Raw genomic sequence first — 57,671 nt, forward strand, 5'->3', positions numbered from 1 at the left:
ATTGTACCTTGTGCGAACAGGTGCGGTAGAGCAATACCATACAGATGGTACCTTGCGGGCTCGGCTTGCAGATGGTGACCTGTTCGGTTTTAGCCAGCTGTATCGTACGGGTGAGTGTGATTACCAGCTAGTGGCGTTAGAAAACACGTTACTGTATCGCATTCCTAAAACAGTTCTGTTACAGCTCATGCAAGATAACCCCGCGGTTAGAAATCACTTCTCTTCCAAAGAATCGGTGCGTTTGGCCCATTCCAGTGTGAAATGGGCCGGTGAGGAAATGCTCTATTTGAAACGTGTCAAAGAGGTGATGAATCGTAGTGTGGCAAAAGTCCATTCCGATACTCTGGTACAAGAAGTGGCACAAATTATGGTCAATAGTCACCGTTCCAGTGCGTTAGTGATGGATAATGATCAATTAGTCGGTGTGGTCACTGACAGAGATATGACCAAAAGAGTCATTGCGGCAGGGTTAACGTTAAATACGCCCATCAGTCAAATTATGACTCAACATCCTCAAACCATTCAGTCTGATGCCTTGTTGCTTGAAGCGATGGAAATGATGATGTTACACAATGTACGAAGCTTGCCAGTGTTGGAGGGGGAGCAGGTTGTCGGGGTATTAACCGCCACCAGTTTGACAGAAAAAAGCCATGTTCATGCGGTGTTTCTGATCAGTCGAATTTACCGGCAGGAGTCTTTGATTGAGCTAGTGAGTCTGGTTCCTCAACGACAAGCCGTATTTGATGCATTACTCTCTGCCAGTGTTGCCCCCACCATTATCCAGCAGATGATGACCTTGATCGCCGATGCCTTTAATAAACGGCTACTGCAATTGGCTGAGCGCGAATTTGGCCCACCTCCGATGGAATATGCTTGGTTTGCCGCCGGATCTCAAGCTCGCCAAGAGATGCATTTAAATTCCGATCAAGATAACGGCATCATATTGGCTAGAGAAGCGAATCAGAATGAGCGAGCCTACTTTCACAAATTAGCACAGTTTGTTTGCCATGGGCTTGATGCCTGTGGTTATCCATTTTGCCCAGGAGAGATGATGGCGAATCAGGCTCGCTGGTGTGTCTCTTTAGAGCAATGGCAAAAAAACTTCAGGCAATGGGTGGTATTGCCTGAACCTCAGTCATTGCTCGATATCAGCGTATTTCTGGACATGCGTTTTTTATACGGAGCAAAACCTTTGGTTGAGGCACTTAACCAAACCTTGCTGACTTGTGTCCGAGGAAACCAGCGCTTTCTTTCTATTATGGTGGCAAACTCTTTGCGCGTTAGTCCGCCACTAGGCCTGTTTCGTCAGTTTGTGTTAACCAAAGATGGGGATAATCGCCAAGTGCTCAATATTAAACAGCAAGCGGTGAATTTACTTGTTGAGTTAGCGCGAATTTATGCCTTAAATGCAGGGTGTTTTGTACCGGAAACGCACAAAAGATTAGCGTGTGCGGCAAAACTTGGGGTGATCAGCCATGGCAGCAAGCAAGAGCTACAAGAAGCGTTGAACTTTATCAATCAAGTCCGCTTTCACCATCAAGGTGAACAAGTACAACACGGGCAACCCCTGAATAATCAGATAGCGCCGGGTGAGTTGACGGCATTTGAACGTAGCCATCTTAAAGATGCATTTCGAATTATTGCTCGTTATCAAGAGGCGGCGAAACAACGGTATCATGCAGGAGGGCGCTTACGGTGATAAAGCATTGGTTTCGTCGTCAACACCCGCTCAGCAATAGTGATAAGTTACGATGTCACGCTTTGGCGCGATCTCGAATTCCGTCTCATTGCCTGCCACTTTTTAAGAAACCGTACCCTGATCCCAATACCCCGTTATCGCAGTTAAAGTGTGTGGTGTTAGACTTTGAAACCTCAGGGCTCAATCCAAGCCAAGATGAAATTTTATCGGTAGGAATGATCAATATTCATTACCCTGTGATGTCTCTTGCCACAGCTCAGCATTATTATGTTGAGTCTGAGCACTGTATTGAGGCAGAAACAGCGGTCGTTAACCATATCGTACCGGAAACATTGCTCGGAGGCATTTCACGTCATGAGCTGATTGAATGTTTGGTCGAAAGTTTAAGCGGGAAAGTGGTGATTGCTCATGGTGCTGAAATTGAGAAGCAGTTTTTACGTCAGTTGCTATCGCTAGAAGATTCGCTCCCTTTACCCCTGATCTTTTTAGATACAATGCGCTTAGAGCGCTCACTGATGAAATATCGAGGGGCCATGTATCCTGATTTACGATTGGCTCATATTCGAGACCAGAAACGGTTGCCTCCTTATCTTGCGCATAATGCTTTTGCCGATGTCGTGGCCACGGGTGAGCTATTTCTGGCGCTGGTCGAGGAAATTTGTGAAGATCAAACACCGCGTTTAGGTCCCTTGGTATTGCGTTCATTATGATGAATACGTTACTGTCCGTTCGCTTGTGAAATGAACGTTACAACATCGTGCTTGATCCAAATTTTTTACTTTATTTGAATAAAAACAGAAAAAAAATTTCATTATTACTTTATTTTGAATAAGATTGTCTAAAAGAGAAGATTGGAGTGTTGGGATGTTACCGGCAACAACCTTAAGTGAACTAGAAGATCAAATCCGTACTCGTTATGGTGAACTTAGCAAAAGATTGCAACAAGTGGCTGCTTATGTCTTAGATAATAAAAACAGTGTCGCTTTTGAAACGGTTTCCGCTATTGCTGAGCAAGCGAATGTTCCACCGTCAACCTTGATCCGCTTTGCCAATGCGTTTGGTTACAGTGGCTTCAATGAAATGAAACAACTATTTCGCAGTAATTTATTAGAGGAGACGTCCAGCTATACGGATCGTGTTCGGTTATTGAAAGAAATGGAAGGGGATACCACGCCACCAGAACGCCCGATGGATATTCTACAAGAGTTTGCACGAGCAAATAGCAATGCGATGCATCAGTTAGCGGCGCAAACCCCGGTTGAATATTTGGATAGCGCGGTTGAGATTCTCGCTCAGGCAAAGAATATCTATGTGGTGGGTTTAGGTCGTTCATTTTCTGTTTCATCGTATCTTGTTTATGCATTGCGTCACTTAAACAAGCGTGCTTTCCTCATTGATGGATTGGGGGGCATGTTTAAAGAGCAGATGAGTACCATTGAAGAAAATGATGTATTGATTGTGATTAGCTTCTCACCCTATGCAAAAGAAACGACCACAATCAGTGAATCATTAGTCGGTTCTGCGATTCAGCAAATTATCATTACCGATAGTCAAATTAGCCCATTAGCCTCATCGAGTGATGTCTGTTTTGTGGTGAAAGAAGCAAAGGTAGATGCATTTCGCTCTCAAGCCGCTTCCTTATGTTTAGCTCAAACTCTTGCTGTATCGCTCGCTTTTCATGATTCTGCAAACAAAGAGTAAGTAGCGGATTTATCCTTAGCATAAAAAACGTCAGCAATCAGTGCTGACGTTTTTATATAACAATCAAAATACCCAACTAAGCATGTTTGGCCTTATAAACCGGACCATTGACCCATTCATGGTCTGGCTCCCAAGTGAAGCACCATTTTCTTGAAGGGCCAGCCATGACATTTAAGTAATAGTTATCGTAACCGGCAATGGTCGCTACAGGGTGATAACCTTTTGGGGCTTTGACCACATCTTTATCATAAACCGCCATCGATTCATCTAAAGATCGATCATCGGTATAAACACGCTGTAAGCAAAAACCTTGGCTGGGGTTAAGGCGATGGTAGTAAGTTTCTTCTAAATACGTTTCATGAGGTTCGTTAGATTGATCGTGCTTATGGCTTGGATAGGAACTAGTGCAACCTTCATCAGTAAAGACTTCCACGACCAATAAGCTGTCTGCGGGTACATCATCAGGTAATATGTTATGTACATAGCGTCGGTTATTACCTTGGCCTCGTGCTTCAGCTTGGATATCTTTTGGTGTAATTAACCGAGTGGCATAGGTTCCTTTACCCGGCGCTTTACAGACGGCCAATTCTAGTGGCGTTAATGCTTCAACCTCACAACCTTCCTGAGCGGAAACATAAACAGCGTATGGTTTTTTTCGTTCAAAAGGGGTCATCCGCTCGCCGATATTTTCAAAACTTGCTGTTTCTGTTCTTATGCTTGCTTTGCCCGCGACTAGAACTAAGCAGAGTTCATTGCTTGATGCGGGTAGAACCAGTTTTTGCCCTGTTTTCAATTCATAAACTTCAAATCCGACATATTCCCAGCCCGCATTCTCAGGGGTTATTTTTTGCGTACACCCCATTTTATCTGGCGCTTTATACTTTGATAACAGTGTAGACATGCGACGTTCCTCAGTGGTTAGCAAGCCCATTTTCCCAGTGTATTCTCGTCATCTAGGTGTGGTTTGTTCTTCATGACTAGCTTCTGGTTGAAATGAGTTTAAGTTTTCAATTATCCATATTATGAAATAAACATTTCAATTTCAAGGTGAGTTCATGAGAAAAACTCGACGACATTAAGAAATTCACGTTTAATTTTGACAATTGTACTCCGATCACAAAAGTCAACTTTATTCCAAATATAAATTGAAATGAAATTTATATTTCATATAGTAATTTCAAGAAATAACAGGATTGCGGTAAGTCACGAGAGCAGTGATGGAACAGTATCAATGCTTCTCTTAGCGAATTTTGGAGATGATCGGGTGATGAAGACAATAAGAATGACAACAGCGCAGGCGCTGGTCAAATTTATGAACCAACAATACGTTGAGTTTGATGGTCAGCAGCATAAGTTTATTCATGGTGTACTGACGATTTTTGGTCATGGCAACGTAGTAGGGCTTGGGCAAGCGTTAGAACAAGATTCAGGCGATTTGATTGTTCACCAAGGGTGTAATGAACAAGGGATGGCGCATATTGCAATGGGGTTTGCTAAACAGCATAAACGCAAGAAAATTTATGCCGTGACTTCATCTGTTGGCCCCGGTGCTGCCAATATGATCACGGCGGCAGCAACGGCAACCGCGAACCGAATTCCTATTCTCTTTCTTCCGGGGGATGTTTTTGCTTGTCGGCAACCGGATCCCGTTCTTCAACAAGTTGAGCAATATTATGATGCTTCAATCAGCACCAATGATTGCTTTAAACCCGTTTCTCGTTATTGGGATCGTATCAATCGCCCTGAGCAATTGATGTCTGCGATGATTCATGCCATGCGCGTTTTGACCGACCCTGCTGATACAGGAGCTGTCACCATCTGTTTACCCCAAGACGTACAAGGGGAAGCGTATGATTTCCCAGAATATTTCTTTAAAAAAAGAGTGCATCGTATTGATCGCCGACCTGCGACTGACGCCATGATCGATGAGGCGGTTCGCTTAATCATGACGAAGAAAAAACCACTACTTATCTGTGGCGGTGGAGTTCGATATTCAGAAGCTCACGAAGCATTTCGTCAATTTGCCGAAACCTTCCATATTCCTTTTGGTGAAACACAGGCAGGAAAAAGCGCCATTGTGTATGATCATGCCCTTAATTTAGGTGGCATTGGTACCACGGGTGGTTTGGCTGCTAACCTCATTGCGAAAGAAGCCGACTTGGTGATTGGGGTAGGTACCCGATTTACCGATTTTACCACGGCTTCTAAATCATTATTTCAACATCCAGACGTCGATTTTTTAACCATCAATGTGTCGGAATTTGATGCCTGTAAGCTTGATGCTACTGCGGTGGTCGCGGATGCAAAATCAGCCCTTGGGGCGATGGCAAGCTACTTAATTCAGGCTGGCTACACCAGTGGTTACCACAATGAGATCAAACAAGCGAAAGCACTGTGGCGAGAAGAAGTCGCGCGTTTGTTTACGACCCAAGTTGGGCAAGAATACCAACCTGAGGTGGAAGGGCATTTTGATGATGAATTGCGTGAGTATCGAGAAGCTCTCAATACTGAGTTAACGCAAACCCGTGTTTTAGGTTTGTTGGATCAACACTTAGAAGATGATGCGATTGTGGTCGGGGCCGCAGGTTCGTTACCGGGTGATTTACAACGGCTATGGCAACCGAAAGTACCTGATACCTACCATATGGAGTATGGTTTCTCCTGTATGGGATATGAAATTGGGGCTGCCGTGGGGGCGAAGATCGCTTGTCCTGATCAACCCGTTTATACCTTATTAGGTGATGGCTCTTACATGATGCTGCATTCTGAATTACAAACCTCTATTCAAGAAGGGGTGAAGATCAACGTAATTTTGTTTGATAATGCCGCTTTTGGGTGTATCAATAACTTACAAATGAGCCAAGGGATGGGGAGTTTTGGAACGGAAAACCGCTTTCGAGATCCGAAAACAAACGCGTTGACCGGGCCACTAGTTCCGGTGGATTTTGCTATGAACGCCGAAAGTTATGGATGTCGAGCCTATCGAGTTTACAACGAAGAGCAACTGATCAGTGCGCTTGAAGAGGCAAAAAAACAGACGGTATCGACCCTGATTGATATCAAAGTGTTACCCAAAACCATGACCCATGGTTATGAAGCTTGGTGGCGCTGTGGTACTGCTCAAGTGGCAGATAAACCAGAGATTGAGCAAGCCGCGAATGACATTAAGCAAGTGTTAACGACAGCCCGTCAGTATTAAACGGATAACACGAAACCACCCCCGATTTCCCACCACGAAATGTGGTGGGCTTTTTCACTTCCATTTTTCTGTTTTAACTCCCGTCTAAATTAAATCTTTCTATCCCATTGTTTTATTAGTTCTTTTTTTCTTTTGAAATATTAATTCTATTTTTAAATATTTATAAATCAAAATTCCATCACGATCACATAATGAAATATTACGGTAATTTTCTATTGAAAATGAAATAAATGTTCCGTATAAATAGTGTTGTGAAATGATTGTGCGATAGAGTGTAACACGGCAAGAACGGTCTATCCCCTTAAGGGAAAGAGGACTTGTTTAGCACAGAGGTACTTAAGGAGCGAACGGTGAGTACAGAAAAGAATTTAGATGTGATTTGCATGGGACGAATTGCGGTTGATCTCTATGGACAGCAAATCGGTGCCCGCTTAGAAGATATGAGCTCTTTTAGTAAATATTTGGGTGGCTCATCGGGTAACGTGGCTTATGGTACCGCAGTACAAGGGCTAAAATCCTCCATGCTGGCCCGGGTTGGTGACGAACACATGGGCCGCTTTTTACGTGAAGAACTACAACGAGTTGGCTGTGACACCAGCCATTTACTGACAGATAAAGATCGGCTAACCGGGCTTGTGATCCTCGGTATTAAAGATGAAGAAACCTTCCCACTGATTTTCTATCGTGAAAACTGCGCTGATATGGCGATCAGCAAGGAAGATTTCAGTGAAGAGTACATTGCCTCTGCACGTTGTTTGGCAATCACCGGAACGCATCTTTCTCACCCTAAAACACGAGAAGCGGTGTTGACGGCATTGAAATATGCTCGTCGCAATGGTGTTAAAACTGCCTTAGATATTGATTACCGACCGGTGTTGTGGGGGCTCACCTCTTTAGGCGATGGTGAAACTCGTTTTATTGAATCAGAAAAAGTTACCGATCAACTGCAAGAGGTATTAGGTCTTTTTGACGTGATCGTTGGGACTGAAGAAGAGTTTCATATCTGCGGCGGTTCAACGGATACCATTCAAGCGTTAAAAGCCGTTCGTGAAGTTTCTCAGGCTGAGTTGGTGTGTAAACGAGGGGCGTTAGGTTGCTCCGTATTTACGGATGTTATTCCCGAAACTCTTGATCAAGGAATCACCGTTTATGGCGTTCGAGTGGATGTGTTGAACGTATTAGGAGCAGGCGATGCCTTTATGTCGGGCTTATTGCGTGGCTACTTAAATGGTGAAGGTTGGGAAAAAGCGTGTGCTTATGCCAATGCTTGTGGCGCGTTAGTGGTTTCTCGCCATGGTTGTGCTCCGGCAATGCCAACGAAAGCCGAGCTGGACAATTACTTACTACGGGCTCAGCAAGTGAAGCGTCCTGATCTCGATAGTGAGCTTAATCATCTCCATCGTGTCACCACGCGAAAATCTCCAACACGAGATGAGCTCTGCGTGATGGCGTTTGATCACCGAATTCAATTTGTTGATATGGCGCGGCAAGTTGGGGCAGACATCGCTCGTATTAAGCCACTGAAGAAACTGATTCTACAAGCCAGCCGAGAAGTCGTCGTTGAAGCTGGGCTGGAAAAAGGACAAGCCGGGTTATTGTGTGATAGCTCCTTTGGTCAAGATGTATTAAATGCCATTACTGGACAGGGGTGGTGGATTGCTCGCCCTATTGAATTACCGGGATCACGCCCGCTGGAACTGGAGCATGGCAACATTGGCTCACAACTTGTCAGTTGGCCGCTTGAGCATATCGTGAAATGTCTGGTGTTCTTTAACCCAGAAGATGATCACACGGTGCGTTTACAACAAGAACATCAAATTCAAGAAGTGTATCAAGCCTGTTGCCAATCTGGGCATGAGCTGTTACTCGAAGTGATTTTACCCGCAGGCATCGAAAAAGACGATGCCCTCTATCTACGAGCGATGAAACGTTTTTATAACCTAGGCATAAAGCCAGATTGGTGGAAGCTTCCTCCATTAGATAAAGCGAGCTGGCAGGCGATCTCGACGTTGATTGAAGAACGAGACGCTTACTGTCGAGGAGTCGTTATTTTGGGCTTAGATGCTCCGCAAGCAGAATTACAGCATGGTTTTTCACAAACAGCAGGACAAAACATCGTGAAAGGGTTTGCTGTTGGTCGCACGTTATTTGGAGAGCCCTCACGTGCGTGGTTAGCCGGTCAAATGGATGACCAAACTCTGATTCATACCGTGAAAGAAAATTATCACAACTTAATCACACTATGGCGTCAACGCGGCGAAAAATAGTGCAATAAAAGGAGACTTTTGATGAGTGTTCAACTAGGTATTAACCCACTCACGTGGACCAATGACGATATGCCAACACTGGGAGCCGAAACATCGCTAGAAACCTGTTTAAGCGAAGGAAAACAAGCGGGCTTTTCAGGCTTTGAGCTGGGGAATAAATTTCCACGTCAGGCGAGTGTGTTAGGCCCAATTCTCGCCAGCCATGATCTGAAACTGGTCTCTGGCTGGTATTCCATGGAACTCTTGACTCGTAGTGTGGAAGAGGAAATTGAAGCGGTACAAGAACACCTGACCTTATTGCGTGAACTTGGCGCAACAGTGATGGTCGCCTGTGAAGTGACGAACTGTATTCATGGTGCAAAAGAGACACCGGTTCACTTACGCCCTCTGTTTCCCGCTGATCGTTGGGAAGAGTATGGTCGTAAGCTAACAGAGTTTGCTCAATACACACAAAGTCAAGGTGTCCAGATCGCTTACCACCATCATATGGGAACCGTGATTGAAACAGCGCAAGATATTGATAACTTGATGAAGCACACAGGCCCTGAAGTTGGCTTACTATTAGACACTGGGCATCTGACGTTTGCTGGCGAAGATCCGGTCAAAGTCGCGCAGTGCTGGGCTAAGCGAATTAACCATGTACATTGCAAAGACATTCGAAAAGACGTACTTGCCGATGTGAAAAATCGCAAATTAAGCTTCTTGGATTCTGTTCTAGAAGGCGTTTACACCGTACCGGGTGATGGTTGTATTGATTACCCCGCGGTATTTCATGTGTTGAAAGAGGTCAATTATACGGGCTGGCTTGTGGTTGAAGCTGAGCAAGATCCTGCGATTGCTCACCCGTTGACTTATGCCACATTGGGCTACAACAACTTATCTAAATTTGCCAAAGAAGCTGGGCTTTTATAGCGCCAATTTTTTGAGTAAATCGCTAACCTCTTATTCCTGATAGCGCCTTTTTAGGCGCTTTTTTTATCCCACCATTCTAGTCAACAAAAGCCAGAATGGTCAGTAGCACTCCTTGGTTTTATGTGTGTTAAATGAAATTAAGATTTCATTTAAATTCGGTAAATTGGGTGATTTCGGCCAAAATTTAGAAAATATCTCGCACGTAATGAAATGAAATAACTCACTTTCCATTGAAAATGAAATATTTATTCTGTATAAAGGGTAGCATTGTTAGAACGATTCAAGCAGTACGGAATACGTAGTGACAGCAAAATAATAATGATGTTCCAGTCAAGACAGCCGAAGGAGAATACGATGGAAACGGTGCTGAATTTTATTAATGGTCAACGCAAAACAAGCCAGAGTGAACGATTTTCTGCAATCTATAACCCTGCAACAGGTGAGCAAACCCGACAGGTCCAATTAAGCCAAAAGGAAGAAGTGGAAGAGGCGATCAACGCGGCGGAAAAAGCGTTTGCCTCATGGGCGAAAACCAGCCCGTTAAAACGTGCGCGAGTTATGTTTCAGTTTAAAGCGTTACTGGAGCAGAATATGGATAGATTGGCTCGGGTCATCTCCAATGAGCATGGTAAAGTTTATTCTGATGCGGTGGGGGAAGTGACTCGAGGGCTTGAAGTGGTTGAGTTCGCCTGTGGTATTCCTCATCTGCAAAAAGGAGAACACTCTGCCAACGTGGGGACGCATGTTGATAGCCATTCTTTAATGCAGCCACTCGGTGTTTGCGCTGGCATCACCCCGTTTAACTTCCCAGCGATGGTGCCAATGTGGATGTTTCCCATTGCTTTAGCAACGGGTAATACCTTTATTTTAAAGCCGTCAGAGAAAGATCCGAGTACAGCGTTAATTCTGGCGGAGCTGCTCACCGAAGCGGGCTTACCTGATGGGGTGTTTAATGTTGTGAATGGGGACAAAGAAGCGGTCGATGTACTGCTTACTGATCCGAGAATTCAAGCGGTCAGTTTTGTTGGTTCTACCCCGATTGCGGAATATATCTACAGTACCGCTTCTGCTCATGGTAAGCGTTGCCAAGCATTAGGGGGCGCTAAAAATCACTGCATTTTGATGCCAGATGCCGATATTGATATGGCAACCAATGCGATTATGGGCGCAGCTTTTGGGGCTGCTGGAGAGCGTTGTATGGCGCTTTCTGTCGCCGTGGTTGTTGGTGATGAAACGGCTGATCAACTCATTGAGCGGCTACAACAGAAAATCGCCACCATGCGAGTGGGCCCAGGGATGGTCGATGGCACTGAAAATGATATGGGGCCAGTTATCTCAGCGCAGCATAAACAAAAAATATGTGACTATATTCAATCGGGACAGGATCAGGGAGCGACCTTAATTACCGATGGCCGAGATTGTTCCGTTGAGGGGTATGAAGCCGGCTATTTTGTTGGTCCAACGTTAATTGATCATGTTTCACCCGAGATGACCGTGTATCAAGAAGAAATCTTTGGCCCAGTGTTGTGTGTGGTACGGGTGGAGAATTATCAAACCGCGTTAGCATTGATTAATCGCCATGAATACGGCAATGGTTCCGCCATCTTTACCCGCGATGGTGAAACGGCTCGTCAATTTAGTGAAGAGGTCCATACTGGTATGGTTGGTATCAATGTCCCGATTCCAGTCCCTATGGCGTTCCACAGTTTTGGTGGCTGGAAGCGCTCAATATTTGGGCCGCTCAATGTTCATGGTCAAGATGGTGTACGTTTTTATACCCGTATGAAAACCGTTACCAGTCGTTGGCCTGCAAGTGTCCGTTTAGAGCAACATGCCAGCTCTTTCTCGATGCCCACAATGGATTGATCGATTTTTCTCTATACAAAAAAGCGCCTCCTGCTATGCCGGAGGCGCTTTTTTATTCTATGGATCGATAGGGTAAACGGTTTTTTGACTATTTGTCTTGTTGAACCGTTACACTTTAAATTTATTTAAATCCTCACGTATGTGCTGGCAAATTTCATCTAACTGTTCACTTAACACGCGTACACCTGCAACATTATTCGTGACTGAAGTGGTGCTATCATTAATGATGTTGATTTTTTCACTGATATCATTGGCGACGGTATTTTGTTCTTCGGTCGCCGTCGCTATTTGGGTATTCATATCATTAATATCGTTTATGTGTTTAATAATGTTGTTGAGTGCGAGTGTGGTTTGTTCTGACTCAGAGACCGTTTGGCTTAAGGTAAGACTTGTCGCATTCATTTGAGTATTGGCATTTTCTGAACTGGTTTGAAGATCGTGAATGATATGTTCGATTTCCTCTGTAGAGTGGTGGGTTCGCAACGCAAGTGCTCGAACTTCATCCGCAACGACCGCAAATCCACGGCCTTGTTCTCCAGCTCGGGCGGCTTCAATAGCGGCATTGAGCGCCAGTAAATTGGTTTGATCGGCTACTCCTTTAATCACTTCTAATACGGTGCTGATGTAATCACTTTTTTCTTTCAGTTCAGAGACGGTCTCAGAGGTGGAATTAATCTCATCGCCAAGTTTATGAATAGCCAGTACGGTCTGTTTCACGACCTCATTTCCTTGCTCAGCAAGAACATTACAACTTCTTGTTTTATCCGCTGTATTATTCGCATTATGGGAAACTTCGTGTGAGGCTGAAGCCATTTCATTCAGCGCCGTGGCAACTTGTTCGATCTCTCTTAATTGTTGCTGAGTCTCATGGCTATTTTGTTCACTGTTAGCACGGATTTTTTCAGCACATAAAGCAAGTTCGGTCGTGGAAGAGATGATACGAGTCACCAAAGCATGAAGGTTTGAAATAAACGTATTGAATTCACTCGCTAATTGGCCAACCTCATCGTGATGACGAATCGTTAGCCTGCGGGTTAAATCACCTTCACCTTGGGCGATTTTTGACAGTGCTCCTGTGACTTGGTTAAGTGGTGTTATCACTAATTTTGATAATACGCCCCAATTAATGAGTTGTAGGGAGAATAATAACAAAACCGCAATGAGCATGAACATTTTCTTTATGGTATTTAAAATCGCATTATTGGCATCAAGACGATAATCAATCACTAACGATCCTATTTTTTGCCCATCTTCCCATAATATGTTTAAGGTAAAGGATTTTAAATCAGAAGAGGATGGTATCGGCTGATCAGATTTCGCTTCTCCAATGATATTATTACGATGATCAAATGCCTTGATTTGATAGAGGTAGGGATAATTAACAAAAGATTTTGTAATATTATCAATTAAATGGTCATCATATGAAAAGATAGGTTCTTTTAAAACGACCGATAATGTTTTATTCGTGTCATTAATATCTTGTTCCAACTGATTGGTTAAGTATTCTCTTGCAAAAAAATAGCTACCAGAGAAAACGGCAGCCATAACCACTAATGAAATAATGATCAAAAGCAGCATGGATTTATATTTAATAGAGTTCATAATGGATTCCCTATAACTGGTTGATATCTAGCCAGAACTTTTTGTTCTCATATGGGGTGTCTGGATGCATATAAGGGTTATCGATCCGTAAGATGGTTCGTTGCCCTAGATTGGCTTTAGCAAGAGTGTCTTTGATAAGAGGATGATTGAAAAATAACGAATCAAAACTCCCATCATCGATAGCTGACATAAACCATTGATATATTTGGTTATATAAGGGTTGATTGTCTCTACTGACATAAAAATATAAAGCAAAGGGATAAATAAGCATCAAATCTTTTTCAACAGCCAAATTGAGTTGAGTATGTTGGGCGACCTCTTCCCAAGGCTCAAGAACACCGCGGGGAAAATAGTCGTACCGTCCTCCTTCTAGCATTGGAAAAAGATTGTTGTATTTGATCGTGGTGACGATGGGCAAATTCGCTTGTTTAATGACTTGTGTATCTCCCCAAAAAGTAGCTTGACCGGCTTTTAATGCTCTGAGTTGTGATAGATTTTTTATTTGTGAGAATTTAGCTTGATCTCCCGATCTAATAATAAAAAGTCGATGCCCCATAAGCCCTTTAAATATCGGTATTCGAATAGCAAGTAACTTTTCATCCCTTTCCGATGAAGCGCCGGCCCACATCACATCAATATTATTAGCTTGAATTTCCTCAGTGAGTCGTGTTTCATTATAATTTTGATCAATTTGCTTAATGATTAAGTCAGGAGAGCTTTTAGCTAACACTAATTGCAATATATTAAATGCCAGTTGTTCTTTTTCTCCTTCGACTTTATTTACCGTTATCGTTTGTGCCGCAGTGCAGTGAACACTGAAGAACACTGCAACGAGGATAAATATATTTTTTATTTTCATGATCTCTCCATTTAGTCGACCATTCCACGAGCTTTTGTTACTTGAAGTTGCTATAGCGACAACTTCAAGTGACTGAAATACAGCGAATAGACTTATCTTTCTCCATCCGCCCATACTTTTCGGTAGAGTTCTATCATTTCCTCAATCGTTGGAACTTTGGGATTATTTAGCGGTGAACCGGAATTGAATGCTTGCTGAGCCATTGTGGGGAGCAAGTCGAAAAACTTTTCTTTTTCAATGCCATAAGAGGAGGGGGAAGGAACGTTAAGGTGTTGATTCAACAGCCGTAGCTCCGCAACCAATTTTTGGCAGGCGACGGAATGATGATCCGAAAGCAGTGCCACTCCCATTGCTCGTGCACAGTCTGCATAACGTTTTTTTGCTGCAGGAATAGAATATTCCGTAATAACAGGCAATAACATGGCGTTGGATAACCCGTGCGGGACATGAAAAAAAGCCCCAATAGGTCGGCTCATGCCGTGAACTAAAGCGACAGAGGCATTAGAAAACGCAATACCGGCCAGTGTTGCACCTAACATCATTGCTGAGCGTGCAAGTACGTTCTGTGGCTCATGATAAGCTTGACGGATATGGGTTCCGATCATTTCTATTGCTGAGAGAGCTTGAGCATCCGTAAAAGGGTTAGCCTTTTTACTAACATACGCCTCGATAGCGTGAGTTAGGGCATCTAGTCCACAATCTGCGGTCACTCTGGGGGGTAACGACAACGTCAATTCAAAGTCGATTAATGCGGCCATTGGCATAAACCCAAGCCCCATACAGAGCATCTTTTCATCATTGGTGTCATCAGTAATCACCGTCACTCGTGTTACTTCTGAACCCGTTCCTGCGGTGGTTGGAATCGCAATAATCGGTAGCCCATTTTCAGCCACATCGTTTGGAAATCGGTAGTCACTGACTTGTCCACCCAATTTACCCACAATTGAGATTGCTTTTGCGCTATCAATTGGACTACCACCGCCAATTGCAATGATTGAATCAAAATGACTTTTTCGCACTAAATCCACACCGGCTTGAATAGAGCTAACCGTTGGCTCTGGCACAGTATCTGAGTAAACCGTACTTTCGATACCGTCACAGTGTAACCTTTGTTGTACTCGCTCGGCATAACCTAGCTTAACCATCATTTTATCTGTCACGATGAGAGGGGAATGAACATGGAGAGCTTTCATCACCTCCGCCACCTTCATGGACGCCCCTTTCCCTATATGCATGATTCTGGGTAATACGATACTTGTGCTCATGATTGATTCCTCAGTTTTTCAAAGTTGAAAAATAGTAACCAAATCATACTATCATTGAAAATTTTATTTCTTAAATAAATTAATTGAAAAATATATTCTAACCATTCGCTGACCATAAAACTGGAAATAAAAAGTACTTATATTACTGATAAATAAGTACTTTTTATTTTTATGTCGAGATTTTTAGTAAACTGTGATCATTGTTACATAAATCAATCTTCCAAAATTATGAAATGAATGTTTCAATTTGGGTTGATTTTGAAAACTTAACTTTTACCAGTCACCAAATCTGGATAGTAAGGAGAAGTCTCTCGTGGAGCTTGGAATGGTTGGAATTATTCTGTCGTTAGTGATGCTAATGTACTTAGCCTATCGAGGTATGTCCGTGATATGGCTAGCCCCGATTCTTGCCTTATTCGCTGCAATTTTTTCGGCGGGAACCCCTTTGATGGCCAGTTATACTGAAGTGTTTATGTTGAGTGCTGCCCAGTACGTAAAGCTCTATTTTCCAGCTTTTTTATTGGGAGCCGTCTTTGGCAAAATTATGGATGTTTCAGGTGCAGCAAAAACAATTGCGCAGGTGATCACATCAAGGGTTGGAGCAAATAATGCCATTTTAGCGGTGGTGCTTGCCGTGTCGGTGTTGACGTATGGGGGCGTCTCCATGTTTGTGGTGGTGTTTGCGGTCTATCCTATTGCGGCGCAAATTTTTCGGGATAGTAATGTACCCAAGCGGTTAATTCCAGGAACCATCGCTTTAGGATCGTTTACCTTTACGATGACAGCATTACCAGGCTCACCACAGATTCAAAATACGATTGCTATGCCATTTTTTGGTACGACGGCCTATGCCGCTCCCATGCTCGGTTTAATTGGCACGAGCACGATGTTTGGATTAGGCATGTTGTGGCTGAAAAGAAGAGAAGCGGTTGCCCGTGCAAATGGTGAAGGCTATGGACATCACCTTGGTATCGACGTTGACGATAGTGAGGAACCAGACACTTTACCTTCTCCACGACGGGCATTTATCCCCATCGTTATTGTACTGATGCTTAATTTTTTGTTGGTCACGTTTTATTACCCCAATATTGAAGCCCATTACCTGTCTGATTACGGTTCAACGCTCCAAAAAGTGAAAGGGATGTGGAGCCTGATCATCGCGTTAACGACCGCGATTGTCGTCGCTCTGATTCTTTTTCGAAAACAGATTGCTCATGCACGAGAGGCGATTAATGACGGTGGAGAGAGTGCCATTATGCCCATTATGAATACGGCAGCTGCGGTGGGTTTTGGTAATGTGATCAAATCATTATCTTCATTTGATTCGATTAAAGAGATGATTTTGTCCATTCCAGGCTCCCCGCTACTGTCATTTGCCATGTCCACCAGTTTACTGGCTGGAATTACCGGTTCTGCTTCTGGTGGGCTAAGCATTGCTTTGGATGCACTCGGTGATATTTATATTCAACAAGCGTCAAATTTAGGGATCAGCCTAGAAGCGTTACATCGGATTGCTTCGATTGCCTGCGGCGGGTTGGACTCATTACCTCATAATGGCGCGGTCATTACATTACTTAGCATTTGTGGCATGACACATCGAGATTCTTATAAAGATATTTTTGTTTGTACATTAGCGATTCCCATTGTTGCTACGGGAGTGGTGCTGATATTTGCGACGTTTGGCGTGGTGTAATGAACGTTGAGTTCAAATAGGGAAAATGAACCGAATGCAGGGTTACTCGATTACCAATTTAGGAATGTACATTTCATTAACTCAATTATTCGACCATAGAGCATATCAAACTATCTGTTGGGATAACCCCCAATAACTAGGAGAAACAACACATGTTTAATGAAGAGCAGCGATTCGAACATCCTATCCGTTGGGGAATGGTTGGCGGTGGGCGTGGTAGTCAAATTGGATATTCACATCGAAATGCAGCCTTGCGAGATGGTCTATTTACTCTTGTTGCTGGGGCTTTTGATATAGATGCACAACGTTGTCAAGATTTTGGGAAACAAATTGGCCTTGACCCAGAGCGTTGTTACTCTTCTTATCAAACGTTATTTGAACAGGAAGCTAAACGAGAAGATGGCATTCAAGCCGTATCGATTGCGACGCCGAATGCCACACACTACGAAATTTGCAAAGCGGCACTACAAGCAGGGTTGCATGTGGTGTGTGAAAAGCCCATTACCTTCACCAGTGAAGAAGCCGAAGAACTGAAGTCTATTGCAAAAGCTAAAAATCGCGTGATCGGTGTGATGTATGGTTATACCGGTTTTCCGATGGTTCATCAGGCGCGTGAAATGGTTGAAAGGGGAGATCTTGGTGAAATACGGGTGGTTACCATGCAGTTTGCTCACGGCTTTCATAATATTGAACATGAAAAAGATAATCCCAGCTTGAAATGGCGAGTGAGGCCAGAAGTGTCTGGCCCCACTTATGTAATTGGTGACATAGGTACTCACGTATTTTATTTATGTGAAATGATGACTGGGCTGAAAGTAGACCGACTCACTTGTATGCGCCAAAGCTTCATTCCTTCTCGTGCACCGTTAGAAGATAACGCTCATGTGATGATGGAGTTTGAGGGCGGGGCGGTGGGGACGCTTTGGGCTTCTGCTGTCAATGCAGGTTCGATGCATCAACAAAAAATTCGAATTGTAGGTGAAAAGGCATCAATAGAGTGGTGGGATGAGCATCCAAACCAGCTACGCTATGAAATACAAGGTGAACCAGTTCGTATTTTAGATCGAGATATGGACTACTTATATAAAGAAGTCGCTAGCGTTGCCTTTAATCGGATTGGTGGGGGACATGCGGAAGGCTATTTTGAATCATGGGCTAACCTTTACCACCGCTTTGCTTTAGTGATGAATGCCGTTGATCATGGTGATAAGCAAACCACTCAAACGATGTGGTATCCCGGAATTGAGGCTGGTATTAACGGTGTTCGACTCTGCGAAAAATGTGTGGAGTCGGCAGATAATCACTCTATCTGGGTAAACTTTAATTAATCTCCTTAGTCGGTAAGCCCTATGTTGAACATGGGCTTATTTTCTATTTTTGATTAGTCACACCTTTTCACCTATTACATACTCCTTTACATTTTTATATCAGAACTCTCTCCCATATAAAGACTCGATTCCAAGACCATTATCGGAGTAAATTCACAAAATCGAGAGTTTTAGCCTAGTGATGGGAGTGGTTTTTTGTCATGCTCTCATATAATTACCCATAAACATGCTTAAACTCATTCAGTGAACCCTCTGTTGAGTTAATCGCTACAGGAATAGTGATGCTATTTATCAAAGATTTTTATCATGCACTATTGCATGCACTAAAAAACTTACTACCCATTGTTATTGTTGTACTGTTTTTTCAACTTGCCATTTTACGTCAAGTGCCTGAAGAGGTTGGCTCAATGGCATTTGGCTTATTGGTGGTTGCGATAGGGGTTGCTTTATTTCTGCAGGGGTTAGAGTTAAGCATATTCCCTGTTGGTAAAAGCCTTGCCAATCAATTTGCACGTCGGGGTTCACTTTCTATTCTACTCGCCTTTGGTTTTGCGATGGGATTTTCTGCCGTGGTCGCTGAACCAGCACTGATTGCGGTGGCTGAACAGGCGCAAACCATCAGTGAAGGACGAATTGATAGTCTTACCTTACGTTTATTAGTCGCAACGTCGGTTGGTTTTGTTATTGCATTAGGCGTTTTTCGTACCATCATGGGATATCCCTTACGTTGGTTTATGATTATCGGATACTTATTAGCGATTGCTATTACGTATTTTGCACCGGAGGAGATTATTGGGATTGCGTATGATTCGGGGGGAGTAACGACCAATATTGTAACGGTACCATTAATTACCGCGATTGGTGTTGGCTTAGCGAGCTCCATTCGTGGGCGAAATCCACTGATTGATGGTTTTGGCTTAGCTGCGATGGCTGCGATGGCACCAAGACTAACGGTTCAACTTTATGGTATCTACGTCTATTCTTTTGATACATCTCAAGTTTCTTCTTTTATTAGTACTCTACCTACAGATGAACATTTGATTTGGTATGTCCCCTTTATAGAGCTTCTAGGAACCGTGAGGGATGTATTACCTATAATGCTAACTATTTTATTTTTCCAATATTTAGTGTTAAGGAGGAGATTAAATAATCCGAGAAGCATTATTTTTGGTTTTGTTTTAGTGGTTATTGGTTTGCACATTTTTGTTTTAGGTTTAAAACTGGGGCTTTTTCCAATAGGCAATTCTATGGCAGAACAGCTGATTATGAGCGGTAATGTACTTTACGTATATCTATTTGCTTTTATGATCGGTTTTTCGGCGACAATGGCTGAACCTGCTTTAATTGCGGTTGGCAAGCAAGCCGAGGAGTGTGCTTCTGGTAAAGTAAATGGTTCATTGATTAGAATATTTGCCGCTTTAGGTTTAGCGATAGGTATCACTATCGGAGCTTATCGAGTTGTCAATGGTGCATCGCTTTATGAATATATTGTTGGTGGCTATACACTAGTTATAATATTAACATTAATGACGCCAAAATATATTATTGCATTAGCGTATGATTTAGGAGGGGTTACGACATCTGATATGACCGTTCCACTCATTACCGCGCTTGGTATTGGCTTAGCGACGCATATCGAAGGCCGCAATGTCCTGATTGATGGGTTTGGATTAATTGCATTTGCTTCTATATTTCCGATAGTGACTGTGATGATTTATGCCATTATCACAGATTGGTTTTTTCAATATTCAAAGGTGAAAGCATGAAGTTTTCCGTATTAGTTGCCATTGTTCCAGAAGAGCTGGAACAAGATGCTATCGATAATGCCCGAGAGCAAGGCGCGGGTGGAATCACTGTTTTAGCTGGCCGTGGGATAAGCAATGAAACCCGAAAAACTTTCTTTGGCTTAACTTATGACGGGAGCCAATCAGTGCTATTAATGGTGCTAGAAAAGTCTCTTTCTTTGCAAATCTTAAAATCGCTACAAGCCTTATTGCGGCCCAACGAAGAAGACTCAAAAGGCCTCGCGTTTACGATTGGATTAGAACATTTAGCAGGAATTGATCTCAATCAATTGGATAAGTTTGAACAGCAATTAAAAGAGACATTATAAGGAAAGTAGCCATGTTAGTGAAAGATGTAATGGTTCGTGATGTGGTGACGATTTCACCCTTTGCCAAGTTACGAGAAGCGATGAGTTTAATGAAGAAACATCAACTTAAATCTCTAGTGGTTGAGCAGCAAAACGCTCATGATGCATTTGGGTTGATTACTTATACAGACATAGTAAAAACGGTTATTTCTGAAGACGGCGATATTGATCTTCTCAATGTCTATGATGTCTGTGCGAAACCCGCTATCTCTGTTGGGGAAAATTTGGCACTAAAACATGTGGCGACGTTGATGGTTCAGCAGCATATAAAGCGTTTATTAGTACTTAATGACAACCAGTTACTCGGTTTCGTGACAATGGATGACATTATGGATGCGTTGCTTTCGCGTATTGACTAATGAAAGCCATGGTACAGCATTCCTTGTACCATGGTGTTTCGATGCGATTACCCTTGTAAAACAGCATAAAGCTGTATGTACTTCCGAACGAGTTGCTGGTTTTTTGAACGTCTAAGTGGGTGGCCATACTTAATATAACAAGGGGTCATGGGAAACGTACTTTCTAATGCTTGTAATAGTTGAGAGTCACTTTCATACAAGGTAATGCCTTGTGTCTGATAGTCCGCTATTTCATCCGGTAAACTGCCTGTCCACCAATGAAGTAACTCTCGGCTCTTTTGGCTACGGCTTATCCAGTGATCGGTTAACAGTAGCAATAAGTCATTAGGTTGAATGGCGTAAGCATATTCTTGTTTCCATAAACTAATATCTTTGAGCAACTTTTCTCGACACGCTTTTCCCGCACTTACCATATGATGGGTAAGTACCCATACCGTCCCTTTATCGCAACTGATTCGAAAATGATGGGGGTTATCATAGGTTGGGAACAAATCAAGCGGAGCATATTCACAAGGGTGACCAAATTCGGTGAGAGTACGAGCCAAACGTCGGGCAAAAGCGAGACCGAGGTGATGTTCACTCATTCCTTGGTTATGAATAGTCGGATAGTGTTTTTCACATAGTTTCAGACAGTCGACTTGGAATTCGTTAACACTTTGGGTCAGGATGTCCAGTAACAATTAAATCTTCTCCTTTATATCGCCAACTTAAACTTAATCTGATTACTTGTGGAAGGAGTGCTCAGGTTCTGCTGAATCCTACCATAAAACAGCCTGATATTTATGTTCACTGATAGGCTTCGGGCGCTTCATCACGCTGAGTCGGTGATTATTTATATCGATTATCGATAAAAAAAGCTTCAGCTTGTTTTTCCCTTGCTTCATGGACAATTCATGCATAACGGCCTATTTTTGCAATAGGTTACAAATAGTCACAAATTCCTACTATAGGCTTAGCTTTCCCTATTCTCAAACTTTTTTGCTCTAGAACTGACTGATATATCAGATAATCTTCAGCTATCTCTGGCATTACACTAGAAGCGATTTCCTAGTCAATTTCCTTTAGTTCGAATAATTCGAACATCATCATCAAGTCATTGGTATATTCATTATGTTGTAAATGGTAAATAATCTGTTAATAATCTGTGGTTTAGACGTGTCATTAACGAATTTTACTAAGAGATATAAAATGAATACCTCTGTGACTCATTACAGTCGAACATTACAAGCTATCCATTGGCTATCTGCACTGACCGTGTTCGGTATGTTTTCCGTTGGCCTATGGATGATGGATCTCTCTTATTATAGTGAGTGGTATCGAACCGCTCCTCACTGGCATAAATCTGTCGGGCTTTTGCTGGCTGCTTTGACTCTATTCCGCGTCATGTGGAAATTGGTTACACCGTCACCATCAATAGAAGGGACGTGGTTAGAAAAAGTAGCAGCAAAACTGATGCATGGCTTCCTCTATATTAACTTGTTTGTTCTCTTTGTTTCCGGTTACTTAATTTCTACCGCAGATGGTCGGGGAATTGATGTTTTTAACTGGTTTACATTGCCAGGTGCTGGATCTTTATTCAACCAGCAATCCGATATTGCAGGAATGATACATTTATACGCCGCATGGATACTGATAGTGATGGTATTACTGCATGCTTTGGCGGCTTTAAAACATCACTTTATCAATAAAGATAATACGCTACGAAAAATGATAGGAGCATCAAAATGAAGAAAACGTTATTGGCATCCGGTTTGGCTTTCGCTATGGCTTTACCCTTTGGTGCGAATGCGGCTGATTATGCGATTGATACCCAAGGTGCTCATGCATCCATCAACTTTAAAGTCAGCCACTTAGGTTATAGTTTTATTAAAGGTCGTTTTAATACGTTTAATGGCGAATTTTCTTATGATCCTGAGGATATCGCTAGCTCTAAGGTTTCAGTGAATGTCGATACGCGTAGTTTAGACTCTAACCATGCTGAACGAGACAAGCATATTCGTAGTGCTGATTTTTTAAACACCTCAAAATTTTCAACCGCTACATTTACGAGTACACAAGTTATCGATAAAGGTGACGGCAATCTTGAAGTACAGGGTGAATTGACCTTACATGGAAAAACGCAGCCAATCACGATTGATGCTCAATTTATAGGAGCCGGTAGTGATCCATGGGGTGGACAACGTGCTGGTTTTATGGGCTCAACACGTTTAGAACTTAAAGATTTTGATATTGCTGTGATGGGAGCATCCAGCTATGTGGATATGGAACTGCATGTCGAAGGGATCAAAAAGTAAGACGGCCCCTTCTGATGGTTAGCAAAAAGTCCCCTGATAATAAAGGGGACTTTTTATATTGGTAAAAATGCTATTGGCGTTTCATTAAGCGCTGGCTAATTCGTCTTTAGTGTCAATAATACTTAAGCGTTCGCCATAGATAGGACGAAGAGCCGCTAGAACATGATTTCTCTCTAAGATCCCTACAAACTGTCCATTTTCTAACACCGGAAGAACGTGAGGCTTGCTCACTTTCATGCTTTTTGCTCGTTCTTCGACAGAAAGTGCGTTGAAGCGAGTGGCAATGCCCATATTTGTGGTAGGGAAGAGTTGTTCTTTATCAATACATAAGAATTCGGTCACATCAACCAAAGAGTCATTGGCATCGATCGCTATGACATCACGGCTCATTAAATCAACCACTTTCTGATCTTCATTCGGTAAGTAGTCTTGGCACCATAATTCAACCATGACATCGTGAGCTGAGAATATACCGACCAAACGACCTTGAATATCAACGACTGGTGCCGCAGTTAATTGATGTTCAATCAACGAATCGATAGCGAGGGCTACTGGCATATCGGCATTAAGAGTAATAGGCTGAGTATTCATCATATCTTTGACGATAATGGCGTTTTTCATGGTCGTTTCCTTAACTGATTGAATCGGAGTGGTTTCCGTAATAGTGGCAATGTGAGCTTCTTTAAGATGGGGCCTGCGATATATGGACCAGTTCGCTAATCCAACTAATACCGCACCGCCCACGATGTTTCCAAAAGTCACTGGAATTAAATTTGCTGTAATAAAACGAGAGATATTTAGATCTGCATACTGTGATGCTGACATTCCTACTTGCTGCCAGAAGCTGTCTGGAGCGAAGTAATGAATAACAATACCCAGTGGCACCATAAACATGTTTGCAACACAGTGTTCAAAACCACTAGAGACAAACATGGCAACCGGTAAAACAGTCATAGCTGCTTTTGTCATGGCATTGGCTGAACTAAAGGTTAACCAAATCGCTAGGCAGACCAGTAAGTTACATAAAACCCCTAATGCAAAGGCTTGAACGGGAGTGTGGTGCAGTTTGTGTTGAGCAATATTGAGAGCATTTAGCCCCCATTGGCCATGGTCGAGTTGATACATCCCTGCGGCTGAAACGAGCAGAAGCAGAAACATAGCCCCAATAAAGTTACCAATATAAACTTTGCCCCAAATTGATAACATTTTGCTAAAACTGATCTGTTTATTAGCCCAAGAGATGCTAGAAAGAACAGAACTGGTAAATAGCTCCCCACCACAAATAACAATGAGAATAAGCCCCATACTAAACGCTACGCCTCCAGCAAGTCGGCTTAACCCCCATCCAGCACTATCACTGCCTGTGGTTACTGTGATGTAAAAGAGAAAAGCGAGTCCAATAAAGGCACCAGCCATCATGGCTAAACTCAGAGTGATACCACTGGTTTTCTTTGCCTTACTCAAAGCAAACTTTTCTGCTTCAGCCATCATTTCGTAGGGTGAAAAGTAGTGTTGATTTTCAGAGTGTTCTGTCGACATTTTCGCTCCCCAGACTCAAATTCATAATTACCTCCTGACAAAAATAAACAACGCCGTATGGGTTGCTTCAACATCAGGTTAGGGGGATACGGTAGGGAGGTAAAATTGATAATTCTTTAAAACCTCATCAATTATATTGATATAGCCAAAATACACAGTAAAATGAAACTCATTGCCCATGAATTTGGGATTGGTATAAATAGATCCATAGGATAAATTGTGCGTTATTCATTAAAACAATTAGCTGTTTTTGATGCCGTCGCAGATTTCGGTAGTGTGAGTGCGGCCGCAGATCAACTGGCTTTAACTCAGTCAGCGACGAGTATGTCTTTAGCGCAGTTAGAAAAAATGCTAGGGCGTCCACTTTTTGAGCGTCAGGGGAAACAAATGGCGCTGACTCATTGGGGGATGTGGTTACGCCCGAAAGCCAAACGTTTACTGCAAGATGCTCAGCAGATAGAAATGGGCTTTTATGATCAACATTTATTAAGTGGGGAAATACGGCTGGGTGCCAGCCAAACACCGGCTGAACATTTAGTTCCCGACCTTATCAGTATTATTGATAGTGACTTCCCTGAGATCCGGATTGAACTCGGGGTTCGTAGTACTCAAAGTGTGATCGAGGGAATATTAGACTATAAATACGACTTAGGCATTATTGAAGGTCGTTGTGATGATAACCGAATTCATCAAGAAGTTTGGTGCCGAGATCACTTATGTGTCGTAGCGTCTGCTCATCATCCTTTTGCCAAACGAGAAGTGGTCAGTTTAGCCCAACTAGAGCAGGCTAAATGGGTTCTTCGTGAGCAAGGATCTGGGACTCGTGGGATTTTTGACAGTGCAATTCATAAATTAATTGCCGACCTCGATGTGTGGCGTGAATATGAACATGTCCCTGTTTTACGTAGTTTAGTGGCCAATGGCTCTTATTTAACCTGTTTACCTTATTTAGATGTTGAACGCTTCATTCAAAGTGGTCAGTTGGTTGCACTTAATGTTCCACAACTTAGTATGGAGCGCACCCTTTCTTTTATTTGGCGTGCTGAAATGGCTGAAAACCCACTGGCAGAGTGTATACGGCGTGAAGGTTTGCGAATGATGAAAGGCAAACCGTATGTTTTGTAATTTCGTTACCTGTTGATTTATCGATTGCATCACGTTTATTTGTATATCATGTTAACTGTTGCATTAAATTTGTGATGTTTATCATTTGTCGATTTTCTTCATCCCCTTACTATTCCTCTATTGTCGGTTGCCGCAGTGAAATGTGGCAACCGTGTTTATTTGAGGGGATGTTATGAATGCACTTTTTGCTATAGCTCTCACCACTGGAATTTTATCTGGTGTTTGGGGATGGATAGCCGTTTCTCTTGGCCTGCTTTCTTGGGCGGGTTTTTTAGGATGTACCAGTTATTTCGCTACCTCAACCTCTGGTATAAAAGGGCTAGTGCAAAGTTTACTGTGTAATTTAAGTGGAGTATTTTGGGCATGGGTGATCCTCTCTCTTTCCCGATTGATGACATGGGATATTATGGGGTATGTGATCACTGCTCTGGTGGCCTTTTTCATGTGTATCCAAGCTAAACAAACGTGGTTGGCGTACATTCCAGGTACTTTTATTGGTTCTTGCGCCATGTTTGCTGCGGAGGGTAATGGGTTAGTTGTTATTCCTTCCCTTTTACTGGGCGGCGTGTTTGGCTATGCCATGAAAACGAGTGGCCTTTGGTTACATAAAAGAAGTGCAGGCCAAGAAGAGAATTTAAAGTCACGTTGTAACAAAAAACAAGCTGTGATTCGTTAGATTCAAGTTAATCATCCTAGCATTGGTGTGGTAGGTCGTCGTTGAGAAAAAGATGATCAATAATATTGATAGCACCTTTAGCATAGCGCGATTCCCTCTGTGAATGCTCTTTCACAAAGGGAACGTTAAGGTGACCGTTCAAATATTTCCGTTAGCCATGGTAACCACTCTTTTTAGTGTCCAGCGTAAGAGCACCGGAATGGATTCCACACCATTTTCTTCACAATGAGAAACGATAGCGAGGGCGAGATCAGGCTTTGCGTGTTTTTTCAGTACTTTATTGACCACTTTTTTGGCTGGAATAGGATGTTCATGAGGAATTTTTACCATATCTTTGAAAAAGAACTCGAACCCATGTGAATACAAAAAGTGTTCTATGTCTCTGTCGGGTAATTCGGTAAGGCGATGCCGAGCTTGATCGTGTTCCAACATATTCAATACCGTTGAGGCATATTTTTTACCCGCAGGGTCCCCATCGGTGACAACATGCCACTCAATGGCGAAAGCCTTAGCCACTTTAATCAGAGATTTTAAGCCAGATTGTGCAAATTCTATAATTTGTACGCCTTCGGCAGCGAGGTTATAACCACATTGTCTGGCTAATTCACTAAATAGCCAAACTTCCGTTTCTCCTTCAACCAATAGCCAACAGCGTGCAAAAAGCGCACCTGGGCGATGAAAACGAATATGAAAACCAATACGCCGCAGCTCATCACGACCTAAACCTCGGCTGGGCATGCTGGTTGCGACCACTTTATCCGACGTTCTGACTAAACGGCGAATTGAGTGTAAAGGCACCGAAGCCAATAAATCACCACTGTTGGTGGTAAGAATTTTTTGCATGGGGAGTAAATCGAGTAAGTTCCATGCCCGAGCCAAATGGGTTGGGTGTAAACGACCTTCAGGATCTTCAATAATAAGAATCGGACGCGCATAACGCCGGAGATCATTTGGCCCTTTGGCTTGTAAATAAGCATTAAGGAGCCCCATGAGTAAAAGCCGTGTTTGCCTATTTTTTGTATCATCAACCATTTGAGACAGGCTTTTATCATGGCTTGGAGGGCCGTAGACTAAACTTTCTCGCTCTCGGCGCGGATTTTTACGTTTTTGATCTTTAAACGAAAAATAGTGTTCAACCAATGCCTGCATCGAATTTAAACTACTGCGCATTTCTCCTTTATTTACATGGCCAGGAATCGCCATTAAACGGCGGCAAGTATTATGAATGCGCTTCTCTACACGGGCATTTTTTCCATTACTGTCAACAAAAGGACGATCAAATTGTCGGGAATCTCGTAACCGAATGACAGGGTGCAAACTCATCAGTAGCCTAGCTAATTGCTCACTGTCATGAACAGGAATGACCTCACCTTCAAGATCTAAGAAAGCGTAGTGGGTAGAAATCTCGTACTGTACTCGTGAGGCGTTGACACGATATATAATACGGTGATAGCCATTTTCATCTTGTCGCCATACCGGTTTGAGTTTCCGATAACGGCCAGCGCGATGCTCTTGTTTGTCTGAGGCCACAAAACTAAGGATGATTTGAATATCTTGAGTTTGTGGGTGAGACAGGGCGTAGTCTACATGAAAGTCTTGCAATTCGAACGGGTAAGGTTTTCCGTCAGGGGGCAGCATGATGGATAAGGCATCCAGCAGAGAGGATTTCCCCCATGTATTTTCACCGATTAAGGTGGTGAGTTCATCAAAGGTCAGTGATAACCGACGAATACCTCGAAATCCTAATATTTCAATACGTTCTAAATGCATAGGTTAGGTCCTCTTTCTCAACGTCATTGAAAGTTTGCGTTGAGTTTTCTTTAAGCATAAAGGAAAAAGCTTGAATAAGCAGACTCTTAAGCCACTAAACTGATCGGTATCTCACAGATTATTTACTTTTTTTAAAGCAATAAGAGGGGCTAGATTTTATTTTTTAACTTTGTCTTGCAAAAATATTTCATAAAAGTCACGACTTTGTCATAATTTTTAAGCTAGGATGGAGGGGAAAGAGAAGAGAAAATATTATGAAAAGAACAAAAGAAATCACATCTATTACTCTGGCTCATATCAATGATACCCATTCTTATTTTGAGCCAACATCATTACAACTATCCTTAAATATCCATGATCACCCTCTGACACCTTTTGTCAGCGCTGGAGGGTTTGCTCGTATCGCTACGCGCATTCATCAACTCAGAGCAGACGCACAACGAATGAAGCGTGGTTTTATTTTTGTCCATGCGGGAGACTGCTTTCAAGGCACACTGTACTTTTCGTTATTCAAAGGTAAAGCAAATGCCGAGATGCTCAATGCTCTTGGTATTGATGCGATGACGCTAGGGAACCACGAATTGGATATGGGGAATGAGCCTGTTGCTCAATTTGCTAAACGCATTCATTTTCCATTGCTGGCAGGTAATTGGGATTTATCTCAAGAACGACAAGATAAACAATACCGTCTGTCCAGTAATCCGCAAGTGTATGCGTTTGATCCAGAGCAACAATGTGCCCGCTGGATTGTAAAAGAGGTTGATAACAGTCAAGTGGCTATTTTTGGTTTATCGTTGGATAAAATGGAAGAAATAGCGAACCCAGACGCTGATACGCCTTTTGTGTCATCACTCAATACGGCGAGAAAAACGGTTGAAGCGATTCAGCAATCAGGCATTAATAAAATTATTTTAGTGAGTCACTTAGGTTATGAAGCAGATAAAGAACTGGCTTCAAAGGTTGATGGGATCAGCCTCATTGTTGGTGGGCACAGCCATATACTACAAGGTGACTTTAGTGCGCTAGGGCTTTCAAAAGAGGAACCATATGGGCAATGGGTTAGTGGCACATATGTGGTTCAAGCTGGGTTATATGCATTGGCATTAGGGCATTGCCATATTGATTTTGATAAAGAGGGACGAGTGGTCAGTTTTGCTGGGCGAAATGAGTTACTACTGGGACGTCGTCTTTTCCTTGATGCCAGTATGAGTGAAGCGGGGAGCGATAGCGCTCACCTTGATGCTTGTGAGTATGTTAATAACCATCCCAATGTCGTGGTGTGTAAGAAAGATCCAGACGTTCATGGTATTTTACAGAATAAGTACATCCCCCGAGTTCGTGAGCTGCAACATCAAGTGATCGCACATGCCTCTGGAAAATTGCGTCATGTCCGAATTCCCGATGAAAATGGTCCAAGCCAACTTGCTCCATTAGTTGCGGAAGCGTTTACCTATGCGATGGAAAAGCGCGGATATCAGGTTCAGTTTGCCATTCATAATGCTGGTGGAGTGAGAACCTCACTTTTGCCGGGGGCAGTTTCTGTCGCTGATATTGCAGGTAAATTACTGCCATTTGCCGTTCCGATTGGGGTTTATAAAATTTCTGGATATGCACTTGCGCAAACCTTAGAAGGTGCAATCAATAATGCACTCAATAATGGTGTCGAAGGGACGGGTTCTGGTAGCTACCCTTATACGCATAACCTTTCTTTTGATTATCAAGCCGATAACCCGATAGGTGAGCGAATTCAAAATCTCGCTATTTTTATCGATGGGGCTTGGCACTCTGTCAATGCGGAGGGGAATTATTATGGCACATCATCAGCCTATACCATGAAAGGTAAAGAAGGCTATCATGCTCTAACGGCAATGAAAGGAGAAGGGAAGGTGACGAATGTCTCTATGGCTGACGCTTTTATTGAACTATTAACGGATAAACCCTATTTATTGACTCAAACAGCACAAAACCAAGCCGTCACTCAGTCAAACTAAGTTTGGCCCAACTTTTGCTTGTGTTTTTTATTACAAGGCAAAACATGAGTTTAGAGGGGCTAGATATGTGGAACTATTGGAGTGATATGCTGGCAATTGTTACTTGGATCAGTTTTTGGGCTGGGTTAGTCTATTTTCTACCATTAAGCTAAACCCATGTTTTGTCTCTGGACTAAATGAAATAACCATAGTAGAGTGGCGCTGTTTGGGGAGTAGTCGCCATTATGCTGTTTACTTGTCGTCATCACGTTAAGCTCTTAGCTTATCCGGCAAGTATAAATAGATAGGAATCATATCTATTTCGACGAGACCAACGCATCCATGCTGTTTTGTACAGCATAACTTGGTATGCGGAAGGTTTCGTTTTCTTATCTGAAACGTTGTTCTTCCGCTTATGGAGGAATTATGTCCCTAATGATTTACCTGATCTTTTCGGTTCTTACTTTATCCTTGGTTGCCGTGGATATTTGGCAAACTCGTGGCAATACCATTTCTTTAAAACGCGCATTGAGTTGGAGCTTTTTTTGGGTTCTGCTGGCTTTTATCTTTGCGGCGATCCTTTTCCTGTTCTGGGATATTTATTTACCGAACAGCGATTACAGCGCTTCACAAGCGACGCTGGCATTTCTAACCGGTTACCTATTAGAAAAGTCGCTCAGTATCGATAACTTATTTGTGTTCGCCATTATTTTTCATCAATACTTAGTGCCGGAGTCCCTTCGCCCAAGGGCACTGCTGTATGGGGTGATTGGCGCTTTAATTCTGCGTGCCGTGATGATTGTTATTGGGGCGCAACTATTGGCTCAATACCACTGGGTTTTGTATGTGTTTGCGGCTTTCTTAATTTGGACGGGGATTCAGCTTGCGCGAGAAAAACCACACACTGAACTTAACCCCTTTCCTGAACGGATGATGCGGCGGTGGTTTAACGTAACTCCGGATTATTCAGGACATGCCTTATTTGTTCGTCAACAGCATAGTTGGTGGGTGACCCCGATGTTTATTGTTGTGGGGATGATTGCTTGCATGGATGTTATGTTTGCTCTCGATTCCATTCCCGCTATCTTTGCTGTCACACGCGAACCCTTTTTGGTGTTAGCGGCCAATGTTTTTGCTCTGTTAGGGCTGCGTTCTTTGTACTTTGTTTTGCAGGGGATGATGGATAAGTTTATTTATTTAAAACCAGCGCTTGCATTCATCATGTTATTTATTGGTATCAAGATGCTCTTAGTCGGCTCACCATGGGAGATACCAACACCTATCTCTTTATTGATCTTACTGGGTACGATGTTGATTGCCATCATCGCCTCATTAATCAAAGGGCAAGCCATCAAGAATCACACTGCGATCAAAGTCGAAAAATAACATAATGAAGGTATTGTTAACAAAATAAACATGATGGTTTTTTATTCAAAGAATAGACAAGAGACTGATTAATTATTGGTAATAAATGGCTTATTGCTCAAAATATTGTTAACTATTTGTTTTATTAGTTTTATTCATTCGAAATGCCAAATTTTGTCATTTTGTAAATAGGAGGGCGTTGATTAAGATCTCGGCATGTAAGTGACCGGCTTATCAAGAGAGGCGACTATGGCACAAGTAATGCGTTTGGGATCAGCTTCAGCTCCCACCTCTATGGATAAAAAAACCTATACGGTTAACTTCAAAGGATTGATTGCTCACTTTATTGATATTCTTTTTGTCGAATCACATTCGGCACATTGTTATCATGCTGGGGAATTGTCTCCTCATATACAAAGAGATATTGGTTTAATGCGCTAATTAAAAAAGCCGACATCTACGTCGGCTTTTGTTTGTTAAAGCGGTATGATTACTTTTTGCGACAATATTCCGCGATAATGAACATGGTTTGTCCATTCACTTTACCTTGGATATGTTTAGGATCATCGGTTAGAGCAATGCCACGGACAGCCGTACCTTGTTTGATAATCATGCTTGAACCTTTGACGGGTAAGTCTTTAATCACCGTGACGTCATCACCTTTTTTCAGTTCAACACCGTTCACATCACGTGGTTTCTCTTCGTCATCATTCATGCCTATTTCAGCCCATTTTTGGACTTCTTCATCCATGTACATCATATCGAGTAAATCTTGTCCCCAACCTTTAGTCGCAGATAAGCGTTTGAGTTGACGCCAAGCAAGTACTTGAACCGCAGGAACTTGGCTCCACATACTGTCATTAAGACAGCGCCAGTGGTTAATTTCTGCAGATTCAGGATCTTCAATTTGATCTTTACAGGTTGAACACAGCATCACAGCATGGTCAACCGTCACTTGAGTGTGTGGTGAAACCACATATGGAGAAAGCGCTGACTCTGAAGAGCAGAGTTCACATTTAGATTCACAGCGTTCGAGTAAAGTAGCTTCAGTAGACATCGTCCCCACCTTGTAAAATGAATTTCGCGGGTATTATCCACTTTATGCACAAAATTTAAAGGGATATAACCAAATGAGCTATAAATAACCATCATTTTTGACTATTTAATGGCAATTGGGGGCGGAAACAGAATAATTTGGCAAACTCTGCATCGTCTTATTCAAATCAGCAATACGCGTATCATGCGAAGGATGAGTCGAAAGGAGTTCGGGCGGCTGAGAACCGTTTGATGCTTTGGCCATATTTCGCCATAACGCAATACTCTCTTTTGGGTCAAAACCGGCTTTTGCCATCAGTTCTAACCCTAATATATCGGCTTCAGACTCTTGACGGCGGCCATAAGGCAAAATAACACCATATTGCACACCCACGCCTAAAGCCGCCATAGTCAGATCTCGATATTGTCCATATTCAGAAGCTCCAATAGCAAAATCGGTCACTTGTAACCCCACATTCGCTAATTGAGATTGTGATAAGCGTTCATTGCTGTGGTTAGCAAGTACATGCGCAAGCTCGTGACCAATAACGGTCGCTAATTGATCTTGATTGACAGCCACATTTAGTAATCCAGTATAAATGCCTATTTTTCCACCAGGGAGAGCAAAAGCATTCACCTGTTTACTATCAAAAACAACAACTTCCCACGAATCAAATCCAGCTTGCTTTGGAACTTGAGCGATGATTGCGTTGGCAACACACTGAACATAAGCATTGGTTTTTCTATCTTGGCTGATGGGGATCTCTTTTTTCATCTGCTCAAAAGATTGCGCACCTAAGCTACTCATTTCAGTATTTGAAAAAAGCAACAGTTGATTTCTCCCTGTTGGAGAAGCGCTACAAGCCACTAAGCTCATCGAGGTGATAAAGCAGCTAAAAGCTTTCATCCATGGTCGCATTGAGATCTCCTTGAAGGTAATGACAGTCAGTGATTAAAATTTGAAATGTGGCAACAAAATAGGGTAGAGGTATTCTACTTCTCCTCAATAGAGGAAATCGAGGACCGAGTGCCTTGATGTAGTATAATCGATCTCCTCATTTCAATCACTGATCAATATAGGACACCTATGGCAATCTGGAAAAAATCCATCAGCTTAGAGAGCTTAAATGCCACATCAAAAAATACGCTGATGGAACACCTCAATATTATTTATACCGAAATTACCGATACCACTATTAGCGCGACGATGCCTGTCTGCTCTTTTACCCATCAGCCATTGGGAATGCTACATGGCGGTGCTTCTGTAGTTTTAGCGGAAACGTTAGGCTCTATTGCCGCTAATTTTTGTGTAGACGAAACCCGTTATTGTGTTGGGTTAGATATTAACGCTAATCATATTCGAGCGGTGCGTGAAGGAATGGTCATAGGTACAGCGCGCCCCATCCATTTAGGTGTTTCCACTCAAGTCTGGCAAATAGAAATTACGGATGAGAGAGAACGGCTCGTGTGTACTAGCCGTTTAACCATGGCGGTGAAACAATCCCGCTCTCAACATGTAGCCAAGCATGAGTCTTAACGTATGGTGATTGAATTTAAAAGCGGAAAAATCATTGTAACGGCCCATGAAATTCTTATTCGTATAGATGGAGAACACGGCCTATCATTACACGCCGTCAAAGATGCCGTAAGTTTAATATCGGCGGCCAATGTTGTCGTGGCCCATGGTAGTGAAACAAAATGGTCACTTAAGTTAGACAACGCTCAGCAATTACAAGAACTGGCTCAAGTACTAGGGTGTGATATTGCTTAAAGATTACGGTAGATCACTTGCGAAAAGATCTATAAATAGGGAAACTGAAGTGATTTTTCACCATGGTAAGTTTCCCCTTTATGAGCAGCCCTCGACTACGCGTTCAGTTTGAGACACTTTTTGAACATTTCAATGGCCAAAATGTAGAAACTCAACTTGAAGATCTCACCGATATTCTCTTTTGTACGCGACGTAATGCGCGCATTGTACTGAATAAAATGGAAGAAGAGGGCTGGATAGAGTGGCACCCTGCGGCGGGAAGAGGGAAGCTATCTCAGCTGATCTTTAAGCGAAGTCGAACGGATGTTAGTGAAAATTTAGCACGTCGATACTTACAAGAAGGGAAAATCGGCCAAGCATTATCTGTGCTTGATCAAGATGCGGCCAAATTAACTCAAGTTATCCAAAGCTATTTAGGGGTGCAGCATCAAGAGGGGCAACAGGTCGTTCGCCTTCCTTACTATCGACCGCTTTCTATGCTTAACCCAACGAAACCAATGCGCCGCTCAGAGCTGCATATCGCACGGCAGATCTACAGTGGATTAACTCGTTTAGATGAAGAAGAGCAGATCCAAGCAGATTTAGCGCATCACTGGCAAGCGCTTAGCTCTGTTCACTGGCGATTCTACATACGTTCAGGCGTTCGATTTCATAATGGCGAACCATTAACGACCGACGTTGTTGTACAAAGTTTATGGCAACTTCGGCTAGTTAACTTATTTTCCCATATTGAACGTGTAACTTCGCCAGAAGCTTGGGTGGTTGACATTCATCTTGCTAAACCCGACTATCACTTGCCTCTACTACTGGCTGAATCTTGTGCAAAAATTTTATTGCCCGAAGCGATGCGCTCCGATGACTTTGATTTAATGCCAATTGGTAGTGGACCTTATAAAGTCATGGTAAACGATGAAAAGCGGTTAATTTTACAAGCCTTTGATGGTTATTTTGGATTTCGTCCCTTACTCGATAGGGTGGAAGTATGGGTGATTGATGAAGTGCATTCATCGATGGTATTTCCAAGCCTAGCGCATCCAATAAAGAGTCAGCGAGGGTCTTTTACCGAAGATGTCGACCTTGATCCTGGCTGTACATATTTACTCCTCAATCGTCGCAAAGGGTTAGCGGCAGATGAACGGTGGGCGAGTTATTTTCAAAATAAACTCAGTACATTAAATTTATTTCGTTTATTACCTGAAGAAAAAGTCGTTGAGCTCGGTGTTTTGCCAGCGTATGGCTTAAAGCCGGGGTGGTATCATCAAACCTCTAACGATACGACGATTTTACCACCGGAACCGAGAGTCGTAACAGTGGCTTATCATGCTCAGCATCCCATGTTTCCAACCTTAGCCAAGGTGATTCAACAAATCCTTAAAGCCGATGGTATTGACGTGAATTTCATAAAGTATGAACTGACGGTTGAAGATGTTGAACACGTGGATGTTTGGATAAAAGCGATGGGAATCGCCAATCATAGGGAAGAGGCTTTAGCAGGCTGGCTACTCAACTATTCTGATATTGAGCATATGAGCCAAAGTAATGATTTTAATGGATGGTCTGAACTTGTCGACCAATGGCGGGCAGAAGAGGGAGGCTGTTTTCCTGCAAAAGAGCTTGGTAAGTCGCTCATAGAGAAACAACAAATTATTCCAATGTTTCACTGTTGGCTTGGCGTTAGTAAAGATCAATGCGGATCATTACAAAATGCTAAATGCAATGCGCTAGGGTGGTTTGATTTTAGCCAAGTCTGGGTTAAACCCGATATTGAAACCGAATCACCATAAAGGACACCACCTTAATGGTGTTATCTGATGGTACGATATTAATAAATCAGGCATACTGATTATCACAACCTATTGGTTATTCTATAAAAAAGAGGATCTCGGTTTTGCAAAGTCCAATCACATTAGAAGCCTTGCATATTCTTGATGCTATTGATCGCCGAGGCAGTTTTGCTGCCGCGGCCAATGAACTGAATCGAGCACCTAGTTCTTTGAGTTATCAAATTCAAAAACTGGAACAAGATCTCGATATGATGATTTTTGACCGTTCAGGCCATAAGGCCAATTTTACAGAAGCTGGTACACTGATCCTTGAGCGAGGAAGAATGATTCTTTCTGCAGCGGAAAAATTAGTGAATGATGCAACATTGTTAGCCAATGGCTGGGAACTCGATATTACTCTCGCTTTTGATGGGATTATTCCAATCGCCAATTTTTTTCCTTTAGTTGAAGCGCTTGGCAATGTCAGTAAAACCCGAATTCGTCTACAAGAAGAAATTTTGGCGGGATGTTGGGAATCTCTGGCGACGGATCGGGCTGATCTTCTTATCTGTCCCAAAATTGAAACGCTTCCTCAAGATGTCAAAGCAGAATCTCTTGGAAAAATAACCATGGTCTGGGTCGCAGCGAATGAACATTATGTTCATAAACGTCGAGGGGCTTTTGATGAGGAAGCGCGTCAAAAATATCGGGTGATTGCTATTGCAGATACCGCACGAGAACAGCCCGCTATGAGTGTGAACATTTTGCAAAAACAGCCTCGTTTAACCGTGACAAATTTTAATGCCAAATGCCAGGCCTTAGTTGATGGGTTAGGAATTGGAACACTACCACTCAGTGTTGCTGAACCTTTGATTGCTAGTGGGCAATTGAAAATTATTGAAGGCAGTGAAGATAAGCAGATAGATATCATTTTAGCTTGGCGACGAAATAAAATAGGTGAAGCCAAATCCTGGTGTATACAATATCTCAAAAAGAACTGGCAGTGGGGTAAATAGCAAGCAAATGAGAACAGGGCTAATGCCATTCGGAAAGCCCTGATTAATTTAAGAGATGGCTATGGCTGAGGGAATAATGGCAACACCATATCGGCCTCACCATCCTCGAAATGAATGTCGACAGTAAACCCCATTTTTTGTGCCAATGTTAACATACCTCGGTTACTTGGCATCGTCATTCCGGATAATTGTAAGGTTCCCTTCGCTTTACAGTAATCAATGATTTTGCTCATCAAAATCGTTCCCAAACCTTTACCTTTGAGATCTGAGCGAATTAAGATAGCAAACTCTGCGTCACTGTTTTCATGATTAATGAGTGCTCGAGAAACGCCGATGATCTCCAGCTTATCTTGTTGATGTCTGATCGCCACAAAAGCCATTTCTCGGTCATAATCGATTTGAGTGAGGTTAGCGAGAGCTTCATGATTAAATTCGCCGACATCAGAGAAAAAGCGTTTATAGAGATCTTCTTTCGAGACATGTTGAATAAATTCAGCATGCAAAGGCTCATCTTCCGGCAAAATAGGTCGTAGAGTGAGCACTTCTCCATCTTTAGCGGTAACCGTTTCCACTAATTCTGAAGGGTATGGGCGAATCGCTAGCCGGCTCTGAGCATCACCGGCAAAACGTTTCAAGGTCAGATCTGCATCTAAAATAGTAAATTGACGACCATTAACTAAGACAGGGTGAATATCCAACTCGTACACTTGTGGACAATCAACCACTATCTGAGAAATGCGGACCAAAAACTCAGAAAGTCCATTGATATCGATGGGGACGGGTTGTTTTTGCAGTCGAATTTTTCCACTGCGAATGGCTCTGACAATCAAATAACGAGCAAGTGTCATATTCAGTGGAGGCAAAGCTGCCTCTGCATCAATAGATTCATCCCATTCAGAGCCACCTTGACCAAGTAAAATAACAGGGCCAAATGTAGAGTCATGCTTTACTTTGATTCTTAGCTCTTCTCCTCCCGCTAATCTGGCCATAGCTTGAACAAGCAATCCATGAATGCGCGCCGAAGGGTAGGAGACTTGGGTTCGGTCAAGGATCGCTTGCGCCGCATTCGCTACTTCACTGCTGTTACGTAGATTAAGCATCACACCTTGCACATCGGACTTATGAGCAATGTCCGGAGAACGTAATTTTACCGCAACAGGGTAACCAATGGTTTCGGCAATATGAACAGCTTCACTACTATCGGAAGCAATCCAAGTCGGTAAGACATTAAAATGGAAAAATTTAAAGAAAGATCCAATTTGATGCGTGTCGAGCTGGATAGACTCTTGCTCGACTAAATGCTCTTCAATCCAAGCTTTTGCGCTGGTCACTTCAGAGGAATGTACCGCTTCTGAAGTACTCGGGGTTTCCATTAAATGTTTTTGATTTCGCCGGTACTCAACAAGGTGCATGAAAGCGACAATCGCACTTTCTGGTGTTCTATACGTTGGGATCCCCGCTTGAGTAAAAATCTGTCTAGCCGGTCTTGCGGTAAGCTCACCCGACCAATTGGTCAGAATATTAAATCGACGTGCTCGAGGGTGATTTTTAATGACATCGACAACAGCTTGAGCGGTTTGCTCTGAATGGGCGATGGCAGAAGGAGAGTGCATAATTAAAATGGCATCGACATTATCACTCTCTAGCACCGCGTTTAATGCTTTAACATAGCGTAAATCATCGGCGTCACCAACGATATCTACCGGATTACTATGAGACCAGCTAGAAGGGAGAAATTGGTTCAGTGTGTTATAAACATCGGGAGTGAGTTCTGCCAGCTTTCCCCCTCGTTCGAGCAAAGTATCAATCGCCATAATCGCTGGGCCACCGCCATTGGTAATAATAGCAAGCCTTTCCCCTCGAAGAGGTACAGCGTGGGTCAGCGTTTCTACGGCAGCAAACAATTCGTGAGTATTATTTACCCGTAGCATTCCCGTGCGTCGAATGGCTGAATCATAAATACTATCGAGCGTGTCATCGCCGCCAGTATGCCGTTGCGCTGCTTTTCGTCCTGCGGCTGTTCTCCCTCCTTTTAAAACTAAGATTCGTCGGTTACGAGATGCGGCACGAGCCGCTGATAAAAAACGGCGCGCATCTTTTATGGTATCGACATAAAGTAAAATTGCGTCGGTATGTCTATCCGTACTTAGGCAATTGAGCAGATCAGAAAAATCAATATCACTCGCATTGCCTAGTGATACAAAAGCAGAGAAACCAATTTGTTTATCATTGGCCCAATCTAGAATGGTGGTACAGACGGCTGCAGATTGAGAAATAAAAGCAATATTGCCTTTCAGTGCCGTGACTGGGGAAAATGAACCGTTGAAATGACACCATGGAAGTATTAAACCTAAGCTATTCGGGCCAAGCACTCTCATTCCAGCCTGCTTTGCGATAGTCAGACATTGTTGCTGTATTTCATGCTCTTGAGCATCGTTTTCATACATATCTGCCGATAAAACAACGACACAAGCAACCCCTTTTTCTGCTAGTTGCCGGAAAAGCGAGACATTGCGTGAAGCATGAGTACAAAGGATCGCAATATCAGGGACAACTGGAAGTGACTCAATCGTTTTATAAGCAAGGACGCCACATACAGAAGGATAGTAGGGAGTAACCGGCATGATTGCACCATCAAAACCGCCTTGTAGGAGGTTTTTCATCACAATATTTCCAGCTCGATGAGAACGAATGGATGCACCAATAACGGCAACTGAGGTAGGGCTGAGCAACTGACTTAAATTATTCATAGTTCTAACACCGTAAGTGGGATTCAAAAACCACTTTGTTTGTAGATGAATAGATCAAAAGTGCGCGAGACGGCTCTATCCTAGAGACTTTTTCATTCTTCTGTTGACGTATTTCGCATTGATGTGATCGTAGCAGCATAATATGAAGACAAGTTTGTGCCATAAATCACAGGATATACTGAGATTATCACAGAGGATGCTTGATTCTGAGCGCAGCTATCGGCATGATTTACATTACTTTCTACTTAGAGTGTTATGAGTCCATGAAAAACGTTGTTATCGTTAGCCTGTCACTGCTTCTCGCAGCCTGCGCTTCAGAGAGTTACATCACTGATGTAACAACCCAAAGTCATACCGAAGAATTTGCGGTAGCCGATGTCCCTAAACCGGTTGTTTCTGCGCAGGGAACCGCTGAAGGCATCTCTGAACAAAACGTCGAAATGAATGTGATAAAAATGGCGCCCGCAGAAGAGAAGAAAGTGGTCAGAATCAGCCCACAAAGCCCAGCAAAACCCGCCGTAACGATTACACCGCCTACAGAGAAACAAATTGCGATGAACCCTCGTTACGGCTTTACAATCCAAGTGGTCGCCGTGGGCTCACAAAATAAAGTCGACCAATTTGCTAATCAGCTTCCTAAAGGGGAGCAACCCATTTGGGAAAACTATAAAGTGGTGAATGGGACAAAATGGTATACCGTGCTTTATGGTGACTACGCAAGCCGAGATGAAGCGGCTCAGGCCATTCAAACGCTTCCTGCTGAGTTTCAAACGTTAAAACCATTTGTAAAAAGTATCGATAGCATCAAAAGCTCTGATTATCCCACGTTAAACAAATTAAATTAGCGTAGGGTGTTTCATCTCAACCAATGATCAATTCAATGAGGGGGCTTTATGCCCCTTTATTGTTTGCTTTCTAAACAGTTAAAACATGATCCTACGATTAGTTCATCTCAATAGTGCACGTACGCCTTGAATTGTCTATCATAGGGTAAGTTTTTAGAAAACCAATTTGGTTCCACGGAAAAGATTAATGACAAAGACCACTATTTTACTTCTGTGCGGTGGAGGCTCGTCAGAACATGAAGTCTCTTTAGTTTCGGCTAATTACTTACAACAGCAACTTATACTTACTCCTGACTTTGATGTCATTCGCGTTGAAATGAAACCTACAGGCTGGTTCACTGAATCGGAGGAGATCGTTTTTCTTGATACCAATACCGCATCACTGAATGCAGAACATTGGTCCAAGAAAATAGATTTTGTTATTCCTTGCATTCATGGTTATCCCGGTGAAACCGGTGATATTCAATCTATGCTTGAATTAGCAGGCATTCCGTATTTAGGCTGTGGCCCAGAAGCGAGCTCCAACAGTTTTAACAAAATCACCTCTAAGCTCTGGTATGACGCTTTAGGTATCCCTAATACGCCTTATCTTTTTCTTACCGAAAATAGCGTTGAAAGCAAACAAAGCGCAGAGCAAGCTTTTGAAAAGTGGGGAGCCTTATTCATTAAAGCGGCAAGGCAGGGCTCTTCGGTGGGATGCTATAAAGTGACTGAGTTTGATCAAGTCAGTCAAGCGGTGGAATCAGCGTTTCACTATTCAGAACAAGTTCTTGTTGAACAAGCGGTAAAACCTCGGGAATTAGAAGTGGCCGCGTATGAATTAGACGGTACGCTTTATATTTCCAAACCAGGGGAAATTATTGCACCAGATGATGCTTTTTATAGTTATGATGAAAAATATAGCGCCGATAGCCATTCCAAAACGGAAGTGGAAGCTCAAAACCTGACAGAACAACAGCAAACATTCATTCATCTTTATGCCAAAAAAGTGTTTACACACATGAAGTTAAGGCACCTTTCTCGAATCGATTTCTTTCTGACAGAACAAGGTCATATTTACCTTAATGAGGTTAATACTTTTCCAGGAATGACGCCTATCTCTATGTTCCCCAAAATGCTTGAGCATAATGGGCATAAATTTAGCGAGTTTTTAGCTGATTGTATTCATCAATCACTTATTCCTACCACTTAAAATGAGCAAACATTAGCTCGCCTATTTCTGCGGTGTCAACTGATCTCAATATTGATTTGGCACTGCAGTTAACCCACGGTCAATGGCCGAATTTTTTGCTTTATTTCCTTGTCTAACACGCGGTTTAGCGGTATCAATACCAAGTGAATCACTAGAGGAAGCGCATTATAAGTTTGTTATTTATAGACAAATATACTTGCGAACCCGTCAGATACAATTATCATTTACCTATTAACCACAAAAATAAGCAGATCTCTATGGCGATAGCAACTTACCGAGGATTTACTTTGAAGTCGGCACCAAACTCAGCCGATATCTGGCAAGTCAAAATCAAAACTCATGTCTTAACGGGAAACATGGCTGCTGTTAAAAAGAGTATTGATTGGTGGTGTGATACTGCCGCTATTATTGATCCCAGCGAGTTTGAATCAGTGGGAAGGAAACGGGAAGGAGAGCTTAAAGCAACTCAAGAACAATTTAATGGTTTTACCTTAAAAAATGACACAGGAGAACCTAACGCATGGTATTGCTTTTTCAATGGCCGCTTAATTAAAGGCTCAAAAGTTGCTATTCAAAAACATATCGAAGCTCATCTTCTCGCAAAGCAAAAAACAGAAACTCAACTAAGAAAGTAAGCATTCTATGACATTGGTATACTCGACTGAAACAGGCCGTATTCAACCGGAACCAGAAAAAAAATCACGCCCCCAAGGTGATGGTATTGTTCGTATCCATAAAGAAACTAAAGGACGTAAAGGAAAAGGGGTTTCAATCATTAAAGGGTTAGATCTTGATGATACGCCATTGAAATTGCTCGCAGCAGAACTGAAAAAAAGCTGCGGTTGTGGCGGTTCAATCAAAGATGGAGAGATAGAGATTCAAGGAGATATGCGAGAAAAAATCAAACAATTATTAGAAAAGAAAGGCTTTACGGTGAAACTCGCTGGAGGCTAAATCCTCATAGTTCGAGCTTAACGAACTGTCAGAAAAAAGGGCATATAGTAAGAAGCTCTTTTTTATCGGGTTTTAATTTAACATAATATACGTAATGCGCACTGTGATGTTGAGTTTTAACATTTCCACATTCTTCCCACTGTCATAAGAATTTTCCTTTAAATTTAAAGAATACATTCATATTTTCAGTTGATGATGGTTTCTATATTACCACAAGTGCTTTTCTTCAATTTGAATTCTAATTATGTACTCAGGTTGTTGATAAGGATACCGCTTTCCTATCTTGATGTGCCGTTTGATTTCACGACATTGATTTGATGAACCTGTTGACGTAATTTTTCTTACTTCCGCTTGATTGTCAGTGATATGACGCATATAGAGGAATACATCACAGTAACCAGACAATGCAAACTGGTTCTTTTTTAGGCTCTTGATCAGTTGATGCTTAATTTTGTTTGCTGTTGGGTTATGTTCTGCATCATCCGCAAAAACTGGCATCACCATAGCACTCAATATTAACCCCACTAAAATCGATTGTTTATCCATGACATACTCCTAATCACAACGTGACTAGAGCATACAGGGTTTATTTAACCGCGTTAGTTTGATTAGGTCAGAGTTCGACAAAGTTAATAAGAAAATGTAATTAGTGATGCTACTCAGTTTATATGTTTAGTGACTTTTCTTTACTTTTCCTCTGCTTTTAAAACCTTGATGAGGGAAAACATTACGGATACGCTGCTGAACCTTTTTAGGTACGGCTTTAGAGAAAGTCAGTTTCATCCCTGCTCTTTGATGATAAACCTTCATTTCACCATCAAAAGGGGTCGATTCTGCAATATCAGTTACATTGTGCTTAAAGGTTGGAGGGAAATGCCCTTTAGAAGCAATAATTTGACCTGCTTTAAACTTTACTTTTAAAACGGGACGATCAACGGCAACTAACCAGAAAATGACAATACCAGCAATGATAATGGTGTAAAGCATATTAATTTATCCTAATTTGATAACAATTTACTTAAGTCTTCTTTTAAGCTGTTTACCGCTCGGCTGGCTTTTTCACTGCGTGATGCTTCACTCAATAAATATTCAATTGCATCAGATAAAGTACAACCAAGTTCATTTGCTCTTAATGATAATTTTTCCCAGACTCGATAATCCAAATCAATCGATTTCTTACGAGTATGAAGCTGCTCTGCATTAAAATGTCGCTTACGTTTCGCTCTGATTGCTTGTTTAAGCTTGTTATCTAACGTAATGGCCATATGCTGCTCAATCCAATCAAGGACTAAGGTCGGCTCATGTTCAAGTGATTTAAGCTGTAGAATGGCAGTTTCAGCGACACTTCGATCAATGTGGCGCGTAATGGCTTCACCATCTTTCCATTTTTTCATCAAGTACTGCCACTTCCAACCACATTCCAGATTTTCGAGCTGTTGATATTTCATTTTTCGCTGAATCCGTCTCTAAACTAGGGTGACAGTGTAACCCTGCCATGATTAAGTTTCAATTATCGGCATAAAAAAACACGATACAGATCATTAAGCATAACAAAGCTATTCGTTGCTAGGGTTTTTCTATATAATTTCAGTCCTTTTAATCACTTCGATGACTCAATGACACAAGATATCTGGCGTTTAGTCACGCCCCAGTATGACGATTTTGACTTGTTATTTGCTCAGTTTGAACAAGCCCCTGTCTATTCCTTTTTTCAGACTCAGCATCGCCTTTCTCAAGCAATAGAGCGTTTCATACAAATACAGGGCTTTAGCCGAGTTTTGCTTATTAATGCGCCAGATAATTCTATCTACCGCTCTTTGATCCAAGAACAGATACAAAACAAGCAGCCGCAGGTGCCCGTCATTAGAACGGAAACTTTAGATATGCCTGTACTTTTTGGCCAGATAAAAGCTGATGAAAATGGACAAGTTATCACTCAAACGTCGGGGTTGTTAGAGCAAGCTCACAATGGTTATCTCATTGTTTCGGCAAACTTGTTGCTAACAAACCCTCGCTGTTGGTCACAGCTAAAATCAGCTTTACTCGGAGAAAATATATCCCCAATCAATTGTGACAAACGATCACTGTTATCGTCTTTGCCTCACCAATCCTATAACATTAAATTAATCATTGTCGGTGACCGCCATCAACTTGGTGATATTGATTTCTTGGATGCGGATATTCATGCCGGATTGTGCTTATTTAGTGAGTTAGAGTTAGACATAAAAATAGATCATAGCTCTATCCCTCTCTATTTGGGCTATCTTCGTTGGATTGTTGAACGTTATCACTTGCCTTTATTAACCAAAGAAGCGATTGAAGCAGTGATGACCGCTGGAGCAAGATACACGGAAGATCAGCATTATGCCCCGCTCTGTTTAATGTGGCACCGAGCTTTGCTTGAAGAGGCCGCCATTGAATCTCAAGGAAACATCATTGAGCAATCACACGTAATTCAAGTGGTTGAGTCCCGTTATTATCGGTCTTCTTATCTACCGGAGCGGGCGCTGGATGATATTCTTGACGGGCAAGTTATTATCGAAACTCAAGGTCAACAAGTAGGTCAAGTGAATGGTTTAACGGTGATTGATGTAGCCGGACACCCTATCTCTTATGGTGAACCCGCTCGAATTTCTTGTGTTATTCACTTTGGTGATGGTGATATCGCCGATGTTGAACGTAAAGTGGAATTGGGTGGGAATCTACATGCGAAAGGTATGATGATTATGCAAGCCTTTGTGAGTAGTGCGCTTGATTTAGATGTACCTTTGCCTTTCTCTGCTTCTGTTGTATTTGAGCAATCTTATAGTGAAGTGGATGGGGATAGCGCCTCGCTGGCTGAGCTTTGCTCTTTAGTGAGTGCACTCTCTGAATATCCGATAGATCAACAAATTGCGGTAACCGGTGCCGTTGACCAATTTGGACGAGTTCAAGCCGTTGGTGGGTTGAATGAAAAGATTGAAGGTTTTTACCGAGTCTGTCAGCACCAAGGTTTTACTGGGCAGCAAGGAGTTATTTTACCCAAAAGTAATTTAAAACATCTAGCCCTACATCCCCAAGTCGTGGAAAGTATTAAAAATGGACAGTTTTCTATCTGGCCGGTATCAACGGTTGATGAAGCGATTCCCATTTTAATGAGTAAACCATTTAGAGGCGATGATGACGAAAGTGTGATCAGTAAAATTGCTGATCGAATCGCCTATTTTGAAAAAAACATTCAGCCACATGGACTGCTAGAACGGATCAAAAACTGGTTTGTCTAGTACTGATCGGAGTTGTTTAGCGTACACCTGTTCTCTAACATGCTTCCTATTAGAAATTGGAGTAGTAAATAATGAATAACAAACGTGATTCATACAATCGTGATGACCTTCTTGCCTCTAGCCGTGGTGAATTATTTGGTGAGGGCTATCCACAGCTACCTGCACCTAATATGTTAATGATGGATCGAGTGACCAAAATGTCAGAAACCGAAGGAGATTTCGGTAAAGGGCTGATTCTTGCAGAGTTGGATATTTCCCCTGATCTTTGGTTTTTTGATTGCCATTTCCCCGGAGACCCGGTGATGCCTGGTTGTTTAGGGCTGGATGCTATGTGGCAACTCGTCGGTTTCTTTCTTGGATGGGTGGGTGGAAAAGGTAAAGGTCGTGCACTCGGTGTTGGGGAAGTTAAATTTACCGGGCAAATACTCCCCACAGCGAAAAAAGTTACGTATGAAATTCATATGAAACGAGTCGTTAACCGTAAATTAGTCATGGGGCTTGCCGATGGCCGCGTTCTTGTTGATGGTAAAGAAATTTATGTTGCTAAAGATCTTAAAGTGGGTCTTTTCCAAGATACTTCAGCATTTTAAATTTGATAGGCGGCGTCTTATTGCTGCCTTATTTTAAGAATAAAATGTGTAATGATAGTGCGCTAGGATAAAAGCAAAAAGCCCCTTTCGGGGCTAAGATCCATAGTGTATGTGGAAAATTATTTATAGAGACCAGAGTGTTTGTCATCTCTAGCATCACGCCAACCACCTAACCAATATGAACGAGCGTCCGTTTGTTGATAAGGACACTCATCAGGGGAACGACCGTTCAACCCTGCTTTATATCCTTGAGATTGCGCTCTTTCTAGGCGATCACGCTTTTGTCTCTTCATAGTGCTGTCCTCATACGGTAACTTGTGTCTAACATACAACTATTAAAGCCATGTGGTATCTTTATGACCACATCATTAAGAATCGGTCAAAAAAACGTCTTTCTCAAGTCAAAAAAAAGCACAAGTCCAAATCTGTGAACTTGTGCCCTATTTGACAAATTATCGTTACTTTCTACGGAACCCAAATAGCCCCAATAGAATCAAAGCCCACAGCCCTATCGCAGCACCTGTACGTTCGGTAGATTGCTCATCGGTACCTCGCTGAACAATATCAGCGCTCGTTGCGCCTGCGATTGGAATAAGCTTAACCGCAACCGTAGTTTCTTGATTACTACAGGTAGCATTGTGAGCAGTAGAATCATAACCGCCGTTACATTTAAATGCGGTTGCCGCAATAACACCGGCATCATTAATATCGGTCGCATCAATAATGCGGTATTGGTTATTGGTATTTGAGAGATCGCCACCATTGGTAAGATCATCTAGCCACCAAGCTTGGTTATCAAAGATAGCTCGACGATCACTTTCGGTACCAGTACTATTATATGGGTAAATGAAACCGCGTTTACGACGTGGTTTACCACTGACTTCACGAGTGTTATCGGCATCAATTTGGCCAACCATTTCATTATAGTTATTAATTGCGCCAGCTTTTCCCCCTGCACCATCGAAGAAAATCCCTCCCGATAAGAATGCAGCGGTTGGTGAATCCGCAGAAACATCGGGAACAATAAACAGTCGATTATTGTATGCGCCTTTATCAACACTGGAGCGTTTTGCTTCACCAATAGCGATTAAATTCTCATTTACAGAAGTCAAAAGAGAGTTAGTATGGGTTTTATCCCCACTTGTCCCACCATTGGAATAAACTGTAGCCCCTTTAACTTCAACGGTTTTACTCTCACTAAGACTACCATCCCCATCAATGCTCAATAAAGAAACACTCGCTTGCATATAGTGATACTTTTCATAGAAAGTATTAAACCCGACAGCATAGAGAAGATCTGACTCAGAAATAACAAAATCTCGGAGGCTACCTTGCGCTAAAAGCTGATCTCGTTTTGCTGCAACACCTGACCCCCACGATACCTGAATAGCATCAGTGCTGTTCTTCCAGATCGCCCCTTTCGAAGTATAGTAATCCCCTTGGCTATTTGTATTCGCAGTAGCAATGCTACCGACGGTATAAATACCATCCGTTTTCCAAGCTCGAGTCTGCAGCCCCTCATTGATAGTCGTATCTCCAACAATCGCTTGAACTGAATTTCGCCGATACCCTGTCACATTTCCAGGTTCAGAAACAATACCGACAGGATCTCCATCTTTGTTTAAACTATTAATAACGATATTTTGGCTATCATCTAATAAGGGGCCAGTGTAATTCTCAATAAAGGCTATCGAATTGGGTATTGTACTTCCCTTTATTTCTGCAGACCAAAGATTCCAACGAATGGATGCCCATGTATCACAAATTGAATAGCCAAGTTCACTGCTACAATAGTTTTTAAAATCATTATTATCTTGTACATAGATAAACCTATTATCCAGCCGAAATGGGGCTTCTTCTCGGTAGCTAAGCCCATCGACCGCTTCACCGGCATGAGCTTCAACTAATCGCGTTTCTCCGGCTAGTAAAAACTCCGAACACGAATCATCACCAAAGCAGCCTAACGAAGACTCTACCGTACCTGGCTGAATGGCGACACCATAACTACTCTTATAATCAAAGTTTGTTGATGGGCTAACCTCAACCACTTTATAAAGTGCAGCGGATGCTGAGGTTGAAGCTAAAATTGCGGCACTCACCAACGTCCGTTTAAACGTATTACTACTCATTCGTTTCATTAACTGTCCTGTTGCATTGCTTCAAGCTCTTCCCAACGCTCAAAAGCAATCTCAAGCTCCTGCTCATAAGCAGCCAGCTTATCTAAAATGGGTTGGGTAATCTCTACAGCTTGGCTGAAAAAGTTGGGATCATTCACCTGTGACTGTAGCGTTTCAATTTGCTCTTCTAGATGCTCAAGTTGGGCTGGCAAAGCTTCCAACTCGCGTTGGAGTTTATAGGATAACTTCTTCGCTTTAGGCTTTGATGATACAGCTCTGGGCGTTTGCTCAATAGCTGGCTCAACTTTCTGTACTGCACCTTCACTTGCTCGAGTTTGTCGTACTTGTTGACGTTGTTGCTGAGCATCATGATAGCCACCAACAAATTCTTCAATTTCTCCGTTACCTTCAAAAATCCAACTTGTGGTCACAGTATTATCAACAAACTCACGGTCGTGGCTAACCAATAATAATGTGCCCTGATAGTTGGCAAGTAAATCTTCTAAAAGTTCCAATGTTTCGATATCTAAATCGTTAGTGGGTTCATCAAGTACCAATAAATTATTCGGTTTTAGAAAAATTCTTGCCAGTAATAGGCGGTTTTTTTCTCCGCCCGATAAGGCTTTAACCGGCGTTCTTGCGCGCTTAGGCGCAAATAAAAAGTCTTGTAAATAACTTAAGGCATGACGTTGACGCCCTGCCACTGTCACTTCCTGTTTTCCATCCGCCAGATTATCAATCACTGTTTTTTCAGGATCGAGTAACTCACGATACTGATCAAAGTACGCGACGTCCAATTTTGTGCCGCAGTGCAATCGACCGCTATCAGGGGTCAGTTCACCCAGTAACAGCTTAAGTAAAGTGCTTTTCCCACAACCATTCGGGCCAATCAGTGCAATGCGATCTCCCCGCATAATATTAAAGCTAAAGTTACGAACAATCGGTTTGCCTTGAATTGAAAAGTTAAGGTTTTCCGCTTCAAATACAATTTTTCCTGAGCGAGCTCCATCATCAATTTTAAGATTCACTTTACCTTGAACTTCACGTCGCTCGCTTCGTTCTTGTCGTAACTGTTTTAAGGCTCTCACTCGGCCTTCGTTACGTGTTCTACGGGCTTTTATGCCCTGACGAATCCAGATCTCCTCCTGAGCCAACTTTTTATCAAACTCAGCATTTTGCATCTCTTCTACACGCAATTGCTCTTCTTTTTCAACCAGGTATTGATCATAATTGCCAGGAAAAGAGTTCAGTTTTCCTCGGTCTAAATCCAAAATACGAGTGGCCATTGCTTTAATAAACGTACGGTCGTGAGAAATAAAAATGATGGAACCACGAAAATCTTTAAGGAAACCTTCCAACCATTCAATCGTTGTGACATCTAAATGGTTAGTCGGCTCATCAAGAAGCAGAACATCGGGCTCGCATACCAAAGCGCGTGCTAAAGCCGCTTTTCGTTGCCAACCTCCGGAAAGTTCACTCAGTTTCGTCAGACCATTGAGTTTTAACGCCGTGAGAACATTATTAATTCGGTCTTCAAATCGCCAAGCACCAGAATGTTCCAGTTGCTCTTGAACCGTGGATAATTTCTTAATATTGGCGTCAGTTGGCGAATGAGTCACAAGATCAAGCAGATCGTTATAGATCTTAAGTTGTTCCCCTGCTTCTTTTAAGCCACCTGCCACATAATCATACACATTACCTTGTTGGTCACGTGGCGGATCTTGTTCTAAACGAGAAACAACGACATCTTGCATGATCTGCATTTTGCCATCATCCATTAAAATCTCGCCGGCTAACACTTTCATCAGTGTCGATTTTCCGGCCCCATTACGGCCAACAAGACAAACACGTTCATTTTCTTGCAAAGCAAAGTCTGCATGATCCAATAAAGGGTGGTCACCGAACGCCAGTAACCCGTTATGAATGGTAATTAATGCCATTATTTTCTAACCACTGAGTTAATTCATTAAAATCGAAAGGCCAATTGAGTTCAACGCCTTGAAATTCGACCACAGGTATGGTGACACCGTAACGAGAGAATAGCTTATCGTCAAAAGCAATATCCACAATAGTGATCGGATCGGCAATATTCGCTTGTGTCAGCAGCTGATAAGCTTGCTCACACAAGTGACAGCCCGAGGTACTATAGACAGTGATCACACTCGCCCCTGCTCTTGTGGTTTATGGGTAATTAACCAGCAGTTATGGATTTGCTTGTTACGCTCAAAGTCCATGGGTAATGTCTGAGCTGAAATATTCTGCGCAAGCAAATCAAGTTCATCCAACTGTTCCATATCCATCTTAAAATGGCGCTTATTATTAGAAAATACGATGGTTCCACCGGGGCGTAAAATTCGTTTAAGGTTTTCCATCAATAGAATGTGATCTCGTTGCACATCAAATGTCTGCTCCATGCGCTTTGAGTTGGAAAAAGTAGGAGGATCAATAAAAATTAAATCGTAGTATCCTTTCGCCGAGCTTAGCCATTGTAAACAGTCCGCTTGTTCATACTGATGTTGCCGCCCGACTTGCCCATTGAGCTTCATGTTTTCTTTCGCCCACTCAAGGTAGGTTTTTGACATATCGACCGTCATGGTGGATTTAGCTCCGCCACAAGCGGCATGAACCGTTGCCGAGCCGGTATAAGCAAATAAGTTAAGAAAGTCTTTTCCTTTGGCCATTTGTGCAAGACGACGTCGAGTTAACTTATGATCTAAAAATAGCCCCGTATCCAAGTAGTCATGCAGGTTAACCAACAATTTGACCCCGTATTCATTCACCGTGAATGTCTGAGACTGCTGAGCTAATTTTTGGTACTGAGCCGCGCCTTTCTTACGTTCACGCACTTTGAGTACCACGTTATTTGCATCGGTGCCTGTCACCTGAATCGCAGCACGAATGATGTCAGTTAAGCGACGTTTAGCTTTTTCTTCAGGAATCGTTTTGGGCGGCGCATACTCTTGGATGACGAGTTGATCTAAATAAACATCAATAGCGACGTTGTACTCAGGAAGATCTGCATCATAGATCCGATAGCAGTCTAACCCTTCTCGTTTTGCCCACTTACTGATTTTTGTGAGGTTCTTTTTCAATCGATTAGCGAAATCAGGGGCAATGAGTGACGGGCTTGATGAATCCGTTAATTGAGAAGTATCGCGCTCTGCAATCGTGTAGTTTTTTTGGTGACAAGGTAACGCACCATTATTCAATTTAAACTGCTTTTCTGCCCGCATGCGCAAACAACTCAGTAGTTCATCAGAACTTGAAAAGATAGAAGCCTGACAGCCACCAAACTCGGCTTTTAACTGCCCACCAAAGGCAGTATAGAGAGCAATCAAACCGGGATGAGTACCTAACCGTTCACCATAAGGTGGGTTACATATGATCACACCATGCTCAAAACCTTGTGGACGAGTCAGTTTTGCTGCATCAGCTAACTCAAATTGAATCAGTTCATCAACCCCTGCTCGTCGGGCGTTTTCTTTTGCCATTTGCAAAACACGAGGGTCATTATCAGCCCCAAAAAACTTAGTGCCAGTTTTTTTGACACCCTTACGTGCTTGAACGGCCGCTTCTGATTTTATCTCTGCCCAGAGTTCAGGTTGAAAGTCTTCTAAAGCTTCAAAGCACCATTTTGCTCTTTTTAAGCCGGGAGCGATATTGGCTGCCATCATCGCCGCTTCAATTAATAAGGTACCAGAACCACACATGGGGTCGAGCAACGGGCGGCTTGGCTCCCACCCACTACGAAGAATAAGGGCGGCAGCTAATGTTTCTCGTAAAGGAGCGCGACCAGATTCTGGACGATAGCCACGAATATGTAACCCTGCCCCTACCATATCAATACCGAGTAAGGCTTTTTCTTTGTGGAGTCGAACGTGAATCCGAAGATCAGGTTGATCTTTACTGATCGATGGACGAGGCAAGTTCTTCTTACTAAAACAATCGACAATGGCATCTTTAACTTTCATGGCACCGTATTGGCTATTACGGATTTCACGGTTAGTACCATTAAAGTCCACAACAAATTTCTTCGAACTATGAAAGTGATTAACCCAGTTAACTGCTGTCGCCGATAAGTATAAGTCCATATCATTCTGACAAGTAAATTCAGCAACTACACGTACGAATCGAGAAGCAAGCCGGCTCCATAAACAGCAGCGATAAATATGTTCGTTGGAGGCGGTAAACTTAACTCCGGCTTGAACAGGTTTGGCATCAGAAATCCCTAATTGGGTTAGTTCTTCTACTAATAGGTTCTCAAGACCATTGGAGGTCACCGCTAGATATTGATTCATAGTGTTCTTTAACTGCTAAAAATGGTTTCAGATTATAGCTGACAACTAAAGGTCATGGCTAAATTAAACAACGAATTTTACCAAAAAAGCCTTAGGTTGTTTAATCATTAAGCAGTTAAACACTTTAACAATCACCCAGCTCTCTTGAAAAGGGCTCATTCCAAGTTGAATAAAAGCAACCACCATTTCCACTCGACTCACTTATCCCTTCTGATGAATTAGTTACCTTTTGACTAAACCTAAAGAGAAGTGAGTATTTATTCACCTTAAATTTGGACTATACCAATTAGATAATGTCGCTGTAATTTAACAACAAATGTAGGTAAAAAGGGAATTTTTATGGATATTTACGGGTTTCACCGCTTAAGGGGTGTCACGTCTGATTAAAAAAGAAGAGAAAAAATGCGCAGAATGTCGCCTTCTCCAACGGCGAGTCGTAGAGTTTTAGCCACACTATGTCGAATTTAAAACAAAAAAAATCGGCGAAACGCCGATGGGAAATGAAACAAAGGAACGAAAATAACTAGGGAAACTAACCAACCAAAGCAATAAGCTCGGGTTGCAAAATATGATTAGCCAATGCCATTCTGTCATGCATCACTTTGATCACCTGCCCAAATTCTAATGTTTTAGACCCATTTAAAATAAATGGTTGGCGATCAACCAAAGCACATAAGCTCGCACACTCTCCTACTTCGAGAACAATGAAATAACCTTGGCTATAACTGTTAACCAAACTCACCATATCCCCTTCTTGAGGCGCTAATTCCTCACCCGATTGTTGGTAATCAAAAAACCAACTTCTTGGCTGAACAGGCTTATGGAAGCGTTTCGCCGCGACACAGTACAAGATTAATTCAACTTTACGTGGTTCAGGCAATTCTAAACCACTAATACACTCTTTATAGGTTTGGTAATCCGATGCATCATCAACAGAAAAATGATTGTCTGAAAATGCGCAATCAACCAGTAAATTTCGACTAAGATTCGTGCGAAACACTATCTCCTCACCGAGGTCGAGCATCAAATAGCCTTCGCTATCTGAATAGTACCAACGCCATTTATCATTGGGTTTTAGCATTATTCTGGCTCTCTATTTACCGGGATGGTCAAACGATAAGGTAAACCACGTCATTACCTTCAGTTATCTATTAGAGCCATTTTAGGAAGGGGATAATAAAAAAAAAGAGGAAATGAATGATTCACCTCCTCTGAAAGTCACCTTGTCACTTTTAAAAAGTGATTAAAAATATGACCTTTCACATTTCGTACTTGCCATCAATTATAAATTTTTGACAATATCACTCACAAGTTTAGGGCCTTGATAAATAAAGCCACTATAAACTTGAACTAGCTTGGCCCCAGCAAGTAGCTTTTCTTTCGCTGAGATATAAGAATCAATACCACCTACACCAATGATGGGAATTTGTTCACCCAGCTCTTGATAAAGCTGCTTGATCACTTCTGTGCTGCGAGATTGCAATGGCCGGCCACTTAACCCCCCTGCCTCATTAGCGAATTTCATCCCTTCTACTAATGTTCTATCCAATGTGGTATTGGTCGCAATCACACCATCAATATGATATTTCAGTAATGACTGGCAAATCTGTTTTAACTCTTCCTCGGTTAAATCTGGCGCAATTTTCAATGCTAGCGGGACATACTTATTGTGCCGTTCGGCCAATTCTGTCTGTTTGGCTTTCAAGGTTGACAGCAATTCATCAAGCGCTTCACCATATTGTAGAGTGCGCAGCCCCGGTGTATTGGGAGAAGAGATGTTAATAGCAATATAACCCGCATAAGGATACACTTTATCCATGCAGATCAAATAATCCTCAGCCCCTTTCTCTATTGGTGTATCTTTATTTTTCCCGATATTGATACCGATAATACCGTCATAATTGGCTTTTTTAACATTCTCTATCAGGTGATCCACCCCAAGATTGTTAAATCCCATACGGTTGATGATTCCCTCCGCATGTACCAAGCGAAATAATCTCGGTTTGTCATTGCCGGGTTGAGGACGAGGAGTTACAGTCCCAACTTCCACAAAACCAAACCCCATTGCTCCAAATGCTTCAATGCATTCCCCATTTTTATCAAGCCCTGCCGCTAAGCCGACGGGATTTTTAAAGGTGAGTCCCATACATTCAACAGGACGTTGAGGTAGGTGTTGACGATAGAAGAGATCAAGAGGTGTACCAGTGAAACGTTTGAAATTTTGAATGGCGAGATCATGCGCCTTTTCAGCATCCAGTTGAAAAAAGCCAGCTCTGGCTAAGCGGTAAAGCATACTGCCTCCGAAAGAAAAAAGCCCCGAATAAACGGGGCATTATTATTGACTTATTCGGTTAACAATTCAATGCTTATTCTGCCCCCTGACAATTTAAGCTGAGCAGCATTAATTCACGCATAGCCACTGAAAATTTTGCAAATTCATGTACAGACCCGACTTTAAATTCATTGAGGATCGTCTCCCAACGTTGTAATGCTTCGGTATTATTTTCAATCCAGCGGTCTAAAGCGTTAAGCAGATCAGAGGATTCTACACAACGGAAACACGTTAATACCTGCGCGGTTAACTGACGCTGTTGCCAGTCCAAATCTTCTCTGAAAGCGGCTCGGGCTAAAGCCTGCCAATGATTATCTACCGTCTGCTGATTAATCTGTTTTAAGAACCAGTGTAATGACAAACGATCCCCTAAGTTGAAATACAGTTTAGCAACTTGATCTACCGGAAATTGTTTTTCATGTGAGATGATCGAAATATCCAAAGCCGAATATAAGCTCGATAAACGTGCCACATAGTGTGCGACTTGATTATTGGCGCCTTGTTCGATCCAGCTTTGAGCAAGAATATTATGTTCTTCGACTTCGCTTTCGACTAAGGCATGATCCAGTTGTTGCCTTATGTGTTGAACATCCACTTGATAATGTTCAACCATCGTCTGGACCGAGACTTTTCCCATACGATTTCGTAATAACCAACGTGATAATCGACGCAATGTTCTACGGACTTGGAACATCATGTCGTATTGCACCACGCTAGTGGCTTGGTTATCGAGTAACCGAATCTCTTTTAAGACATGCTCTAACTGATAAATTTCCCGAGCTGCCACATACGCATTTACGATTTCTGTAACGTGTGCCCCCGTTTCTTCTTGTAAACGAGTGACAAAGTTACACCCCATTTCATTCACCATCTGATTTGCCAATGCAGTAGCGATGATCTCTTTACGTAATGGGTGTTCTTTCATTTCCCCCTCATAGTGACCGCGTAACTTTGAGGGAAAATAATGAATCAATTGTTTGGCATGAAATTCATCATTCGCTATTTCATCACAGGCCAACTCCTCTTTCAGTCGCATTTTACTATAAGCAACTAGAACAGCGAGCTCTGGACGAGTTAAAGCCTGCCCTTGTTTTTCCCTTTCAAGCAACGATTCATCATCTGGAATATGCTCTAAATGCCTATCTAAATAACCCGCTTTTTCCATATGATGAATAAAACGAATTTGCTCTTTTACTGTTTCAATACCAAGAAACTCGGTAACTGAGATAGATTCTGATTGTATATAGGCATCTTCGATAACAATCGCTCCCACCTCCTCTTCCATAGACTCAAGCAGTTGGTTACGCTGTTTTATGGTTAGATCACCACTGGCAACTAAGTTATTTAAGAGAATTTTGATGTTCACTTCATTATCAGAACAGTCAACCCCTCCCACATTATCAACAAAATCGGTATTCACACGCCCACCAGACAAGGCATATTCCACTCGTCCAAGCTGGGTCATACCAAGGTTTCCACCTTCCCCAATAATTTTGGCTCTGACTTCCTCCCCATTAATGCGAACCGTATCATTGGCTCTATCTCCCACATCAGAATGGGATTCGCTAGATGCCTTAATATAAGTACCAATTCCGCCATTCCAGAGTAAATCGACCTCCATCTTTAGGATCAACTTAATCATTTCATTGGGAGCAAGCGAACTTTTCGTGGTTGCCAACATCTTTTGCATCTCAGGAGAGAGAGGAATGGCTTTAGCCTTGCGGGAGAATACCCCGCCACCTTGTGAAATTAAGGCCGGGTTATAATCTTCCCAACTGGAACGAGGTAACTGAAATAAGCGCTGACGTTCTTGCCAACTCACTTGAGCATCTGGGGTGGGATCAATAAAAATATGCACATGGTTAAAAGCCGCTTGTAAACGAATATGCTGAGAAAGCAACATTCCATTTCCAAACACATCGCCGGCCATGTCACCAATCCCCATAGCGGTAAAATCTGTTGTTTGGCAGTTAATGCCTAACTCACGGAAATGACGTTTAACCGACTCCCATCCCCCTTTTGCTGTGATCCCCATAGCTTTATGGTCATACCCATTGGAACCTCCAGATGCAAAAGCATCTCCTAGCCAAAATTGATAATCGGC

50 protein-coding genes and 1 pseudogene (2 of these 51 running past the window's edge) are annotated in these 57,671 nt (G+C 42.4%); 30 read left to right on the forward strand and 21 right to left on the reverse strand.

Going from position 1 to position 57,671, the window contains the following annotated elements; all coding sequences use genetic code 11:
- The 3 genes from B5D54_RS03410 to B5D54_RS03420 form a co-directional block, all read left to right on the forward strand.
- Nucleotides 1-1,699, forward strand: the 3' portion of a protein-coding gene (locus B5D54_RS03410; RefSeq protein ID WP_172459860.1) for a DUF294 nucleotidyltransferase-like domain-containing protein. 161 nt of this gene lie to the left of the window's left edge; the window shows 1,699 of its 1,860 coding nt (coding positions 162-1,860); the start codon falls outside the window, past its left edge; the stop codon is at nt 1,697-1,699.
- The gene (locus B5D54_RS03415; protein WP_078925077.1) at nt 1,696-2,409 is read left to right on the forward strand and encodes a 3'-5' exonuclease; all 714 of its coding nucleotides are present in this window, start codon (nt 1,696-1,698) and stop codon (nt 2,407-2,409) included. The genes B5D54_RS03410 and B5D54_RS03415 overlap by 4 nt, the downstream gene beginning before the upstream one ends.
- A gap of 154 nt (nt 2,410-2,563) precedes the next feature.
- Nucleotides 2,564-3,400, forward strand: a complete 837-nt coding sequence (locus tag B5D54_RS03420) for a MurR/RpiR family transcriptional regulator (protein ID WP_078925078.1) — start codon at nt 2,564-2,566, stop codon at nt 3,398-3,400.
- Between the two features lie 76 nt (nt 3,401-3,476).
- On the opposite strand, the gene iolB is transcribed toward B5D54_RS03420, so the two are convergent.
- Entirely contained in the window at nt 3,477-4,301 is an 825-nt protein-coding gene (gene iolB / locus B5D54_RS03425) for a 5-deoxy-glucuronate isomerase (protein WP_078925079.1), read from the reverse strand.
- 249 nt (nt 4,302-4,550) lie between these two features.
- On the opposite strand from iolB, the gene iolD reads away from it, so the two are divergent.
- The 4 genes from iolD (at nt 4,551) to B5D54_RS03445 (ending at nt 11,644) form a co-directional block, all read left to right on the forward strand.
- On the forward strand, nt 4,551-6,599 hold the full coding sequence (gene iolD, locus B5D54_RS03430; protein ID WP_078925080.1) for a 3D-(3,5/4)-trihydroxycyclohexane-1,2-dione acylhydrolase (decyclizing): 2,049 nt from the start codon (nt 4,551-4,553) through the stop codon (nt 6,597-6,599).
- Between the two features lie 350 nt (nt 6,600-6,949).
- Nucleotides 6,950-8,866, forward strand: a complete 1,917-nt coding sequence (locus B5D54_RS03435; protein ID WP_172459861.1) for a bifunctional 5-dehydro-2-deoxygluconokinase/5-dehydro-2-deoxyphosphogluconate aldolase — start codon at nt 6,950-6,952, stop codon at nt 8,864-8,866.
- Between the two features lie 21 nt (nt 8,867-8,887).
- Nucleotides 8,888-9,778, forward strand: coding sequence for a myo-inosose-2 dehydratase (gene iolE / locus B5D54_RS03440; RefSeq protein ID WP_078925081.1), 891 nt, complete (start codon nt 8,888-8,890; stop codon nt 9,776-9,778).
- A 354-nt stretch (nt 9,779-10,132) separates the two neighbouring features.
- The gene (locus tag B5D54_RS03445; protein WP_078925082.1) at nt 10,133-11,644 is read left to right on the forward strand and encodes a CoA-acylating methylmalonate-semialdehyde dehydrogenase; all 1,512 of its coding nucleotides are present in this window, start codon (nt 10,133-10,135) and stop codon (nt 11,642-11,644) included.
- Between the two features lie 108 nt (nt 11,645-11,752).
- Here the strand turns inward: B5D54_RS03445 and B5D54_RS03450 are convergent, their stop codons facing one another.
- From B5D54_RS03450 to B5D54_RS03460, 3 genes are all read right to left on the reverse strand, one after another.
- Entirely contained in the window at nt 11,753-13,246 is a 1,494-nt protein-coding gene (locus tag B5D54_RS03450) for a methyl-accepting chemotaxis protein (RefSeq protein ID WP_078925083.1), read from the reverse strand.
- Nucleotides 13,247-13,256: 10 nt separating this feature from the next.
- Complete coding sequence (locus B5D54_RS03455; protein ID WP_242004537.1) at nt 13,257-14,105, reverse strand: type 2 periplasmic-binding domain-containing protein; 849 nt, start codon at nt 14,103-14,105, stop codon at nt 13,257-13,259.
- Between the two features lie 92 nt (nt 14,106-14,197).
- The gene (locus B5D54_RS03460) at nt 14,198-15,370 is read right to left on the reverse strand and encodes an iron-containing alcohol dehydrogenase (RefSeq protein ID WP_078925085.1); all 1,173 of its coding nucleotides are present in this window, start codon (nt 15,368-15,370) and stop codon (nt 14,198-14,200) included.
- Nucleotides 15,371-15,695: 325 nt separating this feature from the next.
- Here B5D54_RS03460 and B5D54_RS03465 point away from each other — a divergent pair, with 325 nt between their 5' ends.
- From B5D54_RS03465 to B5D54_RS03485, 6 genes and pseudogenes are all read left to right on the forward strand, one after another.
- On the forward strand, nt 15,696-17,063 hold the full coding sequence (locus B5D54_RS03465) for a GntP family permease (protein WP_242004535.1): 1,368 nt from the start codon (nt 15,696-15,698) through the stop codon (nt 17,061-17,063).
- 152 nt (nt 17,064-17,215) lie between these two features.
- Nucleotides 17,216-18,391 (forward strand): Gfo/Idh/MocA family protein, encoded by a 1,176-nt coding sequence (locus B5D54_RS03470; RefSeq protein ID WP_078925087.1) that lies wholly within the window; start codon nt 17,216-17,218, stop codon nt 18,389-18,391.
- 281 nt (nt 18,392-18,672) lie between these two features.
- Nucleotides 18,673-19,353 (forward strand): annotated as a pseudogene (locus B5D54_RS17320) (DUF1538 domain-containing protein); the annotation flags it as partial.
- A 75-nt stretch (nt 19,354-19,428) separates the two neighbouring features.
- Nucleotides 19,429-20,157 carry a DUF1538 domain-containing protein gene (locus B5D54_RS17325; RefSeq protein ID WP_407835074.1) on the forward strand — a complete coding sequence of 243 codons (729 nt, stop codon included), beginning with the start codon at nt 19,429-19,431 and terminating at the stop codon, nt 20,155-20,157.
- Nucleotides 20,154-20,504 carry a transcriptional regulator gene (locus tag B5D54_RS03480; RefSeq protein ID WP_078925089.1) on the forward strand — a complete coding sequence of 117 codons (351 nt, stop codon included), beginning with the start codon at nt 20,154-20,156 and terminating at the stop codon, nt 20,502-20,504. The genes B5D54_RS17325 and B5D54_RS03480 overlap by 4 nt, the downstream gene beginning before the upstream one ends.
- Before the next feature lie 11 nt (nt 20,505-20,515).
- The gene (locus tag B5D54_RS03485; protein ID WP_078925090.1) at nt 20,516-20,902 is read left to right on the forward strand and encodes a CBS domain-containing protein; all 387 of its coding nucleotides are present in this window, start codon (nt 20,516-20,518) and stop codon (nt 20,900-20,902) included.
- A gap of 47 nt (nt 20,903-20,949) precedes the next feature.
- On the opposite strand, the gene B5D54_RS03490 is transcribed toward B5D54_RS03485, so the two are convergent.
- The gene (locus tag B5D54_RS03490; protein WP_078925091.1) at nt 20,950-21,582 is read right to left on the reverse strand and encodes a hypothetical protein; all 633 of its coding nucleotides are present in this window, start codon (nt 21,580-21,582) and stop codon (nt 20,950-20,952) included.
- A gap of 508 nt (nt 21,583-22,090) precedes the next feature.
- On the opposite strand from B5D54_RS03490, the gene B5D54_RS03495 reads away from it, so the two are divergent.
- Together B5D54_RS03495 and B5D54_RS03500 are read left to right on the forward strand one after the other, a co-directional pair.
- Nucleotides 22,091-22,630 (forward strand): cytochrome b, encoded by a 540-nt coding sequence (locus B5D54_RS03495; protein WP_078925092.1) that lies wholly within the window; start codon nt 22,091-22,093, stop codon nt 22,628-22,630.
- Nucleotides 22,627-23,196, forward strand: a complete 570-nt coding sequence (locus B5D54_RS03500; RefSeq protein ID WP_078925093.1) for a YceI family protein — start codon at nt 22,627-22,629, stop codon at nt 23,194-23,196. Before B5D54_RS03495 ends, B5D54_RS03500 begins: the two co-directional genes overlap by 4 nt.
- Before the next feature lie 84 nt (nt 23,197-23,280).
- On the opposite strand, the gene focA is transcribed toward B5D54_RS03500, so the two are convergent.
- On the reverse strand, nt 23,281-24,735 hold the full coding sequence (focA, locus tag B5D54_RS03505) for a formate transporter FocA (RefSeq protein ID WP_078925094.1): 1,455 nt from the start codon (nt 24,733-24,735) through the stop codon (nt 23,281-23,283).
- Between the two features lie 219 nt (nt 24,736-24,954).
- Between focA and B5D54_RS03510 the strand changes: the two genes are divergently transcribed.
- Both B5D54_RS03510 and B5D54_RS03515 read left to right on the forward strand, forming a co-directional pair.
- Nucleotides 24,955-25,860 carry a LysR substrate-binding domain-containing protein gene (locus tag B5D54_RS03510; RefSeq protein WP_078925095.1) on the forward strand — a complete coding sequence of 302 codons (906 nt, stop codon included), beginning with the start codon at nt 24,955-24,957 and terminating at the stop codon, nt 25,858-25,860.
- Nucleotides 25,861-26,032: 172 nt separating this feature from the next.
- The gene (locus tag B5D54_RS03515) at nt 26,033-26,536 is read left to right on the forward strand and encodes a DUF1097 domain-containing protein (protein WP_078925096.1); all 504 of its coding nucleotides are present in this window, start codon (nt 26,033-26,035) and stop codon (nt 26,534-26,536) included.
- 138 nt (nt 26,537-26,674) lie between these two features.
- Here B5D54_RS03515 and B5D54_RS03520 read toward each other — a convergent pair whose 3' ends face one another.
- Nucleotides 26,675-28,306: an ATP-dependent endonuclease gene (locus B5D54_RS03520; RefSeq protein ID WP_078925097.1), complete on the reverse strand. Its 1,632-nt coding sequence runs from the start codon at nt 28,304-28,306 to the stop codon at nt 26,675-26,677.
- Between the two features lie 254 nt (nt 28,307-28,560).
- Between B5D54_RS03520 and B5D54_RS03525 the strand changes: the two genes are divergently transcribed.
- The 3 genes from B5D54_RS03525 (at nt 28,561) to B5D54_RS03535 (ending at nt 32,082) form a co-directional block, all read left to right on the forward strand.
- The gene (locus B5D54_RS03525; RefSeq protein ID WP_078925098.1) at nt 28,561-30,297 is read left to right on the forward strand and encodes a bifunctional metallophosphatase/5'-nucleotidase; all 1,737 of its coding nucleotides are present in this window, start codon (nt 28,561-28,563) and stop codon (nt 30,295-30,297) included.
- 405 nt (nt 30,298-30,702) lie between these two features.
- Nucleotides 30,703-31,662 (forward strand): TerC/Alx family metal homeostasis membrane protein, encoded by a 960-nt coding sequence (locus B5D54_RS03530; RefSeq protein WP_078925099.1) that lies wholly within the window; start codon nt 30,703-30,705, stop codon nt 31,660-31,662.
- A gap of 228 nt (nt 31,663-31,890) precedes the next feature.
- Entirely contained in the window at nt 31,891-32,082 is a 192-nt protein-coding gene (locus B5D54_RS03535) for a hypothetical protein (protein WP_078925100.1), read from the forward strand.
- 49 nt (nt 32,083-32,131) lie between these two features.
- Here B5D54_RS03535 and B5D54_RS03540 read toward each other — a convergent pair whose 3' ends face one another.
- Complete coding sequence (locus B5D54_RS03540; RefSeq protein WP_078925101.1) at nt 32,132-32,698, reverse strand: PhnA domain-containing protein; 567 nt, start codon at nt 32,696-32,698, stop codon at nt 32,132-32,134.
- Nucleotides 32,699-32,803: 105 nt separating this feature from the next.
- On the reverse strand, nt 32,804-33,595 hold the full coding sequence (locus B5D54_RS03545) for a M48 family metallopeptidase (protein ID WP_078925102.1): 792 nt from the start codon (nt 33,593-33,595) through the stop codon (nt 32,804-32,806).
- 168 nt (nt 33,596-33,763) lie between these two features.
- On the opposite strand from B5D54_RS03545, the gene B5D54_RS03550 reads away from it, so the two are divergent.
- The 4 genes from B5D54_RS03550 (at nt 33,764) to B5D54_RS03565 (ending at nt 37,226) form a co-directional block, all read left to right on the forward strand.
- Nucleotides 33,764-34,213, forward strand: coding sequence for a hotdog fold thioesterase (locus tag B5D54_RS03550; protein ID WP_078925103.1), 450 nt, complete (start codon nt 33,764-33,766; stop codon nt 34,211-34,213).
- Nucleotides 34,214-34,216: 3 nt separating this feature from the next.
- Nucleotides 34,217-34,447, forward strand: coding sequence for a DUF3389 family protein (locus B5D54_RS03555; RefSeq protein ID WP_078925104.1), 231 nt, complete (start codon nt 34,217-34,219; stop codon nt 34,445-34,447).
- A gap of 80 nt (nt 34,448-34,527) precedes the next feature.
- Nucleotides 34,528-36,231: an SgrR family transcriptional regulator gene (locus B5D54_RS03560; protein WP_078925105.1), complete on the forward strand. Its 1,704-nt coding sequence runs from the start codon at nt 34,528-34,530 to the stop codon at nt 36,229-36,231.
- Nucleotides 36,232-36,335: 104 nt separating this feature from the next.
- Nucleotides 36,336-37,226 carry a LysR family transcriptional regulator gene (locus B5D54_RS03565; protein ID WP_078925106.1) on the forward strand — a complete coding sequence of 297 codons (891 nt, stop codon included), beginning with the start codon at nt 36,336-36,338 and terminating at the stop codon, nt 37,224-37,226.
- Between the two features lie 59 nt (nt 37,227-37,285).
- Here the strand turns inward: B5D54_RS03565 and B5D54_RS03570 are convergent, their stop codons facing one another.
- Nucleotides 37,286-39,976 carry a bifunctional acetate--CoA ligase family protein/GNAT family N-acetyltransferase gene (locus tag B5D54_RS03570; protein ID WP_078925107.1) on the reverse strand — a complete coding sequence of 897 codons (2,691 nt, stop codon included), beginning with the start codon at nt 39,974-39,976 and terminating at the stop codon, nt 37,286-37,288.
- A gap of 263 nt (nt 39,977-40,239) precedes the next feature.
- On the opposite strand from B5D54_RS03570, the gene B5D54_RS03575 reads away from it, so the two are divergent.
- From B5D54_RS03575 to yciH, 4 genes are all read left to right on the forward strand, one after another.
- Complete coding sequence (locus tag B5D54_RS03575; RefSeq protein WP_078925108.1) at nt 40,240-40,821, forward strand: SPOR domain-containing protein; 582 nt, start codon at nt 40,240-40,242, stop codon at nt 40,819-40,821.
- 187 nt (nt 40,822-41,008) lie between these two features.
- Entirely contained in the window at nt 41,009-42,013 is a 1,005-nt protein-coding gene (locus tag B5D54_RS03580; RefSeq protein ID WP_078925109.1) for a D-alanine--D-alanine ligase, read from the forward strand.
- A 257-nt stretch (nt 42,014-42,270) separates the two neighbouring features.
- Nucleotides 42,271-42,648 carry a DUF3319 domain-containing protein gene (locus tag B5D54_RS03585; protein WP_078925110.1) on the forward strand — a complete coding sequence of 126 codons (378 nt, stop codon included), beginning with the start codon at nt 42,271-42,273 and terminating at the stop codon, nt 42,646-42,648.
- A gap of 7 nt (nt 42,649-42,655) precedes the next feature.
- Nucleotides 42,656-42,967, forward strand: coding sequence for a stress response translation initiation inhibitor YciH (yciH, locus tag B5D54_RS03590; RefSeq protein WP_078925111.1), 312 nt, complete (start codon nt 42,656-42,658; stop codon nt 42,965-42,967).
- Between the two features lie 207 nt (nt 42,968-43,174).
- Here the strand turns inward: yciH and B5D54_RS03595 are convergent, their stop codons facing one another.
- From B5D54_RS03595 to matP, 3 genes are all read right to left on the reverse strand, one after another.
- Complete coding sequence (locus B5D54_RS03595; protein ID WP_078925112.1) at nt 43,175-43,513, reverse strand: hypothetical protein; 339 nt, start codon at nt 43,511-43,513, stop codon at nt 43,175-43,177.
- A 126-nt stretch (nt 43,514-43,639) separates the two neighbouring features.
- Nucleotides 43,640-43,954: a DUF3634 family protein gene (locus B5D54_RS03600; protein WP_078925113.1), complete on the reverse strand. Its 315-nt coding sequence runs from the start codon at nt 43,952-43,954 to the stop codon at nt 43,640-43,642.
- 11 nt (nt 43,955-43,965) lie between these two features.
- Nucleotides 43,966-44,415, reverse strand: a complete 450-nt coding sequence (gene matP, locus B5D54_RS03605) for a macrodomain Ter protein MatP (protein WP_078925114.1) — start codon at nt 44,413-44,415, stop codon at nt 43,966-43,968.
- 168 nt (nt 44,416-44,583) lie between these two features.
- Between matP and B5D54_RS03610 the strand changes: the two genes are divergently transcribed.
- Nucleotides 44,584-46,230: a S16 family serine protease gene (locus tag B5D54_RS03610; protein ID WP_078925115.1), complete on the forward strand. Its 1,647-nt coding sequence runs from the start codon at nt 44,584-44,586 to the stop codon at nt 46,228-46,230.
- A 71-nt stretch (nt 46,231-46,301) separates the two neighbouring features.
- Nucleotides 46,302-46,820: a bifunctional 3-hydroxydecanoyl-ACP dehydratase/trans-2-decenoyl-ACP isomerase gene (fabA, locus tag B5D54_RS03615; protein WP_078925116.1), complete on the forward strand. Its 519-nt coding sequence runs from the start codon at nt 46,302-46,304 to the stop codon at nt 46,818-46,820.
- Nucleotides 46,821-46,939: 119 nt separating this feature from the next.
- Here the strand turns inward: fabA and rmf are convergent, their stop codons facing one another.
- From rmf to B5D54_RS03655, 8 genes are all read right to left on the reverse strand, one after another.
- The gene (gene rmf, locus B5D54_RS03620) at nt 46,940-47,113 is read right to left on the reverse strand and encodes a ribosome modulation factor (protein ID WP_078925117.1); all 174 of its coding nucleotides are present in this window, start codon (nt 47,111-47,113) and stop codon (nt 46,940-46,942) included.
- 165 nt (nt 47,114-47,278) lie between these two features.
- Nucleotides 47,279-48,949 (reverse strand): DUF3466 family protein, encoded by a 1,671-nt coding sequence (locus tag B5D54_RS03625; RefSeq protein ID WP_078925217.1) that lies wholly within the window; start codon nt 48,947-48,949, stop codon nt 47,279-47,281.
- Nucleotides 48,950-48,957: 8 nt separating this feature from the next.
- Entirely contained in the window at nt 48,958-50,877 is a 1,920-nt protein-coding gene (locus tag B5D54_RS03630) for an ABC transporter ATP-binding protein (RefSeq protein ID WP_078925118.1), read from the reverse strand.
- On the reverse strand, nt 50,855-51,097 hold the full coding sequence (locus B5D54_RS03635) for a glutaredoxin family protein (protein ID WP_078925119.1): 243 nt from the start codon (nt 51,095-51,097) through the stop codon (nt 50,855-50,857). The genes B5D54_RS03630 and B5D54_RS03635 overlap by 23 nt, the downstream gene beginning before the upstream one ends.
- On the reverse strand, nt 51,094-53,235 hold the full coding sequence (rlmKL, locus tag B5D54_RS03640) for a bifunctional 23S rRNA (guanine(2069)-N(7))-methyltransferase RlmK/23S rRNA (guanine(2445)-N(2))-methyltransferase RlmL (RefSeq protein ID WP_078925120.1): 2,142 nt from the start codon (nt 53,233-53,235) through the stop codon (nt 51,094-51,096). Before rlmKL ends, B5D54_RS03635 begins: the two co-directional genes overlap by 4 nt.
- 532 nt (nt 53,236-53,767) lie before the next feature.
- A complete protein-coding gene (locus B5D54_RS03645) occupies nt 53,768-54,316 on the reverse strand; it encodes a cell division protein ZapC (protein WP_078925121.1) in 549 nt (182 codons plus the stop codon).
- Nucleotides 54,317-54,517: 201 nt separating this feature from the next.
- On the reverse strand, nt 54,518-55,528 hold the full coding sequence (pyrD, locus tag B5D54_RS03650) for a quinone-dependent dihydroorotate dehydrogenase (RefSeq protein WP_078925122.1): 1,011 nt from the start codon (nt 55,526-55,528) through the stop codon (nt 54,518-54,520).
- 73 nt (nt 55,529-55,601) lie between these two features.
- Nucleotides 55,602-57,671, reverse strand: the end of a protein-coding gene (locus B5D54_RS03655; protein WP_078925123.1) for an NAD-glutamate dehydrogenase. It continues 2,772 nt past the right edge of the window; 2,070 of the gene's 4,842 nt are visible here — the last part of the coding sequence; the start codon falls outside the window, past its right edge; it ends in the stop codon at nt 55,602-55,604.

The organism is Vibrio cincinnatiensis DSM 19608 (genome assembly GCF_900167345.1).
Lineage (GTDB): Bacteria > Pseudomonadota > Gammaproteobacteria > Enterobacterales > Vibrionaceae > Vibrio > Vibrio cincinnatiensis.

Bases quoted from the DNA above. Each gene is read 5' to 3' on its own strand.
- B5D54_RS03530 (WP_078925099.1), top strand. From the start codon at position 30,703: ATGTCCCTAATGATTTACCTGATCTTTTCGGTTCTTACTTTATCCTTG.
- pyrD (WP_078925122.1), bottom strand. From the start codon at position 55,528: ATGCTTTACCGCTTAGCCAGAGCTGGCTTTTTTCAACTGGATGCTGAA.
- iolE (WP_078925081.1), top strand. From the start codon at position 8,888: ATGAGTGTTCAACTAGGTATTAACCCACTCACGTGGACCAATGACGAT.
- B5D54_RS03515 (WP_078925096.1), top strand. From the start codon at position 26,033: ATGAATGCACTTTTTGCTATAGCTCTCACCACTGGAATTTTATCTGGT.
- B5D54_RS03550 (WP_078925103.1), top strand. From the start codon at position 33,764: ATGGCAATCTGGAAAAAATCCATCAGCTTAGAGAGCTTAAATGCCACA.
- B5D54_RS03470 (WP_078925087.1), top strand. From the start codon at position 17,216: ATGTTTAATGAAGAGCAGCGATTCGAACATCCTATCCGTTGGGGAATG.
- B5D54_RS03520 (WP_078925097.1), bottom strand. From the start codon at position 28,306: ATGCATTTAGAACGTATTGAAATATTAGGATTTCGAGGTATTCGTCGG.
- B5D54_RS03545 (WP_078925102.1), bottom strand. From the start codon at position 33,595: ATGCGACCATGGATGAAAGCTTTTAGCTGCTTTATCACCTCGATGAGC.
- B5D54_RS03450 (WP_078925083.1), bottom strand. From the start codon at position 13,246: ATGAACTCTATTAAATATAAATCCATGCTGCTTTTGATCATTATTTCA.
- B5D54_RS03495 (WP_078925092.1), top strand. From the start codon at position 22,091: ATGAATACCTCTGTGACTCATTACAGTCGAACATTACAAGCTATCCAT.
- B5D54_RS03645 (WP_078925121.1), bottom strand. From the start codon at position 54,316: ATGCTAAAACCCAATGATAAATGGCGTTGGTACTATTCAGATAGCGAA.
- B5D54_RS03455 (WP_242004537.1), bottom strand. From the start codon at position 14,105: ATGAAAATAAAAAATATATTTATCCTCGTTGCAGTGTTCTTCAGTGTT.
- B5D54_RS03525 (WP_078925098.1), top strand. From the start codon at position 28,561: ATGAAAAGAACAAAAGAAATCACATCTATTACTCTGGCTCATATCAAT.
- B5D54_RS03560 (WP_078925105.1), top strand. From the start codon at position 34,528: ATGAGCAGCCCTCGACTACGCGTTCAGTTTGAGACACTTTTTGAACAT.
- B5D54_RS03460 (WP_078925085.1), bottom strand. From the start codon at position 15,370: ATGAGCACAAGTATCGTATTACCCAGAATCATGCATATAGGGAAAGGG.
- iolD (WP_078925080.1), top strand. From the start codon at position 4,551: ATGAAATTTATATTTCATATAGTAATTTCAAGAAATAACAGGATTGCG.
- B5D54_RS03595 (WP_078925112.1), bottom strand. From the start codon at position 43,513: ATGGATAAACAATCGATTTTAGTGGGGTTAATATTGAGTGCTATGGTG.
- matP (WP_078925114.1), bottom strand. From the start codon at position 44,415: ATGAAATATCAACAGCTCGAAAATCTGGAATGTGGTTGGAAGTGGCAG.
- B5D54_RS03575 (WP_078925108.1), top strand. From the start codon at position 40,240: ATGAAAAACGTTGTTATCGTTAGCCTGTCACTGCTTCTCGCAGCCTGC.
- B5D54_RS03610 (WP_078925115.1), top strand. From the start codon at position 44,584: ATGACACAAGATATCTGGCGTTTAGTCACGCCCCAGTATGACGATTTT.
- B5D54_RS03625 (WP_078925217.1), bottom strand. From the start codon at position 48,949: ATGAGTAGTAATACGTTTAAACGGACGTTGGTGAGTGCCGCAATTTTA.
- B5D54_RS03555 (WP_078925104.1), top strand. From the start codon at position 34,217: ATGGTGATTGAATTTAAAAGCGGAAAAATCATTGTAACGGCCCATGAA.
- B5D54_RS03420 (WP_078925078.1), top strand. From the start codon at position 2,564: ATGTTACCGGCAACAACCTTAAGTGAACTAGAAGATCAAATCCGTACT.
- B5D54_RS03465 (WP_242004535.1), top strand. From the start codon at position 15,696: ATGGTTGGAATTATTCTGTCGTTAGTGATGCTAATGTACTTAGCCTAT.
- focA (WP_078925094.1), bottom strand. From the start codon at position 24,735: ATGTCGACAGAACACTCTGAAAATCAACACTACTTTTCACCCTACGAA.
- B5D54_RS03445 (WP_078925082.1), top strand. From the start codon at position 10,133: ATGGAAACGGTGCTGAATTTTATTAATGGTCAACGCAAAACAAGCCAG.
- yciH (WP_078925111.1), top strand. From the start codon at position 42,656: ATGACATTGGTATACTCGACTGAAACAGGCCGTATTCAACCGGAACCA.
- B5D54_RS03585 (WP_078925110.1), top strand. From the start codon at position 42,271: ATGGCGATAGCAACTTACCGAGGATTTACTTTGAAGTCGGCACCAAAC.
- B5D54_RS03600 (WP_078925113.1), bottom strand. From the start codon at position 43,954: ATGCTTTACACCATTATCATTGCTGGTATTGTCATTTTCTGGTTAGTT.
- B5D54_RS03580 (WP_078925109.1), top strand. From the start codon at position 41,009: ATGACAAAGACCACTATTTTACTTCTGTGCGGTGGAGGCTCGTCAGAA.
- B5D54_RS03570 (WP_078925107.1), bottom strand. From the start codon at position 39,976: ATGAATAATTTAAGTCAGTTGCTCAGCCCTACCTCAGTTGCCGTTATT.
- rlmKL (WP_078925120.1), bottom strand. From the start codon at position 53,235: ATGAATCAATATCTAGCGGTGACCTCCAATGGTCTTGAGAACCTATTA.
- B5D54_RS03500 (WP_078925093.1), top strand. From the start codon at position 22,627: ATGAAGAAAACGTTATTGGCATCCGGTTTGGCTTTCGCTATGGCTTTA.
- B5D54_RS03535 (WP_078925100.1), top strand. From the start codon at position 31,891: ATGGCACAAGTAATGCGTTTGGGATCAGCTTCAGCTCCCACCTCTATG.
- B5D54_RS03485 (WP_078925090.1), top strand. From the start codon at position 20,516: ATGTTAGTGAAAGATGTAATGGTTCGTGATGTGGTGACGATTTCACCC.
- B5D54_RS03480 (WP_078925089.1), top strand. From the start codon at position 20,154: ATGAAGTTTTCCGTATTAGTTGCCATTGTTCCAGAAGAGCTGGAACAA.
- B5D54_RS03630 (WP_078925118.1), bottom strand. From the start codon at position 50,877: ATGGCATTAATTACCATTCATAACGGGTTACTGGCGTTCGGTGACCAC.
- rmf (WP_078925117.1), bottom strand. From the start codon at position 47,113: ATGAAGAGACAAAAGCGTGATCGCCTAGAAAGAGCGCAATCTCAAGGA.
- iolB (WP_078925079.1), bottom strand. From the start codon at position 4,301: ATGTCTACACTGTTATCAAAGTATAAAGCGCCAGATAAAATGGGGTGT.
- B5D54_RS03540 (WP_078925101.1), bottom strand. From the start codon at position 32,698: ATGTCTACTGAAGCTACTTTACTCGAACGCTGTGAATCTAAATGTGAA.
- fabA (WP_078925116.1), top strand. From the start codon at position 46,302: ATGAATAACAAACGTGATTCATACAATCGTGATGACCTTCTTGCCTCT.